The following is a 57,671-nucleotide window of genomic DNA, read 5'->3' on the forward strand; positions in this document are numbered from 1 at the left end:
TGCATCCGCGCCCGGATCATTGATCTGAATAAATTCGAGTTCGGGCCAGCGCCACGAGGCGCGCAATACCAAGCGGCCTATGCGGCCAAAACCATTTATGCCTACTTTTATTTTTTTCATGCTTGATGCCCGATTAAATAGTTGATTGGTTAACGCGCTTGCTAAGTGCCTCGGCTGACTCAACACGTTCGGAATAGCGATCAACGAGGTACGGACTGTGCTCACGCAATAACAAAGTGAACTTCATCAACTCTTCCATCACATCCACCAATCGATCATAAAAAGCGGACGGTTTCATGCGGTCGTATTCATCGAACTCCTGAAATGCTTTGGCAACTGAGGACTGATTGGGAATGGTGAACATACGCATCCAGCGTCCCAGAATTCGCATTTGGTTAACGGCATTGAATGATTGCGAACCACCACTGACTTGCATCACTGCCAAAGTCTTCCCTTGGCTTGGACGTACTGCCCCCATTGATAAGGGTATCCAGTCGATCTGGGCTTTGAACACGGAAGTCATCGCGCCATGGCGCTCCGGTGAGCACCAGACTTGACCCTCCGACCAAAGCACCAGCTCTCGCAACTCCTGAACTTTGGGATGGGTATCATCAGCGTCGTCAGGAAGTGGTAGACCAGAAGGGTTAAATACTTTTGTTTCTGCCCCCAAGTGGTTTAAAAGGCGCTGTGCCTCCTCGGTAAGTAAACGGCTAAATGAGCGTTTCCGATTTGAGCCATACAGCAACAGAATACGTGGCTTATGTACGCCATCCTCAGTGGGCTTAAATAGAGGAAATGGCAATAAATCTGCTGCGACGTTCGGTAGATCAATGGGTTTTGTATCCTGGGAGTTCATTGGCATCGCCTTGTTAACAACAGGTCTTCGCGCGCTCAGGGCGATCACCCATGCAGCACAGCTTCTTGAGATTGGCCTTGATGAAAGGCTGATTGGATTGGGTCGTTTCGGCGAGAACCGTCTTGGCCCAATCAGGGAGTTCCGGATTCAACCGGTAATAGATCCATTGGCCTTGACGCCGATCCAGAACAATTTTGTGCTCTCTTAACAGCGCGAGATGCCGGGATATCTTTGGCTGGATCTCTTCCAAGGCTTCCATCAGCTCGCAAACACACAGCTCGCCTTCAGACTGGATAAGAATCAATGACTTAAGGCGGGTTTCATCGGCTAAACATTTAAAGAATTGGAGAGGGTCAATCATGCGTTGCACCTTGGCTGGTTCACTTCTAAATACATATGAAATTTAATATATATGTTTCTGCGAATATTTAAAAGCCCAACAAGACTCAATCACGACCAGCCAACAAGTCATATTGTTGCGCGCGCAACAATACTTCTAATGCCGAGGTGGATTTAATACAGCCATAGACAGGAAATCCCACAAGAGGAGTTCCGGTTTCGGAAAGTGCCAAATTTGAGGTCGTGAGGCGACGTTACGATGCGCACACAGCCTTGCCGTAACTGAGGCTTACCATTTTTAAGCTCGCTACAAATGAGGAGTTCGCTGTGATTAAAATGCCGGATAAAAAGCCACCTGTAGAGATCAGTGGAGCCATGTCAACTAAAGGAGCAGATCGGGTTGGGCTGTTGATGGCGATTGGATGGATGCTGGATAAACTTCTATGGCGAATTATCCTCATCATAGCTGTAGTCATCATGATGAATGTTGAAGCTGCGGATGCAGCCATGATCGCACTAGAGATTGTTGATCCTGTAGCGTTACACGTTTGTATACTCAAGATGCAATTAGTTTGAGTATGCATCTTCGTTAATCGCTGTTAGATGAATGCTCAGGTGTAAGCTGTAGTAATTGATGCCAATACAATTACATGCTATGACTACCGTGTGCCCAAAGCGGACATCGGCCATTCATTTAAATTTGCGTGTATCGTAGATTCAAAAAAATAAATTTCAAGCTTTTATGGGGAGCAATACTGGTGGCGACAATACGCAGAATAGTCCTTAAAAACTTTAAGCGATTCAAAAATCTTGAGCTTGAATTCGACCCCGAACTAAACCTACTTGTTGGAGGAAATGAGGCGGGAAAAAGCTCTGTGCTCCAAGCCTTAGACATTGTACTTTCTGCTAGCCGAAGCAAGGTCGAGTCACTCGGCCTTGAAACTCTTTTTAATGCAGAATGCATCTCAGAGTTTTTAACGGGAGGGAGAAGGATTACGGATCTTCCAGAGCTTCTGCTAGAGGTATACCTTGAAGGAATTGATGGGCATCATGAGTTGGATGGTAGAAATAATAGCAAGGGGATAGATCACCTTGGCATCAAGATGGTGTGTAAACCCGTTGATGAGTACACCAAAGAAATCCAGACAATTTTGTCTGAAAAGCACGATAGCTTCCCTTTTGAGTATTATTCGGTACATTTCCAAAGCTTTTCGGATGAAGCCATCTTTCCTTACAAGAAGCCGCTCAAACATTTACTAATAGATAGTTCCCAGATCAATAATGAATACGCCACACGCGAGTATACCCGCTCGATGTACGCCACTCATGCCTCAGTGGTTCAACGGAATTATCACAGCTTCGAGTATCGTAAGGTTAAATCGAAATTTAAGGACGACGTATTCAAAGAAATGAATGACGGATTGGATGCTTATAAGTTCCATGTTCGTACAAGTCCAAAAGCTAATGTCGAAACTGACATTATAATTACTGAAGGTGATATACCTATTGATAGCAAAGGTAAGGGGCGTCAGTGCTTCATCAAAACGGAGTTCGCCCTGCAAAATCGCGAACATGCACTTGATGCTCTTCTTCTCGAGGAGCCTGAAAATCATCTCAGCCATGTGCATATGCACAAGCTTATTGAACGCATTCGAGCATCTGTAAGAAAACAGCTTTTCATCGCTACGCACAGCAGCTTTATCGCAACACGACTGAATCTTAAGAAAGTGTTGATTCTGAGCGAAGAGCATCCATCCCGACCAACCTCCCTCAAAGATCTAAGTGGGGGAACTGCAAATTTCTTCATGAAGGCACCCGATAATAATGTCTTAGAACTCGCGTTATGCAAGAAAGCGATTCTCGTTGAAGGTGATGCTGAGTTCATACTAATGGATGCCCTGTATAGGAACAGTTCCGGCGGTGCTAGCACTGACACTGATGGCATTCATATAATCTCTGTCGATGGTACAAGCTTCAAGCGCTATTTGGAGCTTGCGCAATTGCTCGGTATCAAGGTGGCAGCTATTCGCGATAATGATAGAAACTACAAAATTAACTGCGTCGATAACTATTCTGATTATACTTCTGCGTCAATCCAGATATTCGCGGATAAAAATGATGCGCGGTACACATTCGAAGTCTGTATGTACCAAGACAATAAGGCGATATGTGATGGGCAATTTGCAGCTGGCCGTAAGACGCTGACAGTATAGGAATACATGCTGAAGAACAAAACGGACGCCGCGTTCCACTTACTCGAAAAAAAGGGTAGCGAACTCATCGCACCAGAATACATTCAGCAGGCGGTTGCATGGATAAGAGCGTAATTTTCGCCGTTGCGGGATCTGGTAAGGCATCCCTCCTAATCGAAAGGCTTAATGAGCAGCAGCGATTCCTTATCATTACGTATACGGAGTCAAATTATAGTAATCTACGTTACAAGATTATCCAGCGGTTTGGCTACTTTCCTGGAAATATATCGCTTTACACCTACTTCAAATTCTTGCACAGCTTCTGCTACCGACCTTTTCTTCGATTAAAGAAGAATACCAAAGGTGTAACATTCAAGCTTCCGCCAACATCCGAACGGTTTCCTCTGACGAATGATCGACGCTTTATGACGTTAGGTCGTAGGCTTTATGCCAACCGCCTTGCAAAGTTTGTCGAGCAATCCAATCTTGTCGGCGATGTCATCGCGCGCATGGAGAAATATTTTGATGTCTTCTTTGTGGACGAGGTTCAAGACTTCGCTGGGCATGACTTCAATTTCTTAATGGCTATAAGCGCAGCTAAGCTCGATACCAGTTTTGTTGGAGATTTTTTCCAGCACACCTTCGATACTAGCCGAGATGGCAATGTGAATGGAAGCCTTCACACCGACTACAATGCATATGTGGCCAGGTTCAAATCGGCAAAACTGAAAATCGATACAGAAAGTTTGAAGAAAAGCCGTCGATGTAGCAAAAGTGTTTGTGAATTCATTACAGAAAAAATAGGTGTCACCATCGAAGCTCACGATGATCGGGAAAGTATCGTCAAGTATGAAGATGATCCTGCAATTGTGTCGGCCATTTATGAAGACTCGAAAACGGTAAAGCTATTTCTCAAAGAACATTATAAATACAACTGTTATTCTCAAAACTGGGGGGCGTCAAAAGGAGTTGATCTGTATCAGGATGTCTGTGTAGTTTTGAATTCTAGTAATGTAAAAGCTTGGCATAGCGGCAGTTTTCAGGGAATAAATCCAGAGACACGCAACAAACTTTACGTTGCTTGTTCCCGAACACGTGGCAACCTTACATTTATTCCAGAGGTATTGCTCAAGACCTTTAAACGATCTTAGAGATAATGATCGAGTGGAATTTAAGCTTCCCTTTTGGCAGCTATGCGATGTAATTGACCTGAAGCTATTTTCAATGTATCCGACTGACTCAGTTGTGCCCAAAGGAGATCTACGCATTAAGTTGTTAAATAGTTAATGGTATTCATCTGAGTAGAATCAGCTGTTAGAGAGGCAGGAGATTTCAAATGAAGTTGGACAACGAAAAACTATATGCTTTTCTAAAAAGCAAGGGCATATTAAACCTTTTTCATGCAAACACAGTGGCAACCTCAATAACTTTTATCGAAGAAGGTGGACTGCTATCGAGACATGATGTTGAAGAGCGAGATTTGTATCAGACTCCGCAGACGTCGGATGATATTGATAAATTGTTCGATGTATTTGGAGACGTGTTTTTAGATACCGCAGACTTGCATAGACATTTCTCTAGGCAGAATTATTACGGTCCAGTGCTTTTTAAATTTAACCTAGAACTGATATTAGATGATGAAATGGAAATTTGGGTAACTAAAGACAATCCAATTCATTGGGATCGGCGTTCTGAGTCCGAAGAAAACTACTTTCAAAGTGTTAAAATGCTCTCTAAAGAATGGGACAAGTACGATCTTCAAAGAAAGATGTTTACTATTAGAAAGCCAGGCAAACCAATTATTTTTGATTATCTTGAAGAGATTATTCTTGATAATCCTAGAGTAAAAATTGGCGACGTTAGCTTGAAGAAAGAATCAAGAATAGCACTGAAAAAAGTTACTGAGAGAAAACCCCGACTGAAGGAGCTCTTATCTTGGAGGGAGTGTGGGCATTGTTTTTGTCAAGATAATTATTTTAACCAAGTTAGAACGCCAGAGCTTATTCAAAAGTTTTTACCTGCATACCATGCAGAGTTTGAAAAATAACTTCCTAAAAAAGTTATCGAAATAATGGTTATTAAGTGGAATTTTTTCATTCAATCCGTTCATTGTGCGGGAAAGTATTACTAAAAATTCCACCCCTTATAGCGGCGTTATAAAAAACCGGTGAGCAACAAAGAATATTTTAGATCAGTTCTTGGCCGAAGTAGACAACTGTACCTAGAAAAGTCTTGAGCGGCTTAGGCCTCTGCAATTAGATTGTCTTGCCAGAATGGGTGAGCTTACGCATCAAATTTTCCATGAGCGATTTCATCAAAAATAGAACCTCCATTATTATCAAGTTGATTATAAATTGTTGCGATAAAACCAATTTCCCATGAGGATTGAATTTTGTTTAATTTGATTATCTCGTACAGCCCGGATAGCTGGAACAGTAGCCCCTTTGAACTGGACAGAAGTCGTGTTGCAATTGAATATACTGCAAACGAAATAAGCGAGCGATATAAGTTTTTTGATGAAAAGGCAATTGAAGAGCTAAAAAGCTTTCCCACACTTTTTGTGACTGAAGATGAATCAGTTGAATCCAGAATAGGATATGTAACTAATATCCGTCTACGGCAGAGTTCTGTGGTTTTTAGTTTCGAGTTTGATCCAGCTTTTCCAAAGCTACCAATTGGTGCTATTGAGGCTTTGCGTGTAGATATAGATCTTGGTGGTTGGGAGTTGTCAAGGACGCACTGGGCAATAAAGGACGAACCTCTATTCGAGATTTTGCTGCGCCGAGGTTATATTACTCAGCACCAACTGGATTCATCCAGATGGGGCGCAGCGCAGCAACCCGATGCTGATCCACCTTTTATTCCAACTCCTCCAGGTGTCTTCAACACCTCTCAGGTGTTTATTGTTCACGGCCACGACGATATTGCAAAGCTAGAAATGTCTGCATTCATTTCCAGCGTAGGTTTGCAACCAATTATTCTTCACCAGCAAGCTAGTTCAGGGCGCACAATTATTGAAAAGATAGAACATTATTCTAACGTTGGCTTCGGTGTGGTCTTATACACTCCGTGTGATGTGGGATCAAAGGTTGGTGCCTTGGCGAGCAATTATCGAGCCCGTCAGAATGTCGTTTTTGAACACGGCTTTCTTATCGGTAAGCTTTCGCGTGCTAGAGTCTGCGCTGTTGTTAAAGGCAATGTTGAAACACCTAACGATATTAGTGGCGTGGTTTATGTCTCGATGGATCATGAAGGGCAATGGAAGCAACAATTATTGTTAGAGCTGAGAGGTGCAGGCTATTACGTATAAACCTAACAAGCCACTGCGACAATAGTCTCTTGCTCCTGCATTCAATAAAAGTATATGCAGGAGCTTATAGCTGCGACTTCCGCTATTGGCCGAGTGAGGTAATATTTTTTTGTTACCGCCCAAAGGGTTTTTAAATGGCAATACCTCAAATTTACATCTAACTCTGAGTTGAATTTCGAAGGAAACTTATGATCAAACTTCATTATTTTGCATATGGTTCTAACCTTCATCCGTTGAGGTTGCAAGAAAGAGTTCCATCTGCCGCTGTTATTGGTGTTGTTAAGGCACCCGGTAGAAAACTAACTTTTTCCAAGAGAAGTAAAGATTTATCGGGAAAATGTAGTTTTTATGAATCAGGAAATACTGATGATATTTTGTATGGGGTCCTATATGAATTTGACTCGGTGGATAAGGAAAAGCTAGATAGGGCAGAAGGAAAAGGTAATGGTTATAACGAGCAGCTCGTGAGTTTTGAGCTAAATGGTCAAACCTACACCCCATTCACATACGTCGCACAACATGATTACTTAGATGGATCTTTACGGCCATATGATTGGTATAAGCAACTAGTTGTTGAAGGAGCAAAATATCACTCAATGCCTGACGAATATATATCATGGCTAGAGCGTATCGACGCTATTCCAGATTCAGACGTCAAAAGAAACTCTGAAAATCTAGCTAGACTTGAGAGCATAAGAGAATTTTATAAACGTGTTAAGTAAAACTTAAATTGGCTTGCTCATAAATGAGTTATCTCAATGAGTAACTTTTTTATATTGGCTTCGAATAGAATTTAAATACTGAATCTTTTGTCAATTTTGCATGCAAGCAATATATTTCAGAAAAAATAAGCACACTGGGTTTTATGATGAAAATGATGAGCTTATTTTACGAGCCATAAATTACATTGGTTAAGAAAAACCCAAAATATGCACCCAATAAAATGGTTGTAATTAGAAATCTGAATGTCTACTTCTGGTCCTAATTAGCTTTGCGCATCTAGCGAACAGAGATTGCAAATTAGAAATGGGGATTTTAGGACTTAATTGATTGACCCCTATCTTAATAAAAACCGAAGGATAATTATGACAGTTGTAGTTTCTTGGACTAGAAAAACAAATGCTGGGCGTGAACTATGGATCATGTCTGATAGTCGGCTTAGTGGAGGTAAATGCTGGGATTATGGCCCTAAGATTTTCAGCATGGGGCGTAGTGACGCGATCATAGCATTCGCAGGTGATACCGCATGGAGCTACCCACTAATTGCGCAGGTGACATCTTACGTTGAGTCATTTATTAACTTGCGTGAGCGAGCAGTAGACTTTGTAGATGCGCAGAAAAAAATAATTCGGATGCTAAACGAATCGCTAAACTTCGTTTCTGACGCAGTTGATAAATCTCTTGAAGAGCCAGATTGTGCGTTTATCTTCGCGGGCTACTCAGCTCGAAAACAAGAGTTCTTGGTAAACAGAATAGTTTTTAACGCTAAGAAAAAAATGTTTGAAGTTAAGCCATCAAAAAAGATAAATGGAGAATTACTAACGGCAATAGGCGATGAAAGACCATTAAAGTCCATATATCGCATAATATCGGAACGGGAAAATAGTAAAAAGGTTCCGGACTTTAAACTTGATATGGTTCCGTCTGAAGCTTTTGTCGAAGTTCTTTCGTCTGGGCGTTTTCGAGAAATCGGGGGTTCTCCACAAATAATGAAGCTATACCAAAATATGAATCAACAACATATAGCTGTCTACTGGCCGCCTGATGTTCCGCAAGAAGAGCAGAGTATATATCTTCGTGGTCGTAAGTTGGGAAGGTATGAAGCTTTAGATAATTCGTGGGTATTTGACACATCCGCAAGCAAGCTATATTGGCATGACTTTTCTCCAGTAGAAATGCAGGCCAAAGCGAAGCTAGAAAGAGAAACGGAGTCAGCAATAGTTTCTTGTTTAAGGTAGCCCAACAAGCGAATGCGGCGAAAAATAGGCAAGTATCGTGACAACTCCATTTTCCTGCCTACTAACTTCCGCTAATGGCCGAATGGGCCCTAAGTCCCTCGAATGTCGCATGCCTGTTAAATCACGAGGCTTCAATGTCGTATTGATGTTTTTAAAGCAAAAACCCCGCAAAAGCGGGGTTTTCGGTGTTTATCTAATATTTGATCAAAAGATATGTCGTTTTTGACCATCATATGTGTCGTTTTGACCAGAGGATGCGTCGCTCACCGTACGCGCCATGATTAATCCCAAGAAAGCGCACCACCTGTTTGATATTCAATTACGCGCGTTTCAAAGAAGTTTTTCTCTTTACGCAAATCCATAATCTCGCTCATCCATGGGAATGGATTTTGTGCGCCTGGGAATTGTTCTTTCAGGCCGAGTTGTGCGCAGCGGCGATTGGCGATGAAGTGGAGGTATTCTTCCATCATGGCGGCGTTCATGCCGAGTACGCCGCGTGGCATTGAGTCGCGTGCGTATTGGATTTCCAGTTCGGTGCCTTCCAGAATCATTTGCAACACTTCTTGTTGGAATGATGCGGTCCACAAGTGCGGGTTTTCCAATTTGATTTGGTTGATTACATCGATACCAAAATTCAAATGCATGGATTCATCGCGCAGGATGTATTGGAATTGTTCGGCAACGCCGGTCATTTTGTTGCGGCGACCCATGCTGAGGATTTGGCTGAATCCGCAGTAGAAGAAAATACCTTCGGTGACTACATAGAATGCAACGAGGTTGCGCAGCAATTCTTGATCGGTTTCTGGTGTGCCGGTTTGGAAAGTTGGATCACCCAATGTTTGGGTATGTTTCAAACTCCATGCGGCTTTGTTCGCAACCGATGGCAATTCGCGGTACATGTTGAAGATTTCGCCTTCGTCCATACCCAGCGATTCAATACAGTATTGATAGGCGTGAGTGTGGATCGCTTCTTCAAATGATTGGCGCAAAATGTATTGGCGACATTCGGGGTTGGTGATCAAACGGTAAATTGCGAGTACGAGATTGTTTGCTACCAATGAGTCAGCAGTAGAGAAGTAACCGAGGCTGCGCATTACGATGCGGCGCTCGTCATCGGTCAGGCCGTCTTTGCTGCGCCAAGTGGCGATGTCGGCGGTCATGTTTACCTCTTGTGGCATCCAGTGGTTGGAGCAGCCATCAAGATATTTTTGCCATGCCCAGTCGTATTTGAAGGGGACGAGTTGGTTCAAGTCGGCGCGGCAGTTGATCATGCGCTTTTCATCAACTTGAATACGGGCAGCGCCCATTTCCAATTCTTCCAAACCGGGAGCAGGGTCGAGTGCAGCGAGGCTCGCGCGTGCTTTAGCGAGTTCAGGGCTGATGCCAGCTTCTTTTGCTGCCTCAGCAAAACTTGCGTTGGCAGTTACATTGGTTTGTGGAGCAGGTGCGGCCGCTTGTGCTTGTGCAACTTGCGCGGGTTGCGGTTGTTGCGCTGGCTCAGGTTTGCTCAGGTTTGCAGCAATGGCTTCCTGACGTGCGGTTTCTTTTGCTGCTTCTTCTGTATCGAAATCATCCCAACTTAGCATGTGATCCTCTGTATAAGTCTGTGCGTTTGTAACGCCTATTGTGGGTGCCGGTTGCAATGTCCACTTTGATCTAATTCGGTTTTTAATCCCTCCTAACCTCCCTTTTTCAAAGGGAGGGACTTGGATTCCCCTTTGTAAGCGGGATGGAGAGTTCTAGTCTCTCCGTCCTTGTTTTGAAAAGAGATCCAATCACCCCCCTTTGAAAAAGGGGGGCAGGGGGGGATTACTGGCAAGCCTCGCAATCAGGGTTATCGATTGAGCAAGCCAATGGTACTGGCGCTGCTTCGGCGAAACTTGCTTCTTCAATGTCTGATACTACTGGTTTTGCCGCAGCTGGTGCTGCTGCCAAACCGCTTGCACCACCGGCAGATACTGCGTTCAATGCACCGGTGTTAATGGTGGATTTCTCGGTGGTGGTTGCTGCCAATGCGCGCAGGTAGTAAGTGGTTTTCAAACCGCTGAACCATGCCATGCGGTAGGTGATGTCCAGCTTTTTACCGTTAGCGCCAGCGATGTAGAGGTTCAAGCTTTGTGCTTGGTCGATCCACTTTTGACGGCGGCTTGCGGCTTCAACAATCCAGCGTGGTTCTACTTCAAATGCGGTTGAATAAATCGCTTTCAAGTCAGCAGGAATGCGATCAATTTTTTGCAGTGAACCTTCGTAGTATTTCAAATCGTTAACCATTACCGCATCCCACAGGCCACGTGCTTTTAAGTCGTGTACCAGATGTGGGTTTACTACGGTGAATTCACCAGAGAGGTTGGATTTCACGTAGAGGTTTTGGTAAGTCGGCTCGATAGATTGAGTAACACCAGTGATGTTGGAAATGGTTGCAGTTGGTGCAATCGCCATCACGTTGGAGTTGCGCATACCTTGTGCTTTCACTTGTGCGCGCAGCGTTGCCCAATCGAAGGTTTGGCTGCGATCTACTTTGATGTAATTCTCGCCGCGGTTTTGTGCGAGCAATTCAATCGAGTCGATTGGCAATACGCCTTTGCTCCAGAGTGAGCCATCAAAAGTAGAGTACTTGCCGCGCTCAGCTGCCAAGTCGCTTGAGGCTTTGATCGCGTAGTAACTTACAGCTTCCATTGAGGTATCTGCGAAATTAACCGCTTCTTGTGAGCTGTAGGCGATACGTTGTTCGTAAAGTGCATCCTGGAAGCCCATGATACCGAGGCCGATAGGACGGTGACGCAGGTTGGACTGTTTGGACGTCGCAACGGCGTAGTAGTTAATGTCGATCACGTTATCCAGCATGCGGATTGCAGTCTTAACGGTGCGCTCCAGTTTTGCCTGATCTAGCTTGCCATCAACAATGTGTTGCGCAAGGTTGATAGAACCGAGGTTACATACCGCGATTTCATCATTCGCTTTGGTGTTGAGCGTAATTTCAGTACACAGGTTGGACGAGTGCACCACACCAACATGCTGCTGCGGGCTGCGCAGGTTGCATGGGTCTTTGAAAGTGATCCACGGGTGGCCAGTTTCAAACAGCATGCCCAGCATTTTTCTCCACAGATCCAATGCACGCACGGTTTTGAATACTTTGATGCGACCAGCAGCGGCCTCTGCTTCGTAGAATGCGTAGCGCTCTTCGAAAGCTGTACCGTACAAATCGTGCAGGTCTGGTACATCGTTTGGCGAGAACAGGGTCCACTCTTTGTCATCGAATACGCGCTTCATGAATGCATCTGGCACCCAGTTAGCAGTGTTCATGTCGTGGGTACGGCGACGGTCATCACCGGTGTTTTTGCGCAGTTCAAGGAATTCCTCGACATCCATATGCCAGGTTTCCAAGTAAGCACACACAGCGCCTTTGCGCTTGCCGCCTTGGTTTACTGCTACAGCAGTGTCGTTAGCCACTTTCAGGAAGGGGACAACACCTTGTGATTTACCGTTGGTGCCTTTGATATAAGCGCCGAGTGCGCGTACTGGGGTCCAATCGTTACCCAAGCCGCCTGCGAATTTGCTGAGCATGGCGTTGTCTTGCATCGCGCCGTAAATGCCGTGCAGGTCGTCCGGTACGGTGGTCAGGTAGCAAGATGACAACTGCGGACGCAAGGTGCCGGAGTTGAACAGGGTTGGGGTGGAGCTCATGTAATCGAAAGAAGAGAGCAGGCGATAGAACTCGATCGCGCGGTCTTCTTTTTGCTCTTCCTGAATCGCCAAGCCCATAGCAACACGCATAAAGAATATTTGTGGCAATTCGATGCGGGTGTCGTTGCTGTGGATGAAGTAGCGGTCGTACAGGGTTTGCAGACCGAGGTAGGTGAATTGCAGGTCGCGCTCGGCGATCAATGCTTTGCCCAGTTTTTCCAAGTCGAAATTCAACAGTTCTGGAGAAACCAGCTCCAGCTCCACGCCTTTTTTCACGTACAGCGGCAGGGTTTGCGCGTAGTAGGTTTCCATATCCGCTTGGGTTGCTGAAGCAGCTACACCGAAGAAGCTCAGGGCTTCAGCGCGCAGTTTGTCCATCAGCAAGCGGGCAGTTACGAATGAGTAGTTAGGCTCTTTTTCTACCAGGGTGCGGGCGGTGATTACCAGCGAGGTATTTACATCTTTTGCCGCTACGCCGTCATAAAGGTTGCGCATGGCTTCGTCGAGGATAGCTTTCTCTTCTACACCGGCAAGGCCAGCACAGGCTTCACGCACGATGGTGCGCATACGGCCGATGTCGAGCAGGGCGCGGGAGCCGTCATCGAGAATCACGTTAAGGCTGGGGTAATCCGGATCGGGTTCTTGTGATGCAGGTTGTTTCTGGGCGCGCAAACGGGCGTGTTCTTCGCGGTAAAGAACGTAATCGCGGGCGACTTTTTGTTCGCCAGAGCGCATCAGGATAAGTTCTACCTGATCCTGGATCTCTTCAATGTGGATAGTGCCGCCAGACGGCATACGGCGTTTGAACGTCGCGGTAATTTGTTGGGTAAGGTTTTCTACCATCTCGCGTACGCGGGTAGAAGCAGCCGCTTTGCCACCTTCTACTGCCAAAAAGGCTTTGGTCATGGCGATAGCGATTTTACTGGCATCGAAAGGAACCACCGTTCCGTTGCGCTTGATTACGCGCAATTGCCCCGGCGCTGTTGCCGTGAGGCTCGATGAGCCGCCGTGGATGTCGTGTTGGATATTGGTTGTGCCGGTGGTTTGTTCAATGTCAGTTTGCATAGACGTCTCCCGCGTGCGGTTTCCCAGTTGAATGTAATGCCGATAAAAGCGTTGACTGACCAATCTCTCTTTATCTGAGAGTTCTTATTAAAATCAGGGTTCAGAACACAATTGTCTGCTGCTTTACTAACCACTATATCTAGTGGTCGCTAGTCAGCCGATGGTGCCCATACTACTGATACCTGTGTTGTCGCTTAGAAATACGTCACAGGCCGTTAAAAACAGGTAATTTTTAGGCTACAACTGCGATTAACGTTCAATTGGGTCAAAAATTTGCTTGACGAATAACCCCATGAGCGATAGGCAGCCATTAGGTGTTTTACACCGGCAATACCTATATCTAGGGGTAAATCGTGAATGGGCTACAAGATAATGCGGTTATAGGTTTTATGCAAGCTTGAAAACCTGTGGATAAGGTGTGCGTGGCGGCGGGAAAAACTGGGGGCAACTTGCAAAATCGCAGTGAAACTCCTGAAAAATACGGCATCGTCATGGTTCATATCAAAAATGACATTTTAACGTGGAACTTAGACTTTTTTTGCATACATAAACAAGTCAGATATGACTACATATTGTGTTTGAGATATCAGCGGCAATGAGCATCCTTTCTGCACTTATCACTCCTTCGGCTATCCGCATTAACGAATGTCCCCCTTTAACTTAAACCTTTAGGATTGAACGGCAAAACAGAGGGCCGTGCATTGATGATCAGCACCCTGCGGGGTTTAAGTGCGAGATGATCCTTTACTAGCAGGAAGTTTTATCTACTCCGGTTGATAAAGCCGGTTTCTAGTGAGCTGACTCAGAGCCTCCATCGTTAATGTTGAATTTCCACCAGCAATGTTGGGTTTCCATCGGTGAATGCCAACTGTCTCTCCGCAGCGGTTAATGCAATATCTGACGTCGACGCTGCATACGATGAAAGCCATAAAACTGCGCTGCGGGTATCCATACGGATAAGGCCTCAATAAAGCCAAAAGACTGTAAAGCGGTTGTCAGTGGTTTCGCTATTGTCAGTAAAACTCACTGTGATAGTAAAGTGTGTGGCAACGAGTTGAGCTAGATTCACCAGAAATAAACTACCCTGGGTGGTGGATTCACTTTTTTGTGATGCATAAAAATTTCGCACTGCATTGAACAGCATGGGAGTTTTCTCAAATTAAATTCTACTCGCCAATGTTTGCATGCAACTTACTTATTATCATGTTGCCTTCCTGAGCTACTTAAAAGTCTGCCGAAAAATTTGTAAGGTTTATGACGATAGGAAAAATTACATCTAATGGTGCACGATTATGCCGAATAGATTAAACAAGAAGGTGAGAGTTTCGATTTTCTGAATGCTCGAAAAAGAGTATTAAAATGAGTAATTCCATTAGGTAATTAAAATTTTTCCGAGTATTTTTCGCTGAAGGTCGAACAAAATTTATGTATGAGTACTTTGGATAATTGAGTAAGAATTTAATTTTACTTCATGGTTGTTCACAAAAATTAGTTATGACAGGAATTTTTTTGGTTTGCACATTGTGGATCAAAGTTGACGAAGATAACAAAAAAATAAAAACAATAATGTGTGATTTTATTGTAAGTCTGGAGTGAGTTGGAGGTAGAGATTAATCATTAAAATTAGATCGCTGAATTAATGATAGTTATCTCAAGACAGTGGTACGGATCAAATTGATTTTCTGTCGGCAGTAGCGGCGTTAAGCATATGTTTTTATGCGCCATTACTAATCGCAATTGAAGCGGATGTTGAATGGTTTATTGTTTTACTGCTGGGGTGGTATCACGGTTTTTCAGGCCGATATATTTATAATTCGTGTTTCATTGAGTCAACTTGACTACATCAAATAACAGTGAGTAAATATAATCGCCTATCCTTTGACATTGATCGTCATCAAGGACGGAAGGCATATTTGGACAATTAAAGAGAGGATTTTTTTATGCGTTTCACTAAACTTTTGAGCACAATCGGTTTTGTTATAGCAGCATCGAGCGCAGCTCATGCAAATGCAAACACCCCGGTTTCTTGTAGTTGGACCTATTTGGGCGGAGGCGGTGCTTACGGATCTTGGACCTCGGTAGATGGCTGTTTTATGCCACGTCCGCAGATGGCTCCTCTAATGATTGCGCAGCGTACTCAAACCAATACTGGCAGCTGTACCATGACTGTTTACTCACCTTATGTGAACGGAGGAAGTTGTACTAGCCCAGTGTTTTATGCTGGAAGTGTTGCCAGTAGCAGTGCAGCAAGCTCCGCCCCAAGCCCGGTTTGCACCACCACCAATATTAATATTGGCATGAGCTGTAATGGTGAAAATTGGTGCATGGAGTCTTTTGGTCGTACATGTAGCGCTGCTGGTGGCTCTACGGTATGGTCCGGTAGTACCTATGTCTGCCAGAAAACCACATGCACTAATCCTTAGTAATCGGCAAAATAAAATCGAATATTTTTGCTCTTAATATCAGCCCTTGATGACACCTCATCAAGGGCTGATATTAAACAGAAGGACTTACAATGAAACAATTACTCAAAATTGGCACAGCCTTAGCGTTGGGGGTTTTATTAGGAAGCTACGGGAAATCAAAAACTGAGAACTCCGCAGGCGCTCAGCCTCTAATAGCACCTGTGCAAGCTATGGAGGTTGAGCAATTAAAAACCCAAAACGCCAATTTGTTGCAAGAAAATAGCTCGCTACGCCAGCAACTCTTGGCAGTGGTCAACCAGCTTCAGCAAATCACTGTCCAATCGAGTTCATCTATTGCAAATGTCGAGAGTGCCGATATCAAAAATCAAAATGAGCTTGAGATAAATACCTTAAAATCAAAAATTATCTCCGATAAAATAATTAAAAAACTGAACGACCACAGTAATGATCTTTCCAGCACGCTCGCACAGGAGTTCAATAACGAAGCTATTAATTACGAGTGGGCAGAAGCTGAACAACAGAAATTATCAAGCTGGTTTAGCAACGACGCGGAGTTCGCTGGGCTCGCCCTGCAAAGTGTTAGCTGTCGCACTACTCAATGCAAAATCTCTGTCGCCGCGGTTACGCACGAACAGGCTAATAATATTGTTACAACACTGAGTCATGCGTTAAAAGAGCATTATGAGTCCTCGGTGTATTTTTCTGATACAAATTTGACCCGGAATACCACTGAGCTATACATTTCTTTTGCGCCCGATGATGCAATCTAAGGATGCCATTGTCTGCAATGTCTTCTTCATTCTATGCAATATCAATGATTTTTTATAACGAAGCGGGTGACAGTATTAGGTGCAGCTTCAGATGGTTTTTTGTATTTTGCTATATCGCAAATAATAAGTGCGACATAAACCCGGCATTGGCCGGGTTTGTGATAGTTACTCAATTCGCGCTGCAACCTATTGTGTAATAGGCTTTGCCGTCAACTTTTGCAGGCGATGAGCAGATTCCATCATGGCGCGGGAGTTATGGTAGGGGCACTTCCACATACTCAGTGTCGGTTGCACTATCACTTTTCCGGCGCGATCTGTTCCCCAATGCCATTCACCGGTTTGGTGATTCACGATATGGGTTTTGATAAAGCCCCAGGTTTGGGTCGCTGCAGTCAGGTACTTGGCTTCGCCGGTAATTTCATAAGCATTGATAAAACCGACCACGGCTTCTGCTTGCGCCCACCAGTCTTTGCCCGAATTGGTCAGCCCTTTAGTCGCAGAAGCTTCATTGAGGATGGCGCCGTCTTTATCCATGCCTTCGGCGATAGTGACATCGGCAATCTTCACTGCCAGCGCGCGGGTGCGTTTGAGCAGATCGGCATCGCCCAATACCTCTGCAGCTTCGACCAATAACCAGGCGGCTTCGATATCGTGGCCGTAAGAAATACCATCGCCCTCGACTTTCCAATCGGCACTCATAAACAGGGCGAGGTGATTGGTTTTTGGATCGAGGATTTTATCGAGCATGATGCCCAGCAAGGCTTTTTGTTGCTGCTTCAATTGTGCATCCGGCCAGATGCGTAGCAGGTTGGTGTAGGCCTCCATAATATGGAGGTGGGTGTTTTGCGACTTGGCGGAAGTTGAGCCAAGGCTATTGGTCGTATTGGGTTGGAGTTTCCAGTCTTCACCTAAAACCTCCAGATAACCGCCGTTCTGTTTATCCAATGCATATTGCTCAACGAGCCGATACAAGGTTTTCGCGCGTTCAAGCGCTTGCGGGTTGCCGGTCGCGCGAAAGTATTCGGCATAGCCGTAGATGCCAAAAACCTGGCCGTAGATTTGTTTGTGGGTTTGCAGTGGTTTGCCATCACCGCTGACGGACCAGTAAAGACCGCCGTTTTTCTTATCCCAAAAGGTGGTTTCCAGATCACTGAATGCTTGGTCAGCGAGCTTGCGATAGGACGCATTTTTGTAATTCAGATAGGCCGACGAATAGCTCCACAAAATCCGGCTGGAGAGCAGGGCGCCGCGCTCGGCAGTTGCATCGGCTTTACCGTCGGCGCTGACTTGCCCGTAAAAACCGCCAGTCTTGGGGTTGGGGGCGTGTTTAATCCAATAGGGCAGGATATTGCCGGTAAGTTCTTGCTCAAACTCGCCCGCCATCTGCTTGAGGTTTGGTGGTGATGTGGGTGTGATCGCGCAAGTAAAAGTGGACGAGGCCAGCAGTGCGAGGCCGATAAAGAGTCGTTTCATTGGTTGCCTTATTATCTGGAGCTGATTGTAGTAGTAGGACGATCAGCTTAACGTAACCGGTTACATTGTGGTGAGGTGTTTGTCGATTTTTTACAGTCGCCAGTGATAGGGGGAGAATCAGGAGGCAATAAAAAAGGGGCCGAAGCCCCTTGTGATGCGCAGTTCAAACGTCCCTGTTTACATCCTTGCCTGTTGTCGTCCTTGCTAGAACATGTCCAATGCTGCGTGAAAAAGGTTACTGATTGATGACGGTTTGATTAAGAGTTAATCGATAATCGCTCATCAATTAGCAGTCGCCTAATTATGAGCCCAGCAAACCACCATCGTTTTTGGTCACTATCACAGTCGCTGAACGTGGGCGTGCAGTGCCGCCTTCCGGCCAGTGGCTGGTGAAAGAACCGTTACCGGCAGAGCGGTCGCCCGGGTGTTGGATATTCACAAACATGGTTTTCAGATCCGGAGTGACAGTTACGCCAGTAACTTCCGCATCGATTGGACCAACCAGGAAGCGCTTCAGCTGCTTGGTTACAGGGTCGGCTGCCAGCATTTGGTTGTTGCCGTATGGGCCAGTGCCTTGTTGGCTGCCGCTCATGTCGGTTTGAATCCATACCACGCCACGAGTGTCGATCAACAGACCGTCCGGGCTGGCGAAGTGGTTGTCCGCAGTCAGGGTAACGGCTTTGTCGCCCGTGCCAGTCACAGTGCCTACATCACCACCCAACAGGAAGATGTCCCACTTGAAAGTGTTTTTGCCTGCATCTTCATTCCAGCGAATGATGTGGCCGGTAGCGTTGTTAGCACGTGGGTTGGCTGGATCAGTCTCGCCTTCTTTACGCGCAGTGTTGTTGGTGAGTGTGAAGTAAACCTCGCCAGTACCTGGATGCACAGCGCCCCACTCAGGGCGGTCCATTTTGGTTGCGCCCATTACGTCAGCTGCCAAACGGGTATTTACCAATACATCGGCTTGATTCGCAAAAGTCACACCTGCGGTTGCCGCTTTAGCGGTGAAGTTGGCGTTGGTGATATCCAGTGGCAACCACTCGCCGGTACCATCGGCATTGAACTTGGCGACATAAAGCACACCGCTGTTCAGCAAGTAACCGCCTGCGGTAGCTTTGTTGTAGTTCTCGGCTGATACAAATTTGTAGATGTATTCGTTTTGCGAGTCATCGCCTGAGTAGCAAACAACAGGTTTGCCTTCTACTGCCGGAGCGAAGATCACACCCTCGTGGCCAAAGCGACCCAAAGCGGTACGTTTTTGTGGCAGGCCTTCAGGGTTGAATGGATCTATTTCTACCATCCAGCCAAAGGTGTTTGGCTCATTGCGGTAGTCGTCGAGCGCGGTAGCGCCTTTGGTCGATGCATCGAAACGCACATATTGATCAGCACCTGAGTCAGCCAACTCCCAGTAGTAGCGGCCATTCTTGGTACCTACACCGTAACGCTTGTGTTCACGTGGTTGCACCGCATCTTTGTTAGCAAAGTAACCGGCCCAGTTTTCTTCGGCGGTCAGGTAGGTATTCCATGGGGTAGAGCCCATGCCACAGTTATTGATGGTGCCGCGAGTTGCGGTGCCGTTCGGACTGTATTTGGTTACCAGCAGGCTTGAAGCCGCTGCCGGGCCACGGATTTCCATTGGCGTACCGGCAGTAATGCGACGGTTGAATGGGCTGCCAGTAACGACTTCCCAATTAGCGCCGTTTTTGCGGATATGGATCACGCTCACGCCGTGGGCGGCGATCTCTTTGCGCACTTCATCTGCAGGGCGGGTAGCACCTAAGGTTGGGCCTACCGGGTGGAATACTTTGTCATCAATGTATTCGTGGTTCATTACCAACAAGCCTTCGCTGGAATTGGTATTGGTAGTGTTTGCATCGATAGGGAAAAAGTGAACGCCATCGTGATGCGAACCTACTTGTTGTTCCTGGTCTGCACCTGTGTTGGTGCCGTCAGCCTTGTACGCGGGCAGGGTGCCGGTTAGCGGAGTGCCCCAAGGTACAAACGCAGATGCGGTATAACCGGCTGGAACGGTGATCGCATCGTTACGGTTAGTGGCGATAGCAGCAAAGCCAAGCAGTGGCGCAACAGATGAGGAACTTGAGCTGCTGGATGAAGCTGGCGCGCTGGAGCTGGATGAACTGGAAGAGCTGCTGCTTTTCTTGTCATCATCGCCACCGCAACCTACAAGGCCTACACCCATAAATGCTGCTACTGCAGTGCCCAGGCTGCCTTTCAGAAATTGGCGACGTTCGGTCAATACTTCTGCAAAAGTTGTGTTGTTGGAGTGGTTGGACAGAGGCTCAATACCTGAGTTGTCGATTTCGTAAACGTTATGGTCGGTCATCGGTTGCTTCCTGTTGTTTTATGATTGAGGGGTACAGATAGGCAAGGATTAAAGCGACGCTTTGTGTCAGTTAAGAGACAGTTTTTTGAAGGTTTGATAACAGTAATAAGACAAGGCGGAATTGATCAGATTTAGTGCGGTCTTTTGCTCATGCAGACTTAATTACTATCAACCCATTTAAATCTGCTAGTCTGGCAGCCAGAGCAAGTCAATTTTCGGCATTTAATGAAATGCTACATATTCAATAAGATGGAATTCAGTGTGCAGTCTGTTCAAGAAGATTATTCAACCTATCGCCAAGTAGTCAGCGACCTTTTAAAAGATGATGAGCAATTGCCCAGCTTGCCCGCTATTGCTTTGGAAATTCGTAAAGCGTTAGAGCAGTCAGATCTTTCAATGGGAGATTTGGCGAAATTGTTAGCAAAGGATCAGGAACTTTCGACCATTTTGCTCCGCTATGCTTCCAGCCCCTTGGTTGGTAGCCAGAATCCACCACAAACTACTCTGGAAGTCATACGTTTATTGGGGATGAATCAGGTGGAGCGCATCTCCATGGTTCACTCAATTAAAAGTCTCTTTTCTATCTACTCCAGCAAACATCGCCGTCTCTTTGTAGAAGCCTGGCGACGCATGGCATTAAAGGCCAGCTTGAGCACCTATATCACCCAGCATTTGGGACGTGTGGTGCCAGACCATGTATTGATGGCGGCGCTATTAAGTGAAGTTGGAACCCTGGCGGTGTTGTCAGCATTTAAAAACAGCGAAATCACACCCGATACCCAAACCTATATCATGCTTTGCCGCGAGTTTGCCAAACCTCTTGGTGTTGCCACGCTGAAGAAATGGGAAGTAGACGAGCAATATATAAAGGTGGTGCAAGAAGTAGGGCATTGGACTGACGAAAGTCCGGGGCCGCTCAACCTGAGCGATGTCATTAATCTTGGGCTTTATCACGCGATCAAACTAACAAACCCCAAACCGGATTTGCCGCCGCTTGTCGATTTGGCTGCGTATAAAAAGCTGGAGCCGCCACAAAATTCCATCGTTGGTGGAGGCCTGACATTGGTAACGACCAATGTGCAGGAAATCCGTATGCTTGCGAAAAGTTTGTTTTAAGTCCTTCCTAAAAAAATAACCCGACACTGAAAGAGCTTTCAATGTCGGGTTATTTTTTTGTCTGCGATTTGCAGTCTTTATTCATTGCTAAACTGCAAATTCCCTTTCAATGAACCGTGATCAATCGGCGCTGATGTATGTTCGTGAACTACCTTCCATGAATCGCCGGTGCGTTTGAGTGCGACGGTGATGCGATTGTCCAATGAGCGCAATTTCTCTCCCTTTGCAGAGAAGGCGGTGTAGCTCAGGATGGCGTGGCCGATAGCCATATCGGCAGTCACTACAGATTCGACATTGTTTGCTTCAACAACCACTTTTTCGCTACCCAGCGATGTAAACCAACCGCTTGCCATTTCCCGCCACGCATCTATACCGCGCATTGACCATTTGCCCCACATGTCAAAGATATGGATATCGGTATCGTAAATTGCGCAGAAGGCTTCAATATCTTTGTTCAATATCGCTTGTTTATAGTTAGCGATCATCGCTAAAACCGGATCAATTTTGTCGTTCATAAATTTCTCCCGTTGATGGCAAATATTTCGTGTGGGGTAGGATTAAGTTTTTTGCAAAGCGCGCGCCAATTCAATCACCGATAGCGGCGCCGAGCCTTCCGCTTTATTACTGAGTGTGACAAAAACATTCTGGCCTGCATTGGCGGTTCCGGCAATAACGCGTACTAACGCCGCGCGGGTTTCCGGATCGGGGTCCATCATTTTGTCGTAAGGTGAATAGGCATCCTGTGCGTCTTCATAACCATAGGCACCGTGAATAGGGTTGAGGTTCCAACGGCAGACGAGCGGCCCCGGCCAAAGTGCGCGCAGTATGGGAAGTTGCTCGGCGATGCGTGGCATTTTGGCGTGTAGCCCCATGCAATAGGTTGCGCCGGTATCGCGCAGTGCTGCGACAAATTGTGGGGTTAGCCATTGCGGGTCACGCACTTCTACCGCAACAACACCATCGGGTGCGACGGTTTTTAAATCGGGAATTGCTTTTAATAGCGCATGCAAGCGGTCAATCACTTTTGGCATTTGTCCAAACCATGCAGTGGGAAGCGGGCTGATTTGGAATACCAGTGCGCCGAGTCGATGTTTTAATCCTTCTAATGCAGGCTCGACAAAGATTTGCACTGCTTGTTCGGCATTAAGAAAGTTTGGGTTGTGCCGCATGCCGCGGCCGGTTTCATCACGAACTAATGCATCGGTGACAAGGCTCGGCGCTTTTACGACAAAGCGGAAATCCTGCCCGACCTGCGAGGCATATTCGGCAAACTGGGCGACATTTAGCGCGCGATAAAAACTGCGGTCAATGCTGACCGTACGAAACAAGGGATGTTGCGCGTAGGCGGCTAAACCGTAGCGCGATAAATTGGTTTCCGCATATTCGCCATTCCATACCAAGCCATCCCAGCCGGGATAATTCCAGGATGAAGTGCCCAAGCGCAGATGTGCAGGCAGGGTTTGTGCGAGTTCGATCAGAGACGGATCGACAATGGCTGGCTCCACGAATTTGCCGGATTTTTTCGTCGGCTTGTCGGCGTCACCAAAGAGAGGGTTTTGCATAAAGGAGCGATGTGTAGTGAGTGTCACTTGATTATGACACATACACTATGTGGAACTCACGGTGTGTGAGTTCCGCGTGGAGAGCTGATTATTTCACCGCGCAATAGGCTTTGAGGAAGTCAGCATGAGAAGGTAATTTTTGAACCGCATTTGCAATATTTGATTTCATCGTCATCAGACCATCAAAGATTTTCTCATCACTTATTATGTGCGGAGAATGGTGATAACCACAGGGTTCTATTCGTTGCCCTAACATCACCTGCAACCAGGAGGTTACTCTAAAGACATCATTTGGGTCGTGATGCACATGGCCAGTTGTTCTAAAGAGTTCAATTTTCTCTGCAAGTGTATCCGGAATAGTCATGTCGCGGCAGTCGCGCCAATAAGGAGTATCGTCGCGCTCGGTTGCTTTGTAATGCAAGATAATAAAATCCCGAATACATTCATATTCGATGCGAGACATTTCATTGTAACGGCGGATCAAAGGTTCATTGCATCCTTCAAATGGAAATAGCTGCATTAACCTGATCACGCCGATTTGAATCAGGTGAATGCTGGTTGATTCCAGCGGTTCAACAAATCCACCCGCTAAGCCTATAGCCACACAATTTTTGACCCAGGATTGTTTGCGACGCCCCGTGTTGAATTTAAGCAACCGCAATTCTGCGCGAATGTCTCCATCCAGATTTTCCAGCAACGTATTTCGCGCATCTTCATCAGAAATATACGCACTGGAATAAACATGGCCCGTGCCTTGGCGATGCTGTAACGGAATTTTCCACTGCCAGCCGCTGTCATGGGCAATTGCGCGAGTGTAAGGTGGGATATCACCAGAGAAATCTGTCTGTAGCGCTACAGCACTATCATTGCGTAGCCATTGTCCCCATTTTTCATAACCGGCTTTCAGTGTCTCTTCAATCAGTAATCCGCGGAACCCGGTGCAATCGATAAATAAATCGCCCTCGATACAAGCGCCTGATTCCAATACCACCGACTCAATAAAACCGGTATCCGGATGTTGTTTTACCTCAGTAATTTTTCCCTCAACACGGCGCACACCTTTTTCTTCGCTCAGCTTGCGCAAAAATATTGCGTAGAGACTTGCGTCGAAATGATAGGCGTAGTTGAGCCTTGGATTTTCAGTCAGTGCAAATTTGTGAGCTTTTGCGGCCTGCAGCTCAAAGCATATATCGTCGATGGAGCCATCATAACCGCGCGCTTTGGCGGCCAACCAGTAATGATAAAAGTCGCCAATCCAGTTGGCCTTCCCGAATGAGCCAAATGGATGGATATATCTATCGCCCTTGCGCGCCCAGTTTTCAAAGGAAATACCCAGTTTGATACTACCTCTGGTCGCGCTTAAAAATTCCTGCTCATCAATGCCAAGAATTTTGTGGAAAGAGCAGATGGTTGGAAATGTTGCTTCGCCTACACCGACCGTGCCGATTTCGGCAGACTCGATCAAGGTAATATCTAACAAGGTTCCTAGTTCACGTGACAGGGCAACAGCAGTGCACCAACCTGAGGTGCCTCCACCAGCAATTACTACTTTTTTTATTGTTTGGGACATTTCTACCTCGGCAATCAATATAAACATCACGGCATACATACTACCGCTACTCGCGTTGCGATGGCGTTTTTATCCGAGGTGTCTTGGCGGCACAATCGGAATTTGATTAATTTTGACTATAAGGTGAAAAGACAGGTATGTAGTTGCCTATCGCTAACAAGCTTGAGCCGTTAATATGCGTGCCTTCTGCAGTTGATCCCGGATTTTTTTATGTTGAGCGAACTGCTCGCGATTCTTGCCCCCATTGTGATTTCTGTCGGCGCCGGTTTTATCTGGGGCAAAACCGGCACCGAATTTCCCTCGGATTTTATTTCCCGCATAGTGATGAATATCGGTACGCCCTGCTTGATCATCAGCGCTATGGCGAAAGTGGATGTGCAGCCGGAAGTGATGGGGCAGGTCGCGCTGGCTACCGCGATCGTGATGACGGTGATGGGATTATTCGGCTGGGCGTTATTACGCTGGATGAAGCTTGAAATTGCTACCTACCTGCCACCGCTGGTATTTCCCAATAACGGCAATATGGGCTTGCCGCTGTGTTTATTTGCCTACGGGCAAACCGGCTTGGCACTGGCGTTAGGTTCATTCATGGTGATGATGGTCGCCACATTTACTGTTGGCTTATTGTTAGTGACGACGAGTGAAGGTGGAATTTTTAAACGCATCGAATCCATTTTCAAACAGCCGGTAATCTACTCCATGATTATCGCTGTGGTACTGTTGGTGACCCACACAGAATTGCCGCGTTGGATCAGCAATACGTTGGATCTACTTGGTGGTATTGCCATCCCGCTAATGACAATTGCATTGGGGGTTTCGCTGGCGACATTAAAGATCGATTTCTGGCAGCGCAGCTTATTTTTTAGTCTGGTACGTGTCGGTGGTGGATTACTTATCGCTTTTGTGGTGTGTGAGTTAATGGGCTTGACGGGTGTTTCGCGTAATGTGGTGTTATTGCAATCTGCCATGCCTATAGCAGTATTTAACTATCTGCTAGCGTTGCGTTATGATCGCAACCCGCAAGAAGTTGCAGCCATGGTATTAGTGTCTACACTGGTAGCATTCATCGGCTTACCATTTTTATTGATGGCCATTTTATAAAAATTTTGGTTGCAAAGGATTTTCAACCAACTCACAAGCGAGCCTGTGAATGGAAAATCCTGTTGCACCTTCTGCCTTCTCCAATTCTTCTGATTCTCTTGAGGCTCCAATTGCTATTGGAACCTCAATATCATCATCTTCTTTTTCACCCGTTATTTCTTTTGCCAAAATAGGCTGTGTGATCCAACTCGCTGCTTTGCAGGCCGAAGTTGACTTATTGCTAACCAATCCTTGGATCGATCACGTCAATAAACAGGATTATCGTGGTGGCTGGGATGTTTTACCGTTGCGCTGCCAGCGTCAACATTTGCATGCGCATCCTATTTTGCAAGGATTTGCAATTGCAGACGGTGATGATTGGGAAAACTTACCAGTGATGTTGCAGTGCAAAGAAATACAACGCCTGTTTAACCAGTTGCAGTGCCCAATCAAAGCAGCGCGCTTGATGCGTTTGAAGGCGGGAGCTGAAATTAAACCGCATCGCGATCATGAATTAAGTTTGGAATTTGGTGAAGCCCGTTTGCATGTGCCTATCCACACTAGCGATACGGTAAGTTTTATTGTCGATAATAAATTAATCCCTATGCGCGCTGGTGAACTCTGGTATTTCAATGCAGATCAGACGCATGAAGTTTACAATCGTAGCAATGAAGATCGGATTAATCTGGTGATTGATTGTACGGTAAACGATTGGTTGCGTGAAAAAATATTGTCCGGTGCAGTACATGAGTAATTATTTTCCTCACTATTGCACCTTGCTCAGTTCTAAAGAGCAATTAACGACTTGCCAGCAAGCAGAATCATTAGCCGATTTGTTGCTGCGGATTAAATTACTCTGGAACTGCGTTCATCTTAATGACGACGAGCTGCTGGGGGAGATTAATCGTCTGAATCAATTACCTGTTGATGGTGTTGCGCATCTGGCTGGCAATTGGCTGCCTTATTGTTATCAATTCAAACGGCAGCGGATAAATTGGTTGGTGCCAGTTGGGCATGCTACTGAGCCGTTTCAGGATGAATATATTTCCCGCTGTCGCCAGCAGCTATTCAATCAAATTATTCAGCCTTGCAGCTCATTGTTATTTGCAAAACAGCAAGCGGATTATGTTTCCAGCATTCAACCTTCTGGCTTTATTTTTCATCTATCCCGTTGTGGCTCTACGTTAATTTCGGGTTGTCTTTCTGAATTGGATACGACCTGCGTAGTTTCCGAATCACCACTGTTGACAGAATTGTTATTAGATAAAGCGTTATCTATTGTTGAACAGCAAAACTGTTTGCGCGCGTTTATTAATTTGCAGGCAGCTGCATTTCCTGAACGCCCACAGATGATTATTAAATGGAATGCCTGGGATATTTTTTGCTGGGAATTGATCCGAGACATTTATCCGCAGGTGCCCACTATTTTTCTGGTGCGCGATCCGGTGGAGATACTTGCATCGCACCAGCGTTCGGCGGGGCGGCATATGAGTGGTGATCCGAGTCTAGTCGTTATTAACCCGGCTTTTCAGGTGGGAGGGCAGCCTCTGTTGACATGGCGCAGCAACCTATTGGCTGCGCTATTAGGTGAAATGAAAAAGTTTTCTTGTGATCCATTGGTGCGTCTGGTGGATTATCGTTATCTTGATGCCAATCAAATTCAGCAAGTAGCTCACCACTTTTTGCTTCCACTTGATGATGTATCAATTGAAAATATAACGCGGCGTTTGCGATTCCATTCAAAAACACCTGAAATGATTTTTTCCGATGACAGATCTGCAAAACAAGCTCTGTTTTCCGCTGAGGATACACTTGGAATACAGCAGCGATTGCAGCCTCTCTATTCCGATTTTTTAGATGATGAGGCCTTAGATACTGAAGTGGTTTCCCCATGAAAAATGAATTGAAACTTCCCACCGGATTTAGCTTACGTTTAATGCAGCCTGACGACGATTTTTTTCTTCGCTCACTCTTTAACTCTACGCGACCTGAATTCTCGCTATTGCCTTTGCCTCAGGAGCAGCTGGAGCAATTACTGCGACAACAGTATGAATGGCAACAAAAAAGCTACGCGGCTCATTATCCCCATGCAGAGTGTTGGATGATAGAAGTTAACTCTGTGTTGGTGGGAAAAATAATGCTCACGAAATTAAATGTGGGGATGCATATTGTCGATTTTATTATTACACCTAAGTGGCGTGGGCGCAGTGTGGGCCGCACTATTCTTGGCGCGCTACAGAGTTATGTTGATAGAGGCGACATGATATTAAGTTTAAATGTTGACCGTCAAAATAATAGAGCAAAACAACTTTATCAACTGTTGGGCTTTACTTTAAGTCAATCTACTGACACTCATGAATGTTTGGTTTGGTCTTCATCTGATAAATAATTTGAATGCACACAATTACGTCATCAATACGACATTGTTATGGTTCGTAATGTGAAGATCTTCTGCTATAACTTATTCTTAATTTTGGAGTTGTGCTACCCAAGGTGAGTTGATAATTTTTTGGAATCAGATGCTTTTTGAGAGCGTTTGAATTGGTAAGGTTGCCAGATCATTCAGGGGGTGATTAATAACAAGGTGACTCTCAACGAGTTGCCAATTTCAGCAACCGACCTGAGCCAATTAAGGACAGGTTTATTGAATTAAGGAGTAATTGATGTCTGATAATTTCCTTGGGGAAATTAAGCTTCTTCCCTACGACTGGCCGCCCAAAGGTTGGGCTCCCTGCGATGGCAGACTCTTGGCCATCAATACCAACCAGGCACTTTTTTCATTACTAGGAACCACCTACGGCGGCAATGGCACTACGACATTTGCCTTGCCAGATTTGCGTGGGCGTGTGCCTGTTCATCCCAATCTTGGTGCAGGGCTTCCACAGGGTGCGGTTGCCGGTGTGGAGAATGTAACCTTGCTTGTGAGCAATTTGCCTGCGCACAACCATGGTGTGGCAGCAAGTACGACGCAAGGTAATAATCTGGCTTTCGCCAACAATTATATTGCGGGCGGAAAGGGTGGTGCTGGCGACATTAATTTGTATGAAGCTCCAAATAATTTACAAGCATTGAACCCGGCAACAGTTTCCAATACCGGTGGTAGCCAGCCTCATGAAAATTGCCAGCCTTCGCTGGTGTTAGCCTATTGCATTGCCACCCAAGGCATTTACCCCTCACGTAATTAAGGAGAATCACAATGGATCCATATCTCGGTGATATCCGTATTTTTGCGGGTAGCTTTGCGCCAGTGGGCTGGGTGCTGTGTGATGGTCGCTTGCTTGCCATCAGCGAAAATGATGCGTTATATGCAATTGTCGGAACTACTTACGGTGGTGATGGCGTTAGTACATTTGGTGTCCCTGATTTGCGCGGTCGGCTTCCGGTTGGCAAGGGAACTGGATTAGGTTTGTCGCCGCGCGTTATTGGGCAGCAGTTTGGTGTTGAGTCAGTAACTCTACTAACAACCCAGATTCCTGCACACAACCATACGTTTAATGCGAGTACCACCGCTCCGTCTACATCTCCTAGCCCTGCAGGAACTGTGTTTGCCCACAGTGATACTGATAAAATTTATGTGTCAGCTCCAACGGGACCAGCTCCAGAAACAATGAATGCTGCGACTGTACAAGCAACAGGCGGAACGCAGCCACACAATAACATCATGCCCACTACTGCGATTAATTACATCATGTGTACTGCCGGCATTTTCCCCTCGCGCAATTAAGGAGCTAACTATGGACCCGTTTGTTGGTGAAATCCGTTTGTTGCCATTTAGTTTTGCTCCAAAAAATTGGGCTTTATGCAATGGCCAGATATTACCTATTCAATCCAATACTGCACTGTTCTCCATCATCGGCACTACTTATGGCGGTAACGGTACTACCAATTTCCAATTACCCAATTTACAAGGACAGGTGGTTGCCGGTGTAGGTCAAGGCCCAGGATTGAGTCTTTGGAGTTGGGGGGAGCAGCAGGGGGAGAGCAGTGTGACTTTGCTCACTACTGAAATGCCTGCACATAATCATTTGATTACTGCTATGAATACCGCAGGCAATGCATCGACACCCGCAGCAGATGCTTATTTGGCAAGAGATGTGCGTGGTGGTAGTGGTGGTACAATTAACTACATGCTGACTCCCGGAGCGGCCAATACGACTATGGCCCCACAAACCATAGGTGTAACAGGGGGTAGTCAGGCCCATGAAAATCGCCAGCCGTTTTTGGCATTAAATTATTGTATTGCGCTTGCAGGGGTTTTTCCTGCACGCAATTGATAAACAGGTTCCCGGCGTAACTGCCGGGAATTTTTTTCATAAAGTTTTTTAATTAAGAAAAGAATTGATGTCAACCAAACTGCATTTTATTTCCGGTTTGCCGCGCTCAGGGTCAACGCTTCTGGCAGGAATACTCCGACAAAATCCACGCTTCCATGCTGCGATGAGCAGCCCGGTCGCTGGCTTGGTGAATGGTGCCCTCGAGCAAATGGGTGCAGGCAGCGAATCCTATTCGTTTTTTGATGAACACAAACGCAAAACAATTTGCAAGGCGTTAATCGACGCTTATTACGCCGATAAATCCCACCCCGTTATTTTTGATACTAATCGCCACTGGACTGCACGCATGCATCAGTTGGTAGAGTTGGTGGATGATTTCAAAGTGATTTGCTGTGTGCGAAATCCTGCGTGGATTATGGACAGCTTTGAAATGATTTATCGCAAAAATCCCTTCGATTACAGTCGCATGTTTAATGCTGCTTCCCGTCAAACGGTGTACAGCCGCTGCGAATCATTAATTAATGCCGGTGGATCAGTGGGTTCTGCCTGGACGGCATTAAAAGAAGCCTATTACGGTGAGTTTTCTGAACGATTGTTATTGGTGGATTATGATTTGTTAACCCAGCATCCCACACGTACTATGGAATTAATTTATCGCTTTATCGATGAGCCTTTGTTTGCTCATGATTTTAATAATGTTGATTACGCAGAAAATGAGTTTGATCAAAATTTGGGTGTAAAAGGTTTGCACAGCGTAAAGAAAAAAGTGGAGTTCAAAAACCGACGCAGTATTTTGCCTCCGGATTTGTTTGTGAAATACCAGGAAATGGATTTCTGGCAGGACCAGGCTGGCACTGCTGCCAGTATTATCGCGAGTAAAAAACCAGCGGCGACAGGTGCGCCTCTAAACGGGAATTTATAATCATGAAAAATCTTTTATTCAGTGGGCTTTCTTCGCTGTTACTACCCTTGGGTGCTTATGCAACATCGACAACGGGGACGAGCTATCAACGGACTTATTTAAGTTCGTCAATCAATGCGTCTGCGGCAGACTTATCGCATGCCAGTGCACTGCCTCGCGATCTGGTTGATTTGTCCGGTGATCAACTGGATATTCAGATCGCGCACTCTGTGCGTGAACTGGTGATTGTAGATGAAGGAGTTGCTGAAGCGGATAAATCCGTGTTGCGTCGCGCTTTAAAACCCGGCGTAGAAATGGTGCATATCAGTTCTACCGAAGCGGGTTTACCGCAATTGATTTCAGCGCTGGAAGGACATAAAAATCTGGCGGCAATCCATATCGTTTCCCATGCTGAAGCCGGTGCGATTTTGCTTGGTAATTCACGCATTACTGCAGAAAATATCCAGCAGGAGGTTCATGCTTTTGCTGCCCTGACTGGAGCTGTGCGTGAAGGTGGGGATTTATTATTTTATGGTTGCGAGCTTGCGGCCAATAAAGCAGGTGAAGATTTACTGGATATTATCAGCAATAACACCGGCTTGGATGTGGCAGCATCCAACAATTTAACTGGTAATCCTGCACTGAATGGTGATTGGGATCTGGAAGTGAAACGCGGTAATGTTGAAACGGCTTTAGCATTTTCAGAAAAATCCCTGAAGGATTTTTCCAGTGTGTTAGTGGCTTCGAGCGGAACCAAAACATTTCAAACAGGTTGGGTAGATAACAACAGTAACCTGACGCACACCGATTTTATTCTTACCGCTAAAGACAGCGGTGGTAGTGCCATTTCTAACGTCAGCATTTATTCCTCAGCCCCTTTTCCTGCTTATGTACAGACTGGTTACAACACCTCCACTACAGGGACTTATTTCTACGTCGCTGCAGATGGGGTTGATACTGGTAGCTTTGAGTTAACCGGGTTGGTGGCGGGAGAAGCTTCTGGATTAGGTGGTCAATTCACTAATGTGCAGGTTATCGGGATCAAGCCGGACAACAGCACTATTACCTCCAGCACTATTACTGGAAGTGGAACTCCTGATGAGACCTTCACATTCGCGGCTGGGCAGTTGGCAGGTTTTTCCGGGGTAAAACTGAAAGCGTTCAAGTTGGTGTTCGATACTACCAGCGGGTCAGCCACTAAACCTTTCTTTGAGTTCCGTTCCTTTACTATTACGGGAGCTCTTGCACCACTTCCTGTGGTGACTGATGGCCGTATCAGTACCTCCGGTGCATCAGGCACCGGCGGCGCCTACAAAATTGGTGACACCGTTACCGCAACCTGGAACAACACCGCTGGTGGTGATAACAACACCGGCATTACCGGTGTAACCGTTGATTTCTCGCAATTCGGCGGCGGCGCCGCAGTAGTTGCTTCCAATAGCAGCAATACCTGGACGGCTACTTATACAATTATCTCTGGTGCAATTGATAACACCAGCCGCAATGTCAGTGTGACTGCCACTAATGCAGGTGGTAATACCACCACGGCGGATACCACCAATGCGACCGTGGATAACATCGCACCTACAGTAACTGATGGCCGAATCAGCATTTCCGGTGCTTCAGGTACCAGCGGTGCCTACAAAATTGGTGATACCGTAACTGCTACCTGGAACAATACAGCGGGTGGTGACAACAATAGCGATACAATCAGTTCAGTCACTGTGAACTTCACCCAATTTGGCGGTGGTGCGGCTGTCTCAGCAACCAATAGTTCAGGTACCTGGACGGCAACCTACACCATTGTTGCGGGTGCTATAGATAACACCAATCGCAACGTAACAGTTACCGCAACAGATAATGCGGGCAACGCGACATCAACTTCGGATACGACTAACGCTACAGTCGATAATATCGCACCGTCTGTCAGTAGCATAACGCCAGCGGGCGGGGCGGTATCCAGTGATACCACTGTGGACTTCATCGTGGATTTCAGTGAGTCGGTGAGCAATGTCTCCACCGATGATTTCACCCGGGTAGTAACCAGTTCAGCCGCAGGCACTATTGCAAGTGTGTCTGCCTCTTCCGGTGATCCTATTACAGTAACGGTAGGGGCAATTTCTGGCAGCGGTACACTCAAAGTTAATTTGAATGGATCAACCAATATCGTAGACGACGCGGGTAATAGCATCGCTGCCTACTCCAGTGGTACTACCCATACAGTGAATATCCTCACTGCACCAGATGCCCCAACCGTAGGCGCCGCAACAGCGGGCGATGGGCAGGTTTCGGTAGCCTTTACGGCGCCGGCCAGTAACGGTGGTTCGGCGATTACCGGTTATACCGTGACCTCCAACCCCGGTGGTATTACCGGTGGTGGCAACGGCTTTACTACATCGCCGATCACAGTTTCCGGCCTTACTAATGGCACTACTTATACTTTTACTGTTACCGCGACTAACGCAATAGGAACCAGTACTGCATCGGGTGCTTCTGGTTCTGCTACGCCCAAGGCTGATCAAACCATCACCTTTGCGAACCCGGGGTCGCAGAACTTTGGCACCACGCCGCCCTTGAATGGGACTTCAACTTCAGGTTTAACGGTGACCTTTAGTTCTTCTACTACCGGTGTTTGTACAGTTTCCGGTACCACATTGACCTTCGTGACTGCAGGTTCTTGTACTATCGATGCAGATCAGGCGGGTAATGCGTCTACCAATGCAGCTCCTACCGTGAGTCGTACCTTTACTGTTAATGCGGTAGTTCCGGGTGCCCCAACCACTGTTACCGCAACCGCCGGTGATACCCAGGCGGATGTAGCCTTTACTGCTCCTGCCAGCAATGGTGGTGCAACCATTACCGGTTATACCGTGACCTCTAACCCTGGTGGTTTTACCGGAACTGGTGCAGGTTCACCGATTACCGTGACTGGTTTGACTAATGGTGTTTCGTACACCTTTACTGTGACGGCGACTAACTCAGCGGGTACTGGTTCGGCGTCCGGTGCGTCCAACTCGATTACCCCGGCATCACCGCAAATAATTACCTTTGCCAACCCTGGCGCACAAAGTTTTGGCACCTCTCCGGATTTGGGTGTGGGTGTTTCGTCCACTTCAGGTCTAACAGTGGCTTTCACCTCGTCCACAACCGGTGTTTGTACGGTTACCGGTGGCGGTGTTCTGACCTTTGTTAGCACTGGTACCTGTACCATCAATGCGAACCAGGCCGGCGATTCGACCTACTTGCCAGCACCGCAGGTGACCCGTTCGTTTACAGTCAACCCTGCGAACCAAACCATTACCTTCACGAATCCGGGTGCACAGAACTTTGGTGGCTCGCCAACACTGAGTGGGTCATCAACTTCCGGTTTAGCGGTAACCTTCAGTTCATCCACTACCGGTGTATGCACTATCACCTCCGGCGGCGTGTTGACCTTTGTGACGGCCGGTACTTGTACGATTGATGCAGATCAGGCGGGTGATGCGACGACCAATGCGGCCATGACTGTCAGCCGTACCTTTACTGTGAATGCGATAGTTCCTGGTGCCCCAACTATTGGCACTGCAACAGCAGGTGATACCCAGGCGGATGTAGCCTTTACTGCTCCAGCTAGTAATGGCGGTGCAACGATTACCGGTTATACCGTGACCTCTAACCCTGGTGGTTTTACCGGCACAGGTGCAGGGTCGCCAATTACTGTGACTGGTTTGACCAATGGTGTTTCTTATACCTTTACCGTGACTGCTACCAACGTGGCGGGTACTGGTGGTGCATCTGGTGTGTCTAACTCGATCACGCCTGCATCACCACAAGTGATTACCTTTGCCAACCCGGGAACACAGAGTTTCGGTACCGCACCTGACTTGTCTATATTGGGCGGTGGGGCATCATCTACCTCTGGGCTGACAGTGGCTTTCACCTCATCTACCACCGGTGTGTGTACTATCACCAGTGGTGGAATACTGACCTTTGTAACGGCCGGTACTTGTACGATTAATGCGAATCAGGCGGGTAATACGCAATATTTGCCTGCGCCGCAGGTAAGTCGTTCGTTTACCGTCAGTCCTATTGTTCCCAATGCTCCAACCATCGGTACTGCAGTTGCTGGTGATACTCAGGTGAGCGTGGCCTTTACTGCGCCAGTTAACACCGGTGGCACTACTATTACTGGTTATACAGTGACAGTGAGCCCGGCGGATGTTGCGCCAGTGAATGGTGCGTCATCACCGATTGTGGTAACTGGTTTAACCAATGGCCAGGCCTATACCTTTACAGTTACTGCAGATAACTCAGCGGGTACTGGTCCTGCTTCCAGCGCATCCAACTCGGTCATACCAAAATCGACCCAAACCATTACCTTCATTAATCCTGGTCCGCAAAATTTTGGTGCTACGCCGACACTTAGTGCCAACTCGGATTCCGGTTTGTCGCCGACCTTTACTTCCTCAACTACAGGTGTTTGTACTATTACCAGTGTTGGAGTAGTGACGTTTGTGACTGCTGGTACCTGTACCATTAACGCTGATCAACCGGGTAATGGCAGTTATCTGGCTGCAACCCAGGTGACACGTAGCTTTGCCGTGAATGCGGTATTGCCCGGTGTGCCGACTATAGGTACAGCGACGGCTGGCAATGCCCAGGCGACTGTCACCTTTACTGCGCCGACTTCGAATGGAGGTGCTGCTATTACCAGTTACACCGTGACGGCTAACCCCGGCGGTATCACCCGTACGGCAACTGCATCACCCTATACGTTTACCGGATTGACCAACGGCACCAGCTATACCTTTGCTGTCGCTGCTACCAATAGTGTGGGCACAGGTGGAGTTTCTGGTGCATCCAATGCGGTTACACCAGCTCTACCATTGAACTCTGCACCGGTGATTACGCAGGGTAGTGCGACCAATGTAACTATGAGTGAGGATGGTTCGCCTACACCGTTTGCTTTGACTCTGACTGCTACAGACGGGGATAGTGATCCGCTGACCTGGAGTATCAGCAGTGCGGCGCAACATGGCAGTGCTAGTGTGTTGAGTGGTGCGGTCAGTTATACCCCAACTGCCAATTACAACGGCAGTGATAGTTTTGTGGTGCGCGTCAGTGACGGCACTGCCAATGCCAATATTACGGTCAATGTCACCATCACGGCCGTGAATGATGCTCCGATCATCACCGGCACACCAAGCACTAACGTGAATCAGGATGTCGCCTACAGCTTCACCCCGACCGCGAGCGATGTGGATGTAGCTGATGCACTGACCTTCAGTATCACCAACAAGCCATCATGGGCCAGTTTCAATACCACAACCGGTGCGTTGACGGGTACGCCTGCCAATGCTGATGCGGGAGTGCATGGTGCGATAGTGATCAGCGTTAGCGATGGTACTGTCAGCACCGCCTTGCCTGCGTTTGATATCGAGGTAATTTCTACTCTTGATCCTTTGCAGCCAGTTGTTACGGCTCCTGCAAATCTTGATATCAATGCCACTGCGCTGTTTACCCCTGTTACTTTGCGACAACTGCTGGGATTGAACTCTTCAGCCAGTGAGGGGGATGTGGATCAGGCGGTGAAACTAATTGCGAAAGATGGAGTTTCAGGTAATGACTGTTGCACGACAACGGCCCAAGGTTTGACTGCTAGCAACGCGCTGTTACTTGCTCCTGGTCGCCACGAGCTGAAGTGGACTGCGATTAATGCTGCCGGTATCACTGGAGAGGGTGCGCAGATCGTTAACATTGCGCCGCTGGTGTCCTTGAGCAAATCGCAAATTGCTGTACGTGATAGTGATGTGGAATTCCGTGTGTTGCTGAATGGCCCATCACCAGTTTATCCACTGAGTATTCCTTATGCGATTGATGCAACTAGTACCGCAACTGTAGCAGAACATAATTTGGTAGATGGTACTGCGATCTTTACACAGCCGGGCCAGGTAGAAGTTGTTGTGCCGGTGAAATTGAATGCGGTGACTGGCTTTAGTGACAGTCAGTTAGTGGTTGCTCTTGGGGCAGGAATCAATGCCGGTGTTGCCAATCGTCACGTAATCGATATCCGTTCGGGCAATGTCCCGCCAGTGGTTAATCTCGTTGTCAGTCAGGGTGGTGTCGATACTAGTCTCGTGACACCTGGCGGTGGAGCGGTAACCTTGACTGCGTCGGTAACTGATGCCAATAAAACTGATACTCACACCTTCCAATGGATTGGTACGGGTCTGATTGGTGATGCAGCGAGTGCCAGCAGGACTATTGATCCATCTGGTTTGTCTGGCAGCTATCAAATTCAAGTGATTGTGACGGACTCTGGCGGTGCAATTGTTCAGACCTCCGCTTACTTCCGTGTGGTCAATACATTACCGGTGTTGGATGAGAATACGGATACTGACCAAGATGGTATTAGTGATGCGGCTGAGGGCACTAGTGACTCGGATGACAACGGTATCCCTGATTATCTGGATAACATGCCTTCCAGCAACATCTTGCCGCAACAGGGAAATACTACCAACGCTTATCTGATTGAGTGTGATCCCGGTGTGCGTTGTGGTCTGGGCCTGTTTGCACGTGGTGGTAACTCCGGTGGTGTGCAGATTCTCGACGAAGAAATTGGCAGTTTGAATAGTCTGGTTGCCGACCCGGCATTTGAGCCAGTTGGTGGAATATTCGATTTTGCCATTCGTGACCTGCCAACTCCGGGGCAATCAGTTCGTGTGGTAATTCCACAGCGTTCGGCCATTCCGGCCAACGCGGTGTACCGCAAATTCCAAAATGGAAGTTGGGTAAACTTTGTCTCAAATGCAAACAATGCTCTTCATTCGGCGGCTGGGAATGCGGGTTATTGCCCTCCGCCTGGTACATCTGACTGGACATCAGGTCTTACACAAGGCCATCTGTGTGTGCAATTAACCATCGAAGATGGTGGCCCTAATGACGATGATGGACAGGTGAACTCGGCTGTGGTCGATCCAGGTGCTGTCAGCGAGGCAAAAGAGGTTGAGCCACCGGAACCTCCGGAGCCACCAAAACCACCGGTTGAGGTTAAATCCAAAGGCGGCGGTGCGATGGGTGGAATCTGGTTGTTGTTACTGGGAGGTTTAATGATGATGAAACGTTTGAAGCCAATCTGGTTCGTTGTGATTGCTTTAGTCGCCACTGCGGCAAATGTGCAGGCGAAAGACGACAAAGGATTTTATCTGCGTGCGGATATCTCCAATGTTGTGAGCAGTCAGGAAGAAGAGGATTTTGTTTCAGGTGTTTCGGCTGCCGGTCATGAGTTTGCAATCAATCGGTATGACGAAAACCGCGCGGGATATCATCTCGCGCTCGGCCATCAATGGGACAGTAATCACTACACCGAATTGGGTTATCTCGATTTAGGCGATGTCACCGTCGATGTGACATTGGCGGGTGGTACCGATCTGGATGAATTTGCGCGCGATTTTGCGGCGAATTATCCATTGAGCGCAGAGGGGCTGACGTTAGTACAAGGCGTGGTGCTAACGCCAAACTCCCTGTTTAAAGTGTCGGCGGAAGTTGGTGTATTCGTATGGCGCAGCGAAATTGGTGTGGCGAGTAATGTGTTCTCGGTAGACAAAGAAAAAGGCAATGATCCGTTAGTGGGATTCAAATTTGAATTGCCACTTACTGACCGTATCGGTTTAGGGCTTGGCTTACGCCGGATTTATTTTGAAGAGCAAGAAGCCGATTTATTTTCCTTCACCAGCAGTTTTCATTTCTAGTTAAGTGATTAGGCTGCTCCGGTTAACGGAGCAGCCCCGCCAAATTCATCACCGCTCGCTCCACCCGATTCCCCCACACGCATGCGCAAGAGAGCCGGATAAATTGCCGGTATTTTTGGCTGGCCGAAAATATTGGGCCGGGGGCGATACTGACTCCAATCTCCAGCGCCTTTTTCGCCAACAAGAAACTGTCGACTTCTCCGGGTAATTCCAGCCAGACCACAAAACCACCTTCCGGCCGGGTAATTTTGGTTCCCTCAGGAAAATAATGGATTACCGCTTCCGTCATCTGCGCCACAGCTTGCGCATAATCGCCCCGCACACGGCGTAAATGTCGGTCGTATTGGTTATTCTCCAGCAGCTCGGTCACCGCCAGTTGCGGGATAGTGGCGGTGGCTAGATTGAGCACGTACTTCATGTATTCAACTCTATCCTGATAGCGCCCCGGTGCGATCCAACCCACGCGCAAACCGGGCGACAGGGTTTTGGAAATCGAACTACACAGGATCACATTCTCATCCAGCCCTTTTAGCAGTGACGGGCGCGCATGGCTGAAACTCAAGTCACCGTAAATATCATCTTCAATCAGTGGGATATCGCGTGCCTTGAGCATCGCTACCAATTTTTGTTTGTGCTCATCGGGCATCAGGCAGCCGAGTGGATTACTGAAGTTGGGGGTGACTACACAGGCTTTGATCGGCCAGCGACTCAGCGCCAATTCCAGTGCCTCCAACGACATTCCTGAATGCGGATTTGTGGGGATTTCCAGCGCTTCCAATCCCAGCGACTCAATGATTTGCAGCAAGCCGTAAAAGGTGGGCGATTCAATCGCAACTACATCGCCGGGCGCTGTGGTTGCGCGCAATGCAAGCGTCAGTGCCTCTTGGCAGCCGTTGGTGATCACCAGATTATCCGGATGAATCGCGCAGCCTGCATCGGCCAAGCGGCGCGATAACTGGCGGCGCAATTCCGGCGCACCGGGTGAGAACTCATAATTAGCCGTGCGCACGCGATATTGCCGCGCTGCTTTGGTCAGCGCCTGTTCAATAGCGCGGGTCGGCAAGAACTCCGGCGCTGGCACTGCAGCACCCAATTGCACGATGGTCGGATCATTCGCCGCTTTCACTAGTTGCAACACCATATCCTGACCAGTAACAGGGGCAGGGCGCATGGTCGTCACCACAATCCGTGGCGGCGGAACGGTCAAATTGGGTTTGGATTTAACGTAAAACCCGGAGCGGTTGCGCACTTCCAGTAAGCCCCAATCCTCCAATTGGCGATAAGCGGCGATGACAGTCGCGATGCTCAAACTGCGCAATTGCGCCTGGGCACGTACACCCGGCATACGGTCGCCCGATTGGAATCCGCCCGCGTTAATCAGGCTGGCCAACTCATCGGCAAGTTTGCGGTAAAGGATATCCATCGCGGCTCCAAAGGCGTGTATAGGTACAGTTTTGGGTGATTTGTATAGGTACAGTTTATTTTTAATTAATCTGTACCGTATCAATTAAATTGTTTTGAAACTGTACCGTATGGCGGTGAAAAAATACACTGCCAATCTCATCGTGTTAGCTCTATCGGGTTAGGAGAAAAATCATGGGGCAACCCCTTTATCTCGTGGATGCATTTGTTGACGGGCTATTTACCGGAAATCCTGCCGGTGTGTGTTTGCTGCGCGAAGAGCGCTCAACCAGCTGGATGCAAAAAGTCGCGGCAGAGATGAATCAGGCCGAAACCGCATTCCTGCTCAAGCAAGCGCCTGAAGTCTGGAGCCTGCGCTGGTTTACGCCCACCACTGAAGTCAGCTTGTGCGGCCACGCTACCTTGGCCGCTGCTCATGCGCTCTGGCATGAGGCGGGCGAGCGCGCACCTGAGTTGAAATTCCGTACGCGCAGTGGTGTGTTGGAAGCCGTGCGTCAGGGCGCGAACATTCGTCTGGATTTCCCCGCCGACTCGCCGACCTTGATCCGCAAAGTGCCTGAGCCTTTATTGCAGCTCTTAGGCGGACAACCTAACTGGTTTGGCCGTGGCCGCGACGATCTGATTGTGGTACTGGACACCGCTGAGCAAGTGCGCAATTTCAAGACCGATGACGCCTTGATCAGCTCCTTCACCGAGCGCGGGTTGATTGTCACCGCACCTGCGGATAAACCAGGCCTGGATATTGTCTCGCGCTTTTTTGCACCGCGCGTCGGCATTTCCGAGGATTCAGTTACCGGTTCTGCTCACTGCCTGCTTTCTGTTTTTTGGTCACAGCGATTGGGCAAAGCGCGCTTGCAAGCATTGCAGGCATCGGCGCGCACCGGCTTACTCACGGTTGAATGGGCTGGCGAGCGCGTTTACCTCACCGGCAAAGCACACACAATGTTAACCGGAGAATTTCATGGCTAATCCCGCACTTGCCACTCAAAAACCATCACCAGTTTGCTGGATGAACGGGCAAATAGTTCCTGTAGAGCAGGCAAGTGTCTCGGTGTTTGATCACGGGCTTTTGTACGGTGACGGTGTATTTGAAGGCATTCGTTTTTACAACGGCAAAGCGTTTCGCTTACAAGCGCATCTTGAGCGATTAATGCTTTCTGCGCGCGCGATTGCATTGGAAATTCCCTACAACATTGAAGTTCTCTCGCAAGCTGTAGAGGAAACCATCGCCGCTGCGCCGACAAAAGATGGCTATATGCGCATGGTGGTTACGCGCGGTGTAGGGCCTTTGGGTATTGATCCTTCACGCTGCCATTCACCGCAGTTATTTATTATCGCCGACACTCTACATATGGTCAGCGAGCGCGTGCGCAGTGAAGGCGCAAAAGTGATTATCGCGGCGACTCGTCGTTTAGGCGCCGACGGTTTAGATCCACGCATCAAAAGTTTGAATTATCTCAACCATATTCTCGCGCGCATGGAAGCCACTCACGCTGGTGCCGATGAAGCGATTTTATTGAATAGTTCCGGCCGGATTGCCGAGGGCAGTGCGGATAATATTTTTATCGTCAAGAAAGGTGAATTGCTGACGCCGCCGGTGATTGAAGGCGCACTCGATGGAATTACCCGTCAAGTGGTACTGGAGCTTGCTGAAAAACTCGGCATTAAATTCCGCGAAACACCACTCGCACCTTACGATTTATTCACTGCCGATGAATGTTTCCTCACTGGTACCGGAGCAGAACTAATTCCAGTGGGTTACGCCGATGGCCGTAAGATTCCCGAATGCCCCGGAGCGATTTATCAGCGACTTTCTATTGCGTTTAAAGAATTGGTGCAGCAGGAAATTTAATAATCGGGCGGCCTGCAAAGCGGGCCACCGTCTTTCGTATCACTTTGATCCTGATTATATTCAGGCTGCATCGCCGCTGTATCCCTTCAAGATTTCGCTTGGTTGAAATCCCCTCTGAAATAAATTTCACAATGCACTGGCGGATTTTTGCCTGCCAATCGTCTTAGCGCAAATCTCCCACACAACTATTACCAATAAGAACGGAGCGTCTTTTGATGCGAGCGATAAGATCTACTTTTTTACTACTGGCGATGCTAGGGCTTAGCGCCTGTGACCAGCACTCTTCCCACTCCAGTGTAGATGCCGATACAGCTGCTAATACAAAATCTGATGTTGCCACTAATACCAGCGTTCATATTCAAACTGATATCACCCTGTTTGATGCAGTCGTCGGTGGCGATTCTCCCTCCGCATTCAAGACTATAAAAGCTGCGCTTGATGCCGCACCAAGCGATGATGCCACTCGCTATCGCATTTTGATAAAAGCCGGTCGCTACAATGAGAAGCTGAATATCGGGCGTGCGAATATTGATATAACAGGTGAGGGCGCCGAGAGAACGGTTATCTATTTTGATGCCCATGCTGCTAATTCGCGTGCTTATCGCACCGACAATTGGGGTACACCTGGCTCTGCAACTGTTGCAATTAATTCGGTGGATGTGCATCTCGCCGATCTGACTATTGAAAACACTTACGATTTTTTATCCAACGATGCCAAGCAAGCGCGCAATGATCCTGATGCAGTTGCAGACAGCCAGGCGGTAGCGCTGCTGCTGGATACTGCTAGTGATCGCGTGAGCGTTAACCGTGTGACTTTAAAAGGTTATCAGGACACGCTGTTTGTACACGGCAAGCGTGCCTATTTTTATCAAAGCACGATCAGTGGCAACGTCGATTTTATTTTTGGGCAAGGCAATGTGGTATTTGAAAAGTCGATCATCATCAGCCGCCCGCGCAATAGTATTTTTGCCGAGGGTGAGATCCACAGTTTTATCACCGCACCTTCAACCAATATTGCGCGCGAATATGGGCTAACCTTTTTGGATTGCACCTTAACGCGCGAACAAGGTGTGCCCGATCGCAGTATCACTCTAGGCCGCCCTTGGCATCCGACCACTAATTTCCCTGATGGTCGCTACGCTGATCCGGATGCAATTGGCAAAGCAGTTTTTATCCGCACCTATATGGATAGCCATATCAATACGCAAGGTTGGTCAAGCATGCCGGGCACCGCGCGCGATGGAACCAAGAGCCGGATATTTACGCCGGAAGAATCGCGCTTTTTTGAATACCAAAGTAGCGGGCCGGGTGCCGCGATTAATCCGCAGCGCCCACAATTAACCGATGAGCAATTGGCCGATTATTCACTGGAAAAGATTTTTCAGGATTGGCGTCCGCAGATTGGTCGAGCCATGGTTAAGAATTGATGGCGGACTTCGTTGGCGTTCGCGTCTGCTGTAGTATTCGAAATAAATTTAAAAATAAGTTGCATCTAACGAGTGACACTATGAAACCTACTACGTTAATAACAATTGTGTTTGCATTGAGTGGCCTTGCTGCCTGCTCCTCACAGCCTTCTGTAACAGCATCACCGCTGGTTCCTTATGAAAATACCTATACGGTAGAAAATCGTTTTGCTGGCGATGTAAAAAGTTTTCCCGAGATTCAAATTGCAAGTACTGCTGTGCCGGGTGATGTGATTGAGAAAAAAAATATCACCTATGTGCGCTACGGCAATCGCGAGTTGCAATTGGATTTGTATCTGCCAAACAAATTGACGCAGGGCGCAGTGGGCAAACCGGTTCCCGGTGTGGTGCTTGTTCACTGCGGCGGTTGGCGTTCGGGCTATCGCACCCATCTCACGCCTATGGCGATTGAGTTGGCTAAAGCGGGTTATGTGGCGGCAACAATTACCTATCGTTTAGCGCCGGAAGCTCAATATCCGGCCGCGGTTTACGATGTGAAAGCCGCGATTCGCTGGCTGCGCACCAACGCTGCCGAGTTTGGTGTTGATCCTGCCAAAATTGCCGTCGGCGGTTCATCTGCCGGTGGGCAAATTGCCAGTTTGACCGGCATGACTAATGGTCTGGCGAGGTTCGATCCGCAGGCTAAAGAGAGTGGCGTATCGAGCGATGTGCAGTTGATCCTGAATATCGATGGCTTGTCGGATTTCACCTCTGTCGAGGCGCGCAAGCATGAAGATGTTCCGGGTGTTGGTCGTTCATCCGCAGGTGCCTGGTTTGGCGGTAGTTACGCTGAAAAGCGCGATCTCTGGCATGACGCCTCGCCGACTTACTATGTGGGTGAAACCAGCCCGCCGATCCTGTACCTGAATAGCGCGCAGGAGCGTTTCCATGTCGGGCGTGATGAAATGGTGAAGAAAATGGCGATTTACGGCATTCCCACCAAGGTGGTCACTCTGCCAAATACGCCCCATACCTTCTGGCTTTATGAGCCTTACATCAAACCCGCCGCCGCCGTGGTTGAGGAATTTTTGAACGAACATTTCAAACCCTGATTTTACCCAAGGGGTGCCCAAGCCTTAAAGTCCTCCTGCCGTCTATCGTTCTGGCACCAATAGCACCGCCGATTTCAGTGTTGGTGCTATTCTTTCTCCTGTGACTGGCGGATTTTTCGCTGCCAATCGTCATGATACAAAACCCCCTGGTCTCGACGCCGGGGGGTGTTTGACACTACAGAATCTAGAAGAATAATCATGACTAATAAAGAGAGCTTGGAGAGCGTCTACCTGTCGATTCGAAACGGGTTGATGAGGGCTGTATCGCGTTTGGTGCCGCCCAAAGAAATCGAAGACATAGTGCAGGAAACCTATGTGCGCATCTGCGCGGTGAACAAGACCGAGCAGATACTGCATCCGCGTTCGTTTTTGTATCGCACTGCCCGCAATCTCGCGCTCGATCATCTCAAGCGCGCCGATACCCGGAGCAATGTGAGTATGGAGGACGAGGGGCTCGGCTTGGATGTGGTCGATGGTGATTTCGATCAGGTCTACAGCCAAGTGTCGGCAACACAAGAGTTTGAACATTTTTGCGAGGCGGTTCGCCACTTGCCGCTGCAATGCCGGAAGGCTTTTGTGTTGAAAAAAGTGTACGGTTATTCGCAAAAAGAAATTGCAGAAAATTTAAATATCAGTGAAAACACTGTTGAAAAGCACATCGCTATGGGTTTGGTTCGCTGTCGTCAATTTATGAACCGCGCTCCCGCCAGCATTAACGAGGATTCGGGCTCTATTAAGAGTCGGGATGTAATGTGATGACGAATATTTATCAATTCCAAACGGATAACCAGATTTATGAGGAGGCGAGCCTATGGGTCACGCGCCTTGATCGCGGATTATCAGATGAAGAAACAGAATCGTTGCGCCAGTGGTTGTCGCTAAGCCCCAAACATAAAGAATGTTTGTTGGAGATGGCAAAACTCTGGGATCGCATGGACAGTTTGTCGGTGTTGTCCGAATTGTTTGATGCACCCGCAGCGCAGCCGCGCAAAAGTATTGGAACTGGCCGCGCTGTTTGGGCGGTGGCCGCATCGGCACTGGTGCTGGTATTAGCATTTAATGTGCTGGCACCGGCGACGCTGTTGCAGGAGCCGGCAACCAAACAACCGCTGCAGGCGAGCACAACATCTAATACTTTGTACGAAACTGGCATCGGTGCCCACTCAACTATTAATTTACCTGATGGGACAAAGCTGTTGCTGAATACCAACACCCAAGTGTCGGTAACTTACAGTGAACACGAGCGCTTGCTGGTATTAAATAAAGGTGAGTTGTTAGTTGAAGTAGCGCACGACAAACAGCGCCCGCTGCGTGTGCAAGTGGGTGATCGTGTCGTGGAAGCAGTAGGTACTGTGTTTAATGTGTACCTAAAAGATGAATTGGATTTTGATGTGATCGTCACCGAAGGCAAGGTGCATGTTAAACCCATGGCCGATAAAACCAATACTATCGCCAACGCGACTGCCAAACCTGGTGTTATTCAAGTGTTAGGGCAGGGTGAAAAATTAAGCGCGCGCGCCAGTGAGCCGGTTGCAGTAGAAACCATTAACACAGCGGTGATTCATGATCGCCTGTCGTGGCGCGATGGCAATCTGGTATTTCGCGGTGAAACCTTGCAAGACGCGCTCAATGAATTGAGCCGCTACACACCGGAGAACTTTAAAGTTGTCGATCAACGTATTAGCGATGTGCGTATCGCTGGCTTGTATAAAGCCGGCGACGTCGATGGTTTGCTGGTGGCGTTGAAGGAAAATTTTAATATCGACAGCACACGTTCAAGCGATGGTGTGATCGAACTTTCTTTATTGCAGTAATTTTTATAGCAATGAATTTTAAAGTTATTTTGATTTTATTTAAGGGCCATTGATTAAAAATTAAAAAATTTGTTTGAGCAGTATGGAGGAAAATAAAAACTAAATCGTCTTTAGTACAGCGGTGAATAACCGCACCGGAGAAAGTTGAATTGAATAAAAATAATATTGTGATGGTTGCCTTACTCACTACTTGCTCTTGTCAGGTGCAAGCAGAGAACACCAATCTTGCGCAATTGATTCCGTTCAATATCTCCGAAAATAAAGCTGACATTGCACTCACAGAATTTGCGCAGCAATCCAATCTCACCATTATCGTTCCTTACGATAAAGTCGTTGCGGTGAGAACGCGTGAACTGGTGGGAACCTACTCGGTAGTAGATGGAGCAATAACCCTGCTTGAGGGTTCCGGCCTCTACCTTGCAGTTAACAACAATGGCCAGCTTTCTATACGTACTAATAACGATTTAGAGGGGAAGCATTCCATGCTGCACAAAAATAAATTATCAACTGCTGTTGTACTCGCCATATCTTCACTCGCTGCAGCACAAACTATAGCGCAAGACTCACAAGCGAATGATGTAGAAGAGCTCATCGTAACCGGCTTTCGTGGCTCATTGCTGAAAAGCCTTGATCAAAAGCGCAGTGCCGTTAACGCCAAAGAATCTATCATGGCGGAAGATATCGGCAAATTTCCTGATCTCAATATCGCAGAATCTATCCAACGTATTCCCGGTGTTGCGATTTCGCGCGAAGGTGGTGAAGGGCGCAACATTACGCTGCGTGGCTTTAGTCCATCATTTACTCGCACCACGCTTAACGGTATGGAAGTTCCTGCAGGCAGCGATGGCTTGGACTCGGGCGGCGTGACCATCAATGCAAGCCGCGCGTTTGACTTCCATGTGTTTGCCTCTGAATTGTTTAATCGTGTTGATATTCAAAAATCTACCACTGCGTCGATGGAAGAGGGCGGCATCGCCGGTACCGTAGATTTGTATTCTGCCAAGCCATTTGATTTTGACGGTTTTAAAGTCGCTGCATCACTGCAAAATGGTTACAACGACCTGAGCGAAAAAAATGATCCGCGCCTTGCGTTTATGATGAGCAATACTTTTGCCGACGATACTCTCGGTGCATTGGTTTCCGTTGCCTATTCAGATCGCACCGTGCGTCAGGAAGGTTTTGGTACTGTGCGTTGGACAACTCCGGTTGCCACCAACAATGTTTATCCAACCAGCGCTAATCCGGTGATTAATGGCAATATTGCCGAAAATGATTGCCAGCTTAATGGCAGCGCTGTTGCGGCAACTAACTGCTTGTGGGCACCGCGTTTACCGCGTGCGGATTATTTTGGTAATGATCAGGAACGTCTCGGTGTTACTACCTCATTCCAATATCGCCCGTCAGATACTGCAAAAGTCACCCTCGATGTTTTGCACTCCGAGCTTAACAATAATCGTGTTAACTACAACTCGATGGAGTGGTTCTTAACCCACAATGAAATTACGCCGCTGGAAATTACTGTGCATCCAGATGGCAAGCGCATCATGGCTGGTACTTACGATGATGTGGAATCCTGGATTGAAAGTCGTGATCAAACATCCAAGTCTGTGTTTGATCAATATGTATTATCCGGTGAATTTGATCTGAGCGATTCACTTAAATTAAATGCCATGGTCGGTAAAGCAACGAACGAAGCTGATCGCGAAGAAGTTCGTTTTTATTACATTTCTGATTCGCATCAGTATTCGTTTGATTTCACCGATAACATGGATATTCCAAAAGTATCCTGGGGTGAAGGCTACGACTATTACGATTCAGACAATTATCAGGTCACTACTGCAAACAATCGCTCCAACTTTGTTAAAAAAGATAACCTGACATCGAAGATCGATTTAACGTTTACTCAAGATCGCTACTCAATCGAAACCGGTATTGCCTACAACGATCGCAAAGTAGAATCCCGCGAAGGCAACGGTAATTATCCAACAGCGTTTTCTGCAGTGGGCTACACCAAAATGCTGCCAGTATCCGATTTCGGTAAAGGGTTGGATGGCGATTTGGTTCCCTTCCTGGTGGCCGACTTCGATGCAATCTATCGCGATAACCGCATCTCCAAAGATTACACCGACAACCAAAGTGCTGCCTGGATTGTAGGTGAAGAAACGCTCGCCGCATTTGTTGAGTTAAACAACGAGTTTGATGTAGGTAGCATGCTGCTCAAAACCAATTTTGGTGTGCGTGCAGTCAATACCGATGTAACTTCGCAAGCCTGGATCAATGGCAGTGCGGTTGAGTTGGATCGCAGCTACAAAAACTTTTTGCCATCGATGAATTTCTCGCTGGATGTTACTGAAGATGTGGTGACCCGTCTTTCGTACGGCAAAACCATGACCCGTCCGGATTTGGGTTCATTGAATATCGCTGCGCCCAGCTTTGGTTACACCACGCGCACAGTAAGTAATCTTGGCAACCCGGGTTTGAATCCATTTGAATCCAATGATATCGACCTGAGTGCAGAATGGTATTTTGCGGATGAAAGTTTGCTCGCCGTAAATTACTTCTTTAAAAATGTAACTACCTCGTTGAAAACAGACATCGTTGAGAAGCTGATTGATCCAGAATATTACGATGCGATTTTATCTGATCCGCAATACGATGAAGCCTACAACGCAGACCCACGCACTGTGCCCTACACGCATTACATTCCGGTGAATGACAATGCTGGTTACGATGTAAAAGGGTACGAGTTGATTTATCAACAAACCTTTAGTTCGTTGCCGGGCTTGCTTTCTAATCTTGGTGTGGTGTCAAACTACACCCATGTGAATGCGGGCGATATGTTGGGCGTGTCGGAAAATTCCTACAACATGACCGTGTTTTATGAAGTGGATAATTACGGTGTGCGCGTATCGGCGAACAAGCGTGATGATTATCTGCTGAGCAAACCAAGCGATAACGGACATGCCTCGGAAATGAAATACGGCCCAACCCATATCGATTTGTCATCGTTTTATCACTTCAACGATAACCTGACATTCACCTTTGAAGCGATCAACCTGACCGATGAAGTGGAGCGTATTTACGGTACTGGCGATGGCACCATGGATATGACCAGAGAGATCAACCACACGGGCAGACAATTTTTGGTAGGAGTTCGTTATTCCCTCTAACGCGGGAAGCAATGGACTGCTGCGAGACCACTATCCCTGATAGTGGGTAGTTATTTCCCATGTAACACTATTGAGGCACATTTATAGCCGGGGAGGTCGCATGACCTCCTTTTTTTATTTACACTGCAGTAATTCGGGCAAGCTCGAAAAATATAACTACACTGTGGAATGACTCGGAAGAGCCTTAACAATAAACATACGACAACAATAAATTACGCAGCCTCTAACTATAAGTGAACCGATGTTTCAATTTTCTCGGGTAATCCTCTGGTGAAGGTAACCTCATGGTGACCTTTCTATCGAGCGCGCTGAGGTTTTCTCTGGTTGTGTTAAGCCAGGCTGGACTGCTGCTTTATGCTGGAGCGGTTTACGCATCCTCAGTGAATTTGGCTCAGGGATTGGAAATTGATTTGCCCAGTTCACTTTCGCTTGAAGTCATCGCACCGCAAGATCAGCCGGATGCATTAAAAAATACACCGATTGCCAACCCCATGATTGCGGGAAAAATAAATGGTGAACCTGCTTATTTTATCGCCGCTACCAAAGTAAAAAATTGGGAGAAAAACAGTGTCCTGTGGAAACGATTGGAGACTGGCATTAGTGACCGAAGCAAGTCGGGTGAATTCATCGTCAGCCAACTCGGAAATTTCTCTACCCTCCTGAATCAAACCGTATGGTTCCGCGCCTACGAATTCGAAGCAGAAAACCAACAGCACCGCCAGGTGTATTTTCTCCTCAATGACCAGAGAAACAGCTATTGGATTACGCTGACCATGGCACAGGGCAGCGACATCAACCTCGCCATCCCCATCACCAAAGCGCTGATAAGCCGCGCGCGTATTATTGAATAATAAGCTGGTTAAAAGGCGAATAATAAACTGGTTAAAATGCGAATAATAAGCCGGTAATGAGTTGAATAATAAATCGGTACTTGAATTCCCCCCGCGCAATCCCTTAGGCTTGGCGACTATTTTATCGACTTGATTGTAAGGTTTCGGGCTAGTGTCCGAGCCTGTTTACCGGGAATTCACTTAATGTCTGCTGTAAAAGAAATCGTTTTAACCTTTAGCTGCCAGGACTCCAAAGGTCTGGTTGCGGCGGTTGCCACCCTGTTTGCGACCCTTGGGTTTAATATTAAAGAGTCTTCACAATTTGAAGATGTGACCAGTAATCGCTTTTTTATGCGCACTGTATTTGAGTGCCCGGTGGGATATAACCTGGGGCAAATTCGCTCGCTGTTCAAGCCGTTGGGTGAGCAGTACCAAATGGATTGGAATATTTTTGATAGCCATGCCAAGCCACGTGTGTTGATTGCAGTTTCCCAGTGGGGTCACTGTCTGAATGCGCTCTTGAATAGCTGGAAAAATGGCTCGCTGCCGGTTGAAATTGTGGGTGTGGTATCTAACCACAATGTGATGCGCGACCTGACTGAGTGGTATCAATTGCCATTCCATTATTTGCCAATCACGCCTGACACCAAAGCTCAGCAAGAAGGGCAGTTATGGCAATTGATGCAGGATCTGCAAGCGGAATTTTTGGTGCTCGCGCGCTACATGCAAATTCTCTCTGATGATTTGTGCAAAAAATTAAATGGTCGTGCGATTAACATTCACCATTCATTCCTGCCGGGTTTTAAAGGCGCAAAACCTTACCATCAGGCATTTGAGCGCGGTGTAAAACTGATCGGCGCTACCGCGCATTTTGTAACCGCTGATTTGGATGAAGGTCCGATTATCGAACAATCAGTTGAGCGTGTATCTCACGTTAACTCGCCAGATGAAATGGCTGAAATCGGCCGCGATACCGAAGCGGTAGTTCTTAACCGCGCCGTGCGTTGGCATGCTGAGCACCGCGTATTGTTGAATGGCACCAAGACGGTGGTGTTTTCGCGTTAATTTGCTGGGCACAATAAAAAAGCGGCGATATATATCGCCGCTTTTTTATTGTTCCTGAAATTTTACTTGTTATTATTTCGTTGCTTTCTTCGCGCACGCCGCCAGCGCAATCAATCCCAGTGCAACAACCACAAAAGATACATTCAAGCTGCTCAATTCGGCGATAAAACCAATTGCTGCTGGCCCGACTAATAATCCTGCGTAACCCATACTCACCACAGCGGCAATTGCCAAACTCATTGGCATGGAATTCTGGTTGCCTGCGGCGGTAAATAATACCGGCACAATATTGGATGCTCCCACACCAACTAACGTAAAACCGATAAATGCCGCTGCGCTGAATGGCACAAATACCACCAGTAAAAAACCTAGTGCTGCGCAAAGGCCGCCCCACAAGACAATGCGGGTTCCGCCGAGTGCGCCGACAATTTTGTCGCCGGTAAAGCGGCCGATAGTCATCGCAACCGAGAAGCAGGCGTAACCCAGACCAGCGTGTACCGGATCAATATCGCGAATGCTGGTGAGGAATACTGCACCCCAATCCAATACTGCGCCTTCGGAAAGAAATGCAATAAAACAGAGGATGCCGATCAACAATACTTTTCCGCGCGGCAATACAAAAAATGGATCGCGTTCACCGCTGCTATTTTCGCTATTACTTTTGGGTAGCAAATCTTTTGCGCAATAAGCGAGCATTAATAATAAAACTGCAGCGAGGCTGATCAGCGCGTGAAATGGCGATAAACCCAGCCATAAAAGCGCACTCATCACCACTGCACCAAATATCCCGCCCAAGCTATAAAAACCGTGGAAACCTGACATCATTGAGCGGCCGCTGGCTTTTTCAACCACTACGGCTTGCATGTTCATCGCGACATCTGTGCCGCCGAGCATCATGCCGAAAATTAACAAGTTTAAGGCCATGCCCGGAATGCCGGGAGATATTGCGAGGCACACTAAACTCACACACATTAATAATAATGAGGTGGTGATAACGCGGCGGCAACCGTAGCGGTTGACTAATAAACCGGTGAGCGGCATCGCGATAAGTGAGCCAACACCAAAGCATAAAATTAATAAACCCAGTGTGGATTCACCAATAACCAGGCGCTCTTTTACAAAAGGGATTAACGGCGCCCATGCGGACATGGCGAGGCCAGTGATTAAAAATGCCAAGCGCGTTGACATTTGTTCGGGCACACCGCGAATTACAAATTCGGGGGAGGTGGATACATCGGTAACAGACATAACTATTCTCGGCGCACAGGCGTGTGCAAATCAGTTGGTGCGATTCGGTTCGTACAATTTATTGCGTACAACAGGATCGCAAAAAAGAGGAGAGCGTGCATTTGAATACGAATGCACTAAAAAAGCGCGGCAAGTATACCAGCTACTTTCTGTCTGTTTGAGTGATGTTATGTAAATCTCTGTTTATCAGTATTGCATTACTACAAAAAATGCGAAGACAGTGACTTATCGTGCAGATGAATTTTGTGTTTTTGCATTGGGGTTATAAAAACTGGTGGCATCAATCCGGTTGAGAATTTTTTGGTATTTACCATTGGCTTTTATGGTGCGCAGGCCGCGATTAAATGTGTTGATAATCAATTGCGAATCAGGATTGATTTTTCCAGCGAGCAAATAACCTTGGGGTTTAATTAATGCTGGTTCAATCACAGCTAATTTGCGCGGATCGATACTCAATTGCGCAGCCATGTAATAACCACTCATTTCATCGGTCGCAAAAAAGTCGACGCGCTTGGCCATCAACAATTTTAAATTTTGTACATCGGATGAAACAATAATCGGGTTGAGTAATTTGCTGTCGATTGCTTGGTAAAATTCGCCCGAATAGGTATATCCCAGCGTAATACTCATGCGATAGGGAGCTAAATCGTTGAAAGTTTTCCATTGAACTTTTGGTGCATCTGCGCGCTGGAAAAATACAATGCGGTTAGTAATGACGGTATCGCTGAATAACATGGCTTCGCGGCGTTCGTCATTTTCATACCAGTAAGAAGTCGCGTCGAATTTGCCTTGGCGTGTTTCCTCAAATGCGCGCTTCCAGGGCAAATAGACAAACTCTACTTTTAAACCTTGGCTGGCAAAAGCTTCATTGATGATGTGATTGACGTAGCCGTTGTGAGGTAAGGATGAGCCTACCCACGGCGGGTATTCTCCAGTGGCGATGGTAATTGTGCGATCAAGCGCGGGGGCTGATGTGCGCGCTGGATTGGAGGCCTGTGCAAGTAAAGGTAAAGCTAATGTCAGGAGCAATAGCATCCTGAAGTTGGGTGGGATTTTCAGGTGCCGGGCAAAACCCGGGCGTAACCAAACTGACATCAACAGCTCCATATCGACTGGCTTTGGGCGACTGGCGCCAATTTAAACAAATCTGTTGGTGTCTAAGATCGCTAAAATTTCGCTGGCGCGCAAGTTTTTATGCGGACTGCCAGCAAATCAGTGCATTTTCAGCCGGAATCTGTGCGTGCCCATTGGCAGGAATCACCCGCAGGCTGAAATCACTTGCCGGGCGATCCTGCGGCAATATCCCTGTGTAATGGTAAGCATTGACCGCATTTGGCTGGGCGAGGGTCAAGCTAATCTGCTGCATCGGCTGGCCATCTTTTGCGTCAGCAAAGGCTTCTACCACTATTGTCTCGGGCGCAATTGCACCTAAATAAATGTTCGCATCCAGCTGTAAACCCTCCGCACTTTCACTCAGGTTACGCTCACTTATGTGGATCTCGTGCCAATGGTGATGCAAATGCCGTGTCCAGTCGTTGAGCGTTTTGGCGAGTGCTGCATTATTGTCCAGCCGCGCAGCGTGCTCAGTGGCAGCGGGCAAATAATGTTGTTCCAGATATTCCTGCAGCATGCGATTGCTGCTAAAACGCGGAGTCAGTTGCGTCATACTCGCACGTATTTGTTGCAACCAATCGCGCGGCAAACCTTCCGCATCGCGCGCATAAAAACGCGGAATAATTTCTTCTTCCAACAAGTGATACAACTGTTCAGCGTCAGCATTATCTTGCGCGGGATCATGTTCTTCGCCGTCGCCCAATGCCCAGCCAAATTGTGGCTCATAAGCTTCTGCCCACCAGCCATCCAGCGTGGATAAATTCAGCCCGCCGTTGACCAAAATTTTCATTCCACTGGTGCCGCTGGCTTCCCAGGGCCGGCGCGGATTATTCACCCACACATCCACACCTTGCACCAACCGTTGCGCCAGGGTGATGTCGTAGTCTTCGAGAAATACCAGATGCGGTGCCAGTTCCGGCCGCTCCAAAAATTGCTGCCAGCCAGCTAATTTGGATTTGCCGGTTTCATCTGCCGGGTGGGCTTTACCGGCGACGATTAATTGCACCGGCAGTTTGGAGTTGGTCAGCAATCGCACCAGACGCTCGGGGTCATGCAGCAGCAGGTTAGGGCGTTTGTATTCGGCAAAGCGCCGCGCGAAACCGAGGGTGAGAATATTGGGGTCGAGCGGCATATTATCGGGAACCCGACAGCTGATTAAATCCTCAAGGGTTTTGCTGCGGGTTTCATGGCGCCACTGGCGAGTGAAACGCTGCCGCGCATAATCGACCAGCCGTGTGCGACCTGCGGCAGCCATATCCCATAGTTGTTGGTCGCTCACCGATTGCAATGCATCTCCGGCGAAATTGGCGATGTCGCCGCGCCAGCGGTCTTCACCAAGGATTCCACTCCAGAGCGCATCGGCTTCCGGTGAATCCCATGTTGGAACATGAACGCCATTGGTTACGTGTTTGACCGGTACTTGGTCAGCGGGCCAGCGCGGAAATAATGGCTGAAAAATTCGGCGGCTCACTTCGCCATGTAGTTGACTGACGCCATTGCTTTGCGCGCAGGTGCGCATGGCGAGATAGGCCATGTTAAATGGCTCGTCGTTATTTTTTGGATCAAGGCGGCCGAGTACTAATACATCGTCGAGCATGACTCCCATCGCGAGTGCAGGTTCGCCTGCATAGCGACGCAATAATTCAGTGGGATAAGTATCGAATCCGGCGGCGACAGGAGTGTGAGTGGTAAATAAATTTCCAGCGCGGGTTGCCCACAATCCCTGCCAAAAATCCACGTTGTTTTTTTCACAAAAACTGCGGATGCGTTCCAGTGTAGCGAATGCGGCGTGGCCTTCGTTGAGATGGCAGATATCAATATCCAAACCGAGTTTTTCTACCAAGCGCCAACCGCAAATACCGAGCGCAATTTCCTGCACTAAACGCAACTCGCTGCCACCGCCATAGAGTTTGCTAGTGATGCCGCGGTCATGGGGTTGGTTGCAGGGATGATTGCTATCGAGCAAATACAGTTTTAGGCGGCCGACTTGTGCTACCCACACACGGAACCGGACTTCACGACACAAAAAAGACGTTTCTATATCCATCCAGCTGCCATCGCTGTCGCGCAATGGTTGCAATGGTAAGCTGCCGGGATCATTGTAGAGATAGGTTTCTTCCTGCCAACCATCCGGATTAAAACTCTGGCGAAAATAACCTTCCTGGTACAACAATCCGATGCCGACTAAAGGTAAATCGAGATCGCTCGCCGTTTTTAAATAATCGCCCGCAAGCATGCCTAAACCACCGGCGTAAAGTGGCAAAGCATCGCACAAACCAAATTCCATACTGAAATAAGCAACGCTGCGCAGGGGCGATTCGGGATAACGCTGTTTGTACCAGCCTGGCTCCTCCAGATATTTTTTTCGCGCTGCAACTATGTGCTGCAACTCATCCATAAAACCTGCATCACTCACTAATTGCTGCAGGGTTTGATCGCTGGTGAATTGCAATACGCTCACCGGATTGCCGGTGCTCTCCCAAATATCGCGATTGAGCCGCCGCCAAATTTCGTCGCTGGCATGGTTCCAACTCCAGTGCAGGTCATTTGCTAATTCACGCAAGATGGTCAGTGGTTCGGGCAGCGGGCGATCAATCGACATAATTTATACCTGACAGATTTTTTCCAATTCTCCGTGTTCAAAAAAGCTGGCATTGGAAAGTGCAGTGGTTGCGATAGCCGCGAGAGCTTCGCGCGTAAAAAATGCCTGATGGCCGGTGATGACGACATTAGGAAAGGTGAGTAAACGCGCGAACACGTCATCTTGCAGCAGGCTATTGGAGTTGTTTTCAAAAAATAAATTGGCTTCTTCTTCGTAAACATCCAAACCGAGATGGGCGATGGTTTTATTTTTCAAACCCTCGATAACCGCGCGTGTATCAATCAATCCACCGCGCCCGGTATTAATCAGCATTACGCCTTGTTTCATTTGCGCAATGGTGACAGCATTAATTAAATGATGGGTGTGTTGATTGAGCGGGCAGTGCAGCGAAATAATGTCGGCAGCTGGCCAAAGATCTTCAAGTGCAACATAACTGACACCTGCAGCTGCAAGTGCCGGGTCGGGGCGGGTATCGTAGGCAATCACTTCGCAGCCAAGGCCTTGCATGATGCGCGCGAGTGTTGCACCGATTTTTCCAGTGCCGATAATTCCAACGGTTTTTTGATATAGATCAAACCCGAGCAATCCATTTAACGAATAATCATTTTCGCGCACGCGGTGATGCGCACGATGCAAATTACGATTGAGCATCAGGATTAATCCCAATGCATGCTCGGCAATCGCGTGCGGTGAATATTCCGCAACCCGTGTGACGACTATGCCGAGTTTTTTTGCTTCCGCCAAATCTACCTGGTTAAAACCGGCGCAGCGTAAGGTCACCAGTTTTACGCCGAATTCCGCTAATTGTTGCAGTACTTGTGCATCTAATTGATCGTTTACAAAACAGCATACAGCGTTAGCATCCTGCGCCAACAAGCTGGAGCTGCTGTTGAGCCGGCTTTCATGGAAAACCAATTGGTGCGGATGTTCCAAACATTCGTTCGCTGCAGTTAAAAATTCGCGGTCGTAAGGTTTGGTACTGAATACGGCAATTTTCATTAAAGACTCCTTAACCAGATATCAAAAAACTATTTACTGGCTAAGGATGGCATTTTGTTGATGTCGTTGGCTAGTTGTTGCAACAACTCGCTGTAGGCGCGTGCGATGTCAGCAGAGTTGCTGGATGAGTCCACACGCGCACTGAATTGTTTGCTGGCAATGATTTTGTTGGTTTGCGTATCAATGGTATCGATACCTGCTTCAAGGACGGCGTGATCGCGGAATGCATCCAAGCGCTGAATATCTACCCTGATTGAGTAAGCGGGACGCTGGTTGCTACGCCAGGGAAATTGCACCACGCGCCACTGCGGATGCGCGGCTTGTACGTGTAAACGCAGTACGCGGCTGATGCCTTGCTCCAGCGGTTCGGCCCAATACTGGTTTTCCA

44 protein-coding genes (2 of these 44 only partly in view) are annotated in these 57,671 nt (G+C 47.6%); 28 read left to right on the top strand and 16 right to left on the bottom strand.

Translation table 11 applies throughout. From position 1 onward, the window contains the following. The 3 genes in view from AAGC78_RS05035 to AAGC78_RS05045 are tightly spaced (at most 13 nt apart) and all read right to left on the bottom strand, a layout consistent with a single transcriptional unit that may run on beyond the window. A protein-coding gene (locus tag AAGC78_RS05035) for an ArsJ-associated glyceraldehyde-3-phosphate dehydrogenase (protein ID WP_435782953.1) crosses the window boundary here: on the bottom strand, positions 1 to 120 show its beginning. 888 nt of this gene lie to the left of the window's left edge; only the first 120 of its 1,008 coding nucleotides appear in the window; the start codon lies at positions 118 to 120; the stop codon falls past the left edge of the window. Between the two features lie 13 nt (positions 121 to 133). Continuing rightward, positions 134 to 856 (bottom strand): arsenical resistance protein ArsH, encoded by a 723-nt coding sequence (arsH, locus tag AAGC78_RS05040; RefSeq protein ID WP_435782954.1) that lies wholly within the window; start codon positions 854 to 856, stop codon positions 134 to 136. Between the two features lie 13 nt (positions 857 to 869). After that, positions 870 to 1,214 (bottom strand): metalloregulator ArsR/SmtB family transcription factor, encoded by a 345-nt coding sequence (locus tag AAGC78_RS05045; RefSeq protein WP_435783055.1) that lies wholly within the window; start codon positions 1,212 to 1,214, stop codon positions 870 to 872. Positions 1,215 to 1,522: 308 nt separating this feature from the next. Between AAGC78_RS05045 and AAGC78_RS05050 the strand changes: the two genes are divergently transcribed. From AAGC78_RS05050 to AAGC78_RS05080, 7 genes are all read left to right on the top strand, one after another. Beyond that, complete coding sequence (locus AAGC78_RS05050) at positions 1,523 to 1,771, top strand: hypothetical protein (RefSeq protein ID WP_435782955.1); 249 nt, start codon at positions 1,523 to 1,525, stop codon at positions 1,769 to 1,771. Positions 1,772 to 1,953: 182 nt separating this feature from the next. Further along, positions 1,954 to 3,408, top strand: coding sequence for an ATP-dependent nuclease (locus AAGC78_RS05055; RefSeq protein WP_435782956.1), 1,455 nt, complete (start codon positions 1,954 to 1,956; stop codon positions 3,406 to 3,408). A 98-nt stretch (positions 3,409 to 3,506) separates the two neighbouring features. Beyond that, positions 3,507 to 4,538, top strand: coding sequence for a hypothetical protein (locus tag AAGC78_RS05060; RefSeq protein WP_435782957.1), 1,032 nt, complete (start codon positions 3,507 to 3,509; stop codon positions 4,536 to 4,538). 185 nt (positions 4,539 to 4,723) lie between these two features. Further along, on the top strand, positions 4,724 to 5,434 hold the full coding sequence (locus AAGC78_RS05065) for a hypothetical protein (RefSeq protein WP_435782958.1): 711 nt from the start codon (positions 4,724 to 4,726) through the stop codon (positions 5,432 to 5,434). Positions 5,435 to 5,779: 345 nt separating this feature from the next. Next, on the top strand, positions 5,780 to 6,697 hold the full coding sequence (locus AAGC78_RS05070) for a TIR domain-containing protein (protein WP_435782959.1): 918 nt from the start codon (positions 5,780 to 5,782) through the stop codon (positions 6,695 to 6,697). 188 nt (positions 6,698 to 6,885) lie between these two features. Continuing rightward, complete coding sequence (locus AAGC78_RS05075; RefSeq protein WP_435782960.1) at positions 6,886 to 7,419, top strand: gamma-glutamylcyclotransferase family protein; 534 nt, start codon at positions 6,886 to 6,888, stop codon at positions 7,417 to 7,419. A gap of 363 nt (positions 7,420 to 7,782) precedes the next feature. After that, on the top strand, positions 7,783 to 8,655 hold the full coding sequence (locus AAGC78_RS05080; protein ID WP_435782961.1) for a hypothetical protein: 873 nt from the start codon (positions 7,783 to 7,785) through the stop codon (positions 8,653 to 8,655). Positions 8,656 to 8,936: 281 nt separating this feature from the next. On the opposite strand, the gene AAGC78_RS05085 is transcribed toward AAGC78_RS05080, so the two are convergent. Beyond that, positions 8,937 to 10,241, bottom strand: coding sequence for a ribonucleotide-diphosphate reductase subunit beta (locus AAGC78_RS05085; protein ID WP_435782962.1), 1,305 nt, complete (start codon positions 10,239 to 10,241; stop codon positions 8,937 to 8,939). 223 nt (positions 10,242 to 10,464) lie between these two features. Beyond that, positions 10,465 to 13,404, bottom strand: coding sequence for a ribonucleoside-diphosphate reductase subunit alpha (locus AAGC78_RS05090; RefSeq protein ID WP_435782963.1), 2,940 nt, complete (start codon positions 13,402 to 13,404; stop codon positions 10,465 to 10,467). Between the two features lie 1,940 nt (positions 13,405 to 15,344). Between AAGC78_RS05090 and AAGC78_RS05095 the strand changes: the two genes are divergently transcribed. After that, positions 15,345 to 15,827 carry a hypothetical protein gene (locus AAGC78_RS05095; protein ID WP_435782964.1) on the top strand — a complete coding sequence of 161 codons (483 nt, stop codon included), beginning with the start codon at positions 15,345 to 15,347 and terminating at the stop codon, positions 15,825 to 15,827. A gap of 92 nt (positions 15,828 to 15,919) precedes the next feature. Continuing rightward, complete coding sequence (locus AAGC78_RS05100) at positions 15,920 to 16,600, top strand: hypothetical protein (protein ID WP_435782965.1); 681 nt, start codon at positions 15,920 to 15,922, stop codon at positions 16,598 to 16,600. Between the two features lie 186 nt (positions 16,601 to 16,786). Here AAGC78_RS05100 and AAGC78_RS05105 read toward each other — a convergent pair whose 3' ends face one another. Together AAGC78_RS05105 and AAGC78_RS05110 are read right to left on the bottom strand one after the other, a co-directional pair. Continuing rightward, complete coding sequence (locus AAGC78_RS05105) at positions 16,787 to 18,073, bottom strand: AGE family epimerase/isomerase (protein ID WP_435782966.1); 1,287 nt, start codon at positions 18,071 to 18,073, stop codon at positions 16,787 to 16,789. A gap of 301 nt (positions 18,074 to 18,374) precedes the next feature. Next, positions 18,375 to 20,417: a PhoX family protein gene (locus AAGC78_RS05110; RefSeq protein ID WP_435782967.1), complete on the bottom strand. Its 2,043-nt coding sequence runs from the start codon at positions 20,415 to 20,417 to the stop codon at positions 18,375 to 18,377. Between the two features lie 261 nt (positions 20,418 to 20,678). On the opposite strand from AAGC78_RS05110, the gene AAGC78_RS05115 reads away from it, so the two are divergent. Next, the gene (locus tag AAGC78_RS05115) at positions 20,679 to 21,533 is read left to right on the top strand and encodes an HDOD domain-containing protein (RefSeq protein WP_435782968.1); all 855 of its coding nucleotides are present in this window, start codon (positions 20,679 to 20,681) and stop codon (positions 21,531 to 21,533) included. A 77-nt stretch (positions 21,534 to 21,610) separates the two neighbouring features. Here AAGC78_RS05115 and AAGC78_RS05120 read toward each other — a convergent pair whose 3' ends face one another. The 3 genes from AAGC78_RS05120 to AAGC78_RS05130 form a co-directional block, all read right to left on the bottom strand. Then, positions 21,611 to 22,048 (bottom strand): YybH family protein, encoded by a 438-nt coding sequence (locus tag AAGC78_RS05120; protein ID WP_435782969.1) that lies wholly within the window; start codon positions 22,046 to 22,048, stop codon positions 21,611 to 21,613. Positions 22,049 to 22,090: 42 nt separating this feature from the next. Beyond that, positions 22,091 to 23,095, bottom strand: coding sequence for a DUF72 domain-containing protein (locus AAGC78_RS05125; protein WP_435782970.1), 1,005 nt, complete (start codon positions 23,093 to 23,095; stop codon positions 22,091 to 22,093). Between the two features lie 88 nt (positions 23,096 to 23,183). Further along, a complete protein-coding gene (locus AAGC78_RS05130) occupies positions 23,184 to 24,665 on the bottom strand; it encodes a tryptophan halogenase family protein (protein WP_435782971.1) in 1,482 nt (493 codons plus the stop codon). A gap of 210 nt (positions 24,666 to 24,875) precedes the next feature. On the opposite strand from AAGC78_RS05130, the gene AAGC78_RS05135 reads away from it, so the two are divergent. From AAGC78_RS05135 to AAGC78_RS05175, 9 genes are all read left to right on the top strand, one after another. After that, entirely contained in the window at positions 24,876 to 25,766 is an 891-nt protein-coding gene (locus tag AAGC78_RS05135; RefSeq protein WP_435782972.1) for an AEC family transporter, read from the top strand. A 49-nt stretch (positions 25,767 to 25,815) separates the two neighbouring features. Further along, positions 25,816 to 26,499 carry an aspartyl/asparaginyl beta-hydroxylase domain-containing protein gene (locus AAGC78_RS05140; protein WP_435782973.1) on the top strand — a complete coding sequence of 228 codons (684 nt, stop codon included), beginning with the start codon at positions 25,816 to 25,818 and terminating at the stop codon, positions 26,497 to 26,499. Positions 26,500 to 26,746: 247 nt separating this feature from the next. Beyond that, a complete protein-coding gene (locus tag AAGC78_RS05145) occupies positions 26,747 to 27,640 on the top strand; it encodes a sulfotransferase family protein (RefSeq protein ID WP_435782974.1) in 894 nt (297 codons plus the stop codon). Further along, positions 27,637 to 28,134, top strand: a complete 498-nt coding sequence (locus AAGC78_RS05150) for a GNAT family N-acetyltransferase (RefSeq protein WP_435782975.1) — start codon at positions 27,637 to 27,639, stop codon at positions 28,132 to 28,134. The genes AAGC78_RS05145 and AAGC78_RS05150 overlap by 4 nt, the downstream gene beginning before the upstream one ends. A gap of 274 nt (positions 28,135 to 28,408) precedes the next feature. Continuing rightward, on the top strand, positions 28,409 to 28,930 hold the full coding sequence (locus AAGC78_RS05155) for a phage tail protein (RefSeq protein WP_435782976.1): 522 nt from the start codon (positions 28,409 to 28,411) through the stop codon (positions 28,928 to 28,930). Positions 28,931 to 28,941: 11 nt separating this feature from the next. Then, positions 28,942 to 29,469, top strand: coding sequence for a phage tail protein (locus tag AAGC78_RS05160; RefSeq protein WP_435782977.1), 528 nt, complete (start codon positions 28,942 to 28,944; stop codon positions 29,467 to 29,469). Between the two features lie 10 nt (positions 29,470 to 29,479). Next, complete coding sequence (locus tag AAGC78_RS05165) at positions 29,480 to 30,019, top strand: phage tail protein (RefSeq protein WP_435782978.1); 540 nt, start codon at positions 29,480 to 29,482, stop codon at positions 30,017 to 30,019. Between the two features lie 67 nt (positions 30,020 to 30,086). Next, complete coding sequence (locus AAGC78_RS05170) at positions 30,087 to 30,941, top strand: sulfotransferase family protein (RefSeq protein ID WP_435782979.1); 855 nt, start codon at positions 30,087 to 30,089, stop codon at positions 30,939 to 30,941. Positions 30,942 to 30,943: 2 nt separating this feature from the next. After that, entirely contained in the window at positions 30,944 to 38,650 is a 7,707-nt protein-coding gene (locus AAGC78_RS05175; RefSeq protein ID WP_435782980.1) for a DUF4347 domain-containing protein, read from the top strand. Positions 38,651 to 38,672: 22 nt separating this feature from the next. Here the strand turns inward: AAGC78_RS05175 and AAGC78_RS05180 are convergent, their stop codons facing one another. Then, a complete protein-coding gene (locus AAGC78_RS05180; RefSeq protein WP_435782981.1) occupies positions 38,673 to 40,073 on the bottom strand; it encodes a PLP-dependent aminotransferase family protein in 1,401 nt (466 codons plus the stop codon). A gap of 173 nt (positions 40,074 to 40,246) precedes the next feature. Here AAGC78_RS05180 and AAGC78_RS05185 point away from each other — a divergent pair, with 173 nt between their 5' ends. From AAGC78_RS05185 to purU, 9 genes are all read left to right on the top strand, one after another. Beyond that, entirely contained in the window at positions 40,247 to 41,041 is a 795-nt protein-coding gene (locus AAGC78_RS05185) for a PhzF family phenazine biosynthesis protein (protein ID WP_435782982.1), read from the top strand. After that, positions 41,034 to 41,924: a branched-chain-amino-acid transaminase gene (gene ilvE / locus AAGC78_RS05190; RefSeq protein ID WP_435782983.1), complete on the top strand. Its 891-nt coding sequence runs from the start codon at positions 41,034 to 41,036 to the stop codon at positions 41,922 to 41,924. The genes AAGC78_RS05185 and ilvE overlap by 8 nt, the downstream gene beginning before the upstream one ends. Before the next feature lie 215 nt (positions 41,925 to 42,139). Next, positions 42,140 to 43,351 (top strand): pectinesterase family protein, encoded by a 1,212-nt coding sequence (locus AAGC78_RS05195; protein ID WP_435782984.1) that lies wholly within the window; start codon positions 42,140 to 42,142, stop codon positions 43,349 to 43,351. Positions 43,352 to 43,431: 80 nt separating this feature from the next. After that, positions 43,432 to 44,442 (top strand): alpha/beta hydrolase fold domain-containing protein, encoded by a 1,011-nt coding sequence (locus AAGC78_RS05200; protein ID WP_435782985.1) that lies wholly within the window; start codon positions 43,432 to 43,434, stop codon positions 44,440 to 44,442. Between the two features lie 198 nt (positions 44,443 to 44,640). Further along, positions 44,641 to 45,198 (top strand): RNA polymerase sigma factor, encoded by a 558-nt coding sequence (locus AAGC78_RS05205; protein ID WP_435782986.1) that lies wholly within the window; start codon positions 44,641 to 44,643, stop codon positions 45,196 to 45,198. Further along, a complete protein-coding gene (locus tag AAGC78_RS05210; RefSeq protein WP_435782987.1) occupies positions 45,198 to 46,256 on the top strand; it encodes a FecR family protein in 1,059 nt (352 codons plus the stop codon). The genes AAGC78_RS05205 and AAGC78_RS05210 overlap by 1 nt, the downstream gene beginning before the upstream one ends. Before the next feature lie 149 nt (positions 46,257 to 46,405). After that, positions 46,406 to 49,426 carry a TonB-dependent receptor gene (locus AAGC78_RS05215; RefSeq protein WP_435782988.1) on the top strand — a complete coding sequence of 1,007 codons (3,021 nt, stop codon included), beginning with the start codon at positions 46,406 to 46,408 and terminating at the stop codon, positions 49,424 to 49,426. A gap of 284 nt (positions 49,427 to 49,710) precedes the next feature. Continuing rightward, positions 49,711 to 50,277, top strand: coding sequence for a hypothetical protein (locus AAGC78_RS05220; protein WP_435782989.1), 567 nt, complete (start codon positions 49,711 to 49,713; stop codon positions 50,275 to 50,277). A 183-nt stretch (positions 50,278 to 50,460) separates the two neighbouring features. Continuing rightward, complete coding sequence (gene purU / locus AAGC78_RS05225; RefSeq protein ID WP_435782990.1) at positions 50,461 to 51,321, top strand: formyltetrahydrofolate deformylase; 861 nt, start codon at positions 50,461 to 50,463, stop codon at positions 51,319 to 51,321. Between the two features lie 72 nt (positions 51,322 to 51,393). Here the strand turns inward: purU and AAGC78_RS05230 are convergent, their stop codons facing one another. The 5 genes from AAGC78_RS05230 to AAGC78_RS05250 all read right to left on the bottom strand — a co-directional run. Then, positions 51,394 to 52,569 (bottom strand): MFS transporter, encoded by a 1,176-nt coding sequence (locus AAGC78_RS05230; RefSeq protein ID WP_435782991.1) that lies wholly within the window; start codon positions 52,567 to 52,569, stop codon positions 51,394 to 51,396. Between the two features lie 225 nt (positions 52,570 to 52,794). Then, positions 52,795 to 53,664: a substrate-binding periplasmic protein gene (locus AAGC78_RS05235; RefSeq protein WP_435782992.1), complete on the bottom strand. Its 870-nt coding sequence runs from the start codon at positions 53,662 to 53,664 to the stop codon at positions 52,795 to 52,797. A gap of 97 nt (positions 53,665 to 53,761) precedes the next feature. Next, positions 53,762 to 56,284 carry an alpha-glucan family phosphorylase gene (gene glgP, locus AAGC78_RS05240; RefSeq protein ID WP_435782993.1) on the bottom strand — a complete coding sequence of 841 codons (2,523 nt, stop codon included), beginning with the start codon at positions 56,282 to 56,284 and terminating at the stop codon, positions 53,762 to 53,764. 3 nt (positions 56,285 to 56,287) lie between these two features. Continuing rightward, positions 56,288 to 57,283 (bottom strand): 2-hydroxyacid dehydrogenase, encoded by a 996-nt coding sequence (locus tag AAGC78_RS05245; RefSeq protein ID WP_435782994.1) that lies wholly within the window; start codon positions 57,281 to 57,283, stop codon positions 56,288 to 56,290. Between the two features lie 29 nt (positions 57,284 to 57,312). Next, positions 57,313 to 57,671, bottom strand: the 3' portion of a protein-coding gene (locus tag AAGC78_RS05250; protein ID WP_435782995.1) for a PqiC family protein. It continues 241 nt past the right edge of the window; the window shows 359 of its 600 coding nt (coding positions 242-600); the start codon falls outside the window, past its right edge; its stop codon occupies positions 57,313 to 57,315.

Origin of the sequence: Cellvibrio sp., assembly GCF_039207905.1 — a bacterium.
Lineage (GTDB): Bacteria > Pseudomonadota > Gammaproteobacteria > Pseudomonadales > Cellvibrionaceae > Cellvibrio.

Coding starts and splice junctions, on each gene's coding strand:
- arsH (WP_435782954.1), bottom strand. CDS start 856: ATGAACTCCCAGGATACAAAACCCATTGATCTACCGAACGTCGCAGCA.
- AAGC78_RS05060 (WP_435782957.1), top strand. CDS start 3,507: ATGGATAAGAGCGTAATTTTCGCCGTTGCGGGATCTGGTAAGGCATCC.
- AAGC78_RS05065 (WP_435782958.1), top strand. CDS start 4,724: ATGAAGTTGGACAACGAAAAACTATATGCTTTTCTAAAAAGCAAGGGC.
- AAGC78_RS05075 (WP_435782960.1), top strand. CDS start 6,886: ATGATCAAACTTCATTATTTTGCATATGGTTCTAACCTTCATCCGTTG.
- AAGC78_RS05080 (WP_435782961.1), top strand. CDS start 7,783: ATGACAGTTGTAGTTTCTTGGACTAGAAAAACAAATGCTGGGCGTGAA.
- AAGC78_RS05085 (WP_435782962.1), bottom strand. CDS start 10,241: ATGCTAAGTTGGGATGATTTCGATACAGAAGAAGCAGCAAAAGAAACC.
- AAGC78_RS05090 (WP_435782963.1), bottom strand. CDS start 13,404: ATGCAAACTGACATTGAACAAACCACCGGCACAACCAATATCCAACAC.
- AAGC78_RS05095 (WP_435782964.1), top strand. CDS start 15,345: ATGCGTTTCACTAAACTTTTGAGCACAATCGGTTTTGTTATAGCAGCA.
- AAGC78_RS05100 (WP_435782965.1), top strand. CDS start 15,920: ATGAAACAATTACTCAAAATTGGCACAGCCTTAGCGTTGGGGGTTTTA.
- AAGC78_RS05105 (WP_435782966.1), bottom strand. CDS start 18,073: ATGAAACGACTCTTTATCGGCCTCGCACTGCTGGCCTCGTCCACTTTT.
- AAGC78_RS05110 (WP_435782967.1), bottom strand. CDS start 20,417: ATGACCGACCATAACGTTTACGAAATCGACAACTCAGGTATTGAGCCT.
- AAGC78_RS05120 (WP_435782969.1), bottom strand. CDS start 22,048: ATGAACGACAAAATTGATCCGGTTTTAGCGATGATCGCTAACTATAAA.
- AAGC78_RS05125 (WP_435782970.1), bottom strand. CDS start 23,095: ATGCAAAACCCTCTCTTTGGTGACGCCGACAAGCCGACGAAAAAATCC.
- AAGC78_RS05130 (WP_435782971.1), bottom strand. CDS start 24,665: ATGTCCCAAACAATAAAAAAAGTAGTAATTGCTGGTGGAGGCACCTCA.
- AAGC78_RS05135 (WP_435782972.1), top strand. CDS start 24,876: ATGTTGAGCGAACTGCTCGCGATTCTTGCCCCCATTGTGATTTCTGTC.
- AAGC78_RS05140 (WP_435782973.1), top strand. CDS start 25,816: ATGGAAAATCCTGTTGCACCTTCTGCCTTCTCCAATTCTTCTGATTCT.
- AAGC78_RS05150 (WP_435782975.1), top strand. CDS start 27,637: ATGAAAAATGAATTGAAACTTCCCACCGGATTTAGCTTACGTTTAATG.
- AAGC78_RS05155 (WP_435782976.1), top strand. CDS start 28,409: ATGTCTGATAATTTCCTTGGGGAAATTAAGCTTCTTCCCTACGACTGG.
- AAGC78_RS05160 (WP_435782977.1), top strand. CDS start 28,942: ATGGATCCATATCTCGGTGATATCCGTATTTTTGCGGGTAGCTTTGCG.
- AAGC78_RS05165 (WP_435782978.1), top strand. CDS start 29,480: ATGGACCCGTTTGTTGGTGAAATCCGTTTGTTGCCATTTAGTTTTGCT.
- AAGC78_RS05170 (WP_435782979.1), top strand. CDS start 30,087: ATGTCAACCAAACTGCATTTTATTTCCGGTTTGCCGCGCTCAGGGTCA.
- AAGC78_RS05175 (WP_435782980.1), top strand. CDS start 30,944: ATGAAAAATCTTTTATTCAGTGGGCTTTCTTCGCTGTTACTACCCTTG.
- AAGC78_RS05180 (WP_435782981.1), bottom strand. CDS start 40,073: ATGGATATCCTTTACCGCAAACTTGCCGATGAGTTGGCCAGCCTGATT.
- AAGC78_RS05185 (WP_435782982.1), top strand. CDS start 40,247: ATGGGGCAACCCCTTTATCTCGTGGATGCATTTGTTGACGGGCTATTT.
- ilvE (WP_435782983.1), top strand. CDS start 41,034: ATGGCTAATCCCGCACTTGCCACTCAAAAACCATCACCAGTTTGCTGG.
- AAGC78_RS05195 (WP_435782984.1), top strand. CDS start 42,140: ATGCGAGCGATAAGATCTACTTTTTTACTACTGGCGATGCTAGGGCTT.
- AAGC78_RS05200 (WP_435782985.1), top strand. CDS start 43,432: ATGAAACCTACTACGTTAATAACAATTGTGTTTGCATTGAGTGGCCTT.
- AAGC78_RS05205 (WP_435782986.1), top strand. CDS start 44,641: ATGACTAATAAAGAGAGCTTGGAGAGCGTCTACCTGTCGATTCGAAAC.
- AAGC78_RS05210 (WP_435782987.1), top strand. CDS start 45,198: ATGACGAATATTTATCAATTCCAAACGGATAACCAGATTTATGAGGAG.
- AAGC78_RS05220 (WP_435782989.1), top strand. CDS start 49,711: ATGGTGACCTTTCTATCGAGCGCGCTGAGGTTTTCTCTGGTTGTGTTA.
- purU (WP_435782990.1), top strand. CDS start 50,461: ATGTCTGCTGTAAAAGAAATCGTTTTAACCTTTAGCTGCCAGGACTCC.
- AAGC78_RS05230 (WP_435782991.1), bottom strand. CDS start 52,569: ATGTCTGTTACCGATGTATCCACCTCCCCCGAATTTGTAATTCGCGGT.
- AAGC78_RS05235 (WP_435782992.1), bottom strand. CDS start 53,664: ATGTCAGTTTGGTTACGCCCGGGTTTTGCCCGGCACCTGAAAATCCCA.
- glgP (WP_435782993.1), bottom strand. CDS start 56,284: ATGTCGATTGATCGCCCGCTGCCCGAACCACTGACCATCTTGCGTGAA.
- AAGC78_RS05245 (WP_435782994.1), bottom strand. CDS start 57,283: ATGAAAATTGCCGTATTCAGTACCAAACCTTACGACCGCGAATTTTTA.